Origin of the sequence: Cellulomonas sp. 73-92 (assembly GCF_001898175.1) — a bacterium.
Classification (GTDB): Bacteria; Actinomycetota; Actinomycetes; order Actinomycetales; family Cellulomonadaceae; genus Cellulomonas.
Genome location: NZ_MKTH01000013.1, coordinates 55411 through 112339, shown reverse-complemented (window position 1 = coordinate 112339; position 56929 = coordinate 55411). Strand labels below are relative to the sequence as shown.

At 74.7% G+C, this 56929-nt stretch carries 53 protein-coding genes (1 of these 53 cut by a window edge); 37 read left to right on the top strand and 16 right to left on the bottom strand.

Annotation, left to right across the window (positions count from 1 at the left end; genetic code table 11):
• Window positions 1-33 precede the first annotated feature (33 nt).
• Both BGO37_RS07205 and BGO37_RS07200 read left to right on the top strand, forming a co-directional pair.
• Window positions 34-330, top strand: coding sequence for an MTH1187 family thiamine-binding protein (locus BGO37_RS07205; protein ID WP_291753514.1), 297 nt, complete (start codon window positions 34-36; stop codon window positions 328-330).
• 147 nt (window positions 331-477) lie between these two features.
• Window positions 478-1740 carry a hypothetical protein gene (locus tag BGO37_RS07200; RefSeq protein ID WP_291753512.1) on the top strand — a complete coding sequence of 421 codons (1263 nt, stop codon included), beginning with the start codon at window positions 478-480 and terminating at the stop codon, window positions 1738-1740.
• Between the two features lie 106 nt (window positions 1741-1846).
• Here the strand turns inward: BGO37_RS07200 and BGO37_RS07195 are convergent, their stop codons facing one another.
• From BGO37_RS07195 to BGO37_RS07165, 7 genes are all read right to left on the bottom strand, one after another.
• Window positions 1847-2812 carry an alpha/beta hydrolase gene (locus tag BGO37_RS07195; protein WP_291753510.1) on the bottom strand — a complete coding sequence of 322 codons (966 nt, stop codon included), beginning with the start codon at window positions 2810-2812 and terminating at the stop codon, window positions 1847-1849.
• Entirely contained in the window at window positions 2809-3777 is a 969-nt protein-coding gene (locus tag BGO37_RS07190; RefSeq protein WP_291753508.1) for a zinc-binding dehydrogenase, read from the bottom strand. Before BGO37_RS07190 ends, BGO37_RS07195 begins: the two co-directional genes overlap by 4 nt.
• A gap of 184 nt (window positions 3778-3961) precedes the next feature.
• Window positions 3962-4276 carry a helix-turn-helix transcriptional regulator gene (locus BGO37_RS07185; RefSeq protein WP_291753506.1) on the bottom strand — a complete coding sequence of 105 codons (315 nt, stop codon included), beginning with the start codon at window positions 4274-4276 and terminating at the stop codon, window positions 3962-3964.
• A gap of 156 nt (window positions 4277-4432) precedes the next feature.
• Window positions 4433-5098 (bottom strand): hypothetical protein, encoded by a 666-nt coding sequence (locus BGO37_RS07180; protein ID WP_291753505.1) that lies wholly within the window; start codon window positions 5096-5098, stop codon window positions 4433-4435.
• 194 nt (window positions 5099-5292) lie between these two features.
• Window positions 5293-5895: a DUF6318 family protein gene (locus BGO37_RS07175; protein WP_291753503.1), complete on the bottom strand. Its 603-nt coding sequence runs from the start codon at window positions 5893-5895 to the stop codon at window positions 5293-5295.
• Window positions 5896-6544: 649 nt separating this feature from the next.
• Window positions 6545-7789 carry a homoserine O-acetyltransferase gene (locus tag BGO37_RS07170; RefSeq protein WP_291753501.1) on the bottom strand — a complete coding sequence of 415 codons (1245 nt, stop codon included), beginning with the start codon at window positions 7787-7789 and terminating at the stop codon, window positions 6545-6547.
• 8 nt (window positions 7790-7797) lie between these two features.
• The gene (locus BGO37_RS07165) at window positions 7798-9117 is read right to left on the bottom strand and encodes a bifunctional o-acetylhomoserine/o-acetylserine sulfhydrylase (protein WP_291753499.1); all 1320 of its coding nucleotides are present in this window, start codon (window positions 9115-9117) and stop codon (window positions 7798-7800) included.
• 436 nt (window positions 9118-9553) lie between these two features.
• On the opposite strand from BGO37_RS07165, the gene BGO37_RS07160 reads away from it, so the two are divergent.
• Window positions 9554-10027: a hypothetical protein gene (locus tag BGO37_RS07160; protein ID WP_291753498.1), complete on the top strand. Its 474-nt coding sequence runs from the start codon at window positions 9554-9556 to the stop codon at window positions 10025-10027.
• Window positions 10028-10265: 238 nt separating this feature from the next.
• Complete coding sequence (locus BGO37_RS07155; protein WP_291753496.1) at window positions 10266-11921, top strand: C40 family peptidase; 1656 nt, start codon at window positions 10266-10268, stop codon at window positions 11919-11921.
• A 211-nt stretch (window positions 11922-12132) separates the two neighbouring features.
• On the opposite strand, the gene BGO37_RS07150 is transcribed toward BGO37_RS07155, so the two are convergent.
• Entirely contained in the window at window positions 12133-12630 is a 498-nt protein-coding gene (locus BGO37_RS07150; RefSeq protein ID WP_291753494.1) for an inorganic diphosphatase, read from the bottom strand.
• Between the two features lie 154 nt (window positions 12631-12784).
• On the opposite strand from BGO37_RS07150, the gene dacB reads away from it, so the two are divergent.
• The 13 genes from dacB (at window position 12785) to panC (ending at window position 28260) form a co-directional block, all read left to right on the top strand.
• Entirely contained in the window at window positions 12785-14203 is a 1419-nt protein-coding gene (dacB, locus tag BGO37_RS07145) for a D-alanyl-D-alanine carboxypeptidase/D-alanyl-D-alanine-endopeptidase (protein WP_291753493.1), read from the top strand.
• Between the two features lie 32 nt (window positions 14204-14235).
• A complete protein-coding gene (locus BGO37_RS07140) occupies window positions 14236-15285 on the top strand; it encodes a zinc-dependent metalloprotease (RefSeq protein WP_291753492.1) in 1050 nt (349 codons plus the stop codon).
• Window positions 15286-15632: 347 nt separating this feature from the next.
• A complete protein-coding gene (gene tilS / locus BGO37_RS07135) occupies window positions 15633-16682 on the top strand; it encodes a tRNA lysidine(34) synthetase TilS (RefSeq protein ID WP_291753490.1) in 1050 nt (349 codons plus the stop codon).
• Window positions 16683-16694: 12 nt separating this feature from the next.
• Window positions 16695-17249 carry a hypoxanthine phosphoribosyltransferase gene (hpt, locus tag BGO37_RS07130; RefSeq protein WP_291753489.1) on the top strand — a complete coding sequence of 185 codons (555 nt, stop codon included), beginning with the start codon at window positions 16695-16697 and terminating at the stop codon, window positions 17247-17249.
• Between the two features lie 147 nt (window positions 17250-17396).
• Window positions 17397-19415 carry an ATP-dependent zinc metalloprotease FtsH gene (gene ftsH / locus BGO37_RS07125; protein ID WP_291753488.1) on the top strand — a complete coding sequence of 673 codons (2019 nt, stop codon included), beginning with the start codon at window positions 17397-17399 and terminating at the stop codon, window positions 19413-19415.
• A gap of 1 nt (window position 19416) precedes the next feature.
• The gene (folE, locus tag BGO37_RS07120) at window positions 19417-20046 is read left to right on the top strand and encodes a GTP cyclohydrolase I FolE (RefSeq protein WP_291753487.1); all 630 of its coding nucleotides are present in this window, start codon (window positions 19417-19419) and stop codon (window positions 20044-20046) included.
• Window positions 20047-20147: 101 nt separating this feature from the next.
• Complete coding sequence (gene folP, locus BGO37_RS07115) at window positions 20148-21014, top strand: dihydropteroate synthase (RefSeq protein ID WP_291754550.1); 867 nt, start codon at window positions 20148-20150, stop codon at window positions 21012-21014.
• Window positions 21007-23151, top strand: coding sequence for a 2-amino-4-hydroxy-6-hydroxymethyldihydropteridine diphosphokinase (folK, locus tag BGO37_RS07110; RefSeq protein ID WP_291753486.1), 2145 nt, complete (start codon window positions 21007-21009; stop codon window positions 23149-23151). The genes folP and folK overlap by 8 nt, the downstream gene beginning before the upstream one ends.
• Complete coding sequence (locus tag BGO37_RS07105) at window positions 23151-23639, top strand: DUF3180 domain-containing protein (RefSeq protein ID WP_291753484.1); 489 nt, start codon at window positions 23151-23153, stop codon at window positions 23637-23639. Before folK ends, BGO37_RS07105 begins: the two co-directional genes overlap by 1 nt.
• A 216-nt stretch (window positions 23640-23855) precedes the next feature.
• Window positions 23856-24344 (top strand): PH domain-containing protein, encoded by a 489-nt coding sequence (locus BGO37_RS07100; RefSeq protein WP_291753482.1) that lies wholly within the window; start codon window positions 23856-23858, stop codon window positions 24342-24344.
• A 37-nt stretch (window positions 24345-24381) separates the two neighbouring features.
• A complete protein-coding gene (locus BGO37_RS07095) occupies window positions 24382-26193 on the top strand; it encodes a PH domain-containing protein (RefSeq protein WP_291753481.1) in 1812 nt (603 codons plus the stop codon).
• 247 nt (window positions 26194-26440) lie between these two features.
• Window positions 26441-27379, top strand: coding sequence for a DUF2520 domain-containing protein (locus tag BGO37_RS07090; protein ID WP_291753479.1), 939 nt, complete (start codon window positions 26441-26443; stop codon window positions 27377-27379).
• On the top strand, window positions 27376-28260 hold the full coding sequence (panC, locus tag BGO37_RS07085; RefSeq protein WP_291753477.1) for a pantoate--beta-alanine ligase: 885 nt from the start codon (window positions 27376-27378) through the stop codon (window positions 28258-28260). Before BGO37_RS07090 ends, panC begins: the two co-directional genes overlap by 4 nt.
• 69 nt (window positions 28261-28329) lie before the next feature.
• Here panC and BGO37_RS07080 read toward each other — a convergent pair whose 3' ends face one another.
• A complete protein-coding gene (locus tag BGO37_RS07080; RefSeq protein WP_291753475.1) occupies window positions 28330-28884 on the bottom strand; it encodes an AAA family ATPase in 555 nt (184 codons plus the stop codon).
• 28 nt (window positions 28885-28912) lie between these two features.
• A complete protein-coding gene (locus tag BGO37_RS07075) occupies window positions 28913-30559 on the bottom strand; it encodes a DUF222 domain-containing protein (protein WP_291753474.1) in 1647 nt (548 codons plus the stop codon).
• A 521-nt stretch (window positions 30560-31080) separates the two neighbouring features.
• On the opposite strand from BGO37_RS07075, the gene BGO37_RS07070 reads away from it, so the two are divergent.
• From BGO37_RS07070 to BGO37_RS07050, 5 genes are all read left to right on the top strand, one after another.
• A complete protein-coding gene (locus BGO37_RS07070) occupies window positions 31081-32799 on the top strand; it encodes an L-aspartate oxidase (RefSeq protein ID WP_291753473.1) in 1719 nt (572 codons plus the stop codon).
• A 176-nt stretch (window positions 32800-32975) separates the two neighbouring features.
• Window positions 32976-33872 (top strand): carboxylating nicotinate-nucleotide diphosphorylase, encoded by an 897-nt coding sequence (nadC, locus tag BGO37_RS07065; protein WP_291753472.1) that lies wholly within the window; start codon window positions 32976-32978, stop codon window positions 33870-33872.
• Window positions 33873-33881: 9 nt separating this feature from the next.
• Window positions 33882-35390, top strand: coding sequence for a lysine--tRNA ligase (gene lysS / locus BGO37_RS07060; protein ID WP_291753470.1), 1509 nt, complete (start codon window positions 33882-33884; stop codon window positions 35388-35390).
• A gap of 16 nt (window positions 35391-35406) precedes the next feature.
• Window positions 35407-35586 (top strand): hypothetical protein, encoded by a 180-nt coding sequence (locus tag BGO37_RS07055; protein WP_291753468.1) that lies wholly within the window; start codon window positions 35407-35409, stop codon window positions 35584-35586.
• Window positions 35587-35662: 76 nt separating this feature from the next.
• Window positions 35663-35995, top strand: a complete 333-nt coding sequence (locus tag BGO37_RS07050) for an Lsr2 family protein (protein ID WP_291754549.1) — start codon at window positions 35663-35665, stop codon at window positions 35993-35995.
• A 78-nt stretch (window positions 35996-36073) separates the two neighbouring features.
• Here BGO37_RS07050 and xylB read toward each other — a convergent pair whose 3' ends face one another.
• A complete protein-coding gene (gene xylB / locus BGO37_RS07045; protein ID WP_291753466.1) occupies window positions 36074-37480 on the bottom strand; it encodes a xylulokinase in 1407 nt (468 codons plus the stop codon).
• A gap of 98 nt (window positions 37481-37578) precedes the next feature.
• On the bottom strand, window positions 37579-38754 hold the full coding sequence (gene xylA, locus BGO37_RS07040) for a xylose isomerase (RefSeq protein WP_291753463.1): 1176 nt from the start codon (window positions 38752-38754) through the stop codon (window positions 37579-37581).
• An 83-nt stretch (window positions 38755-38837) separates the two neighbouring features.
• Between xylA and BGO37_RS07035 the strand changes: the two genes are divergently transcribed.
• Window positions 38838-40154 (top strand): ROK family protein, encoded by a 1317-nt coding sequence (locus tag BGO37_RS07035; RefSeq protein WP_291753460.1) that lies wholly within the window; start codon window positions 38838-38840, stop codon window positions 40152-40154.
• Window positions 40155-40200: 46 nt separating this feature from the next.
• Here the strand turns inward: BGO37_RS07035 and BGO37_RS07030 are convergent, their stop codons facing one another.
• Window positions 40201-41325: an aminotransferase class V-fold PLP-dependent enzyme gene (locus tag BGO37_RS07030; RefSeq protein WP_291753458.1), complete on the bottom strand. Its 1125-nt coding sequence runs from the start codon at window positions 41323-41325 to the stop codon at window positions 40201-40203.
• Window positions 41326-41415: 90 nt separating this feature from the next.
• Here BGO37_RS07030 and BGO37_RS07025 point away from each other — a divergent pair, with 90 nt between their 5' ends.
• The 3 genes from BGO37_RS07025 to BGO37_RS07015 all read left to right on the top strand — a co-directional run bounded on the left by BGO37_RS07025 (window position 41416) and on the right by BGO37_RS07015 (window position 44727).
• Complete coding sequence (locus BGO37_RS07025) at window positions 41416-42477, top strand: beta-propeller fold lactonase family protein (RefSeq protein ID WP_291753457.1); 1062 nt, start codon at window positions 41416-41418, stop codon at window positions 42475-42477.
• 108 nt (window positions 42478-42585) lie between these two features.
• Complete coding sequence (locus BGO37_RS07020) at window positions 42586-43926, top strand: glycosyltransferase (protein WP_291753454.1); 1341 nt, start codon at window positions 42586-42588, stop codon at window positions 43924-43926.
• Between the two features lie 60 nt (window positions 43927-43986).
• Window positions 43987-44727, top strand: coding sequence for a phosphoglyceromutase (locus BGO37_RS07015; RefSeq protein ID WP_291753451.1), 741 nt, complete (start codon window positions 43987-43989; stop codon window positions 44725-44727).
• Window positions 44728-44871: 144 nt separating this feature from the next.
• Here the strand turns inward: BGO37_RS07015 and phoU are convergent, their stop codons facing one another.
• On the bottom strand, window positions 44872-45540 hold the full coding sequence (gene phoU / locus BGO37_RS07010) for a phosphate signaling complex protein PhoU (protein ID WP_291753448.1): 669 nt from the start codon (window positions 45538-45540) through the stop codon (window positions 44872-44874).
• A gap of 148 nt (window positions 45541-45688) precedes the next feature.
• On the opposite strand from phoU, the gene BGO37_RS07005 reads away from it, so the two are divergent.
• The 6 genes from BGO37_RS07005 (at window position 45689) to pstB (ending at window position 51890) form a co-directional block, all read left to right on the top strand.
• A complete protein-coding gene (locus BGO37_RS07005) occupies window positions 45689-46930 on the top strand; it encodes an ATP-binding protein (RefSeq protein ID WP_291753447.1) in 1242 nt (413 codons plus the stop codon).
• Entirely contained in the window at window positions 46927-47622 is a 696-nt protein-coding gene (locus tag BGO37_RS07000) for a response regulator transcription factor (protein WP_291753446.1), read from the top strand. The genes BGO37_RS07005 and BGO37_RS07000 overlap by 4 nt, the downstream gene beginning before the upstream one ends.
• A 188-nt stretch (window positions 47623-47810) precedes the next feature.
• Window positions 47811-48953: a phosphate ABC transporter substrate-binding protein PstS gene (gene pstS, locus BGO37_RS06995; RefSeq protein WP_291753444.1), complete on the top strand. Its 1143-nt coding sequence runs from the start codon at window positions 47811-47813 to the stop codon at window positions 48951-48953.
• 225 nt (window positions 48954-49178) lie between these two features.
• Window positions 49179-50090 carry a phosphate ABC transporter permease subunit PstC gene (pstC, locus tag BGO37_RS06990; RefSeq protein WP_291754547.1) on the top strand — a complete coding sequence of 304 codons (912 nt, stop codon included), beginning with the start codon at window positions 49179-49181 and terminating at the stop codon, window positions 50088-50090.
• Window positions 50090-51067 carry a phosphate ABC transporter permease PstA gene (gene pstA / locus BGO37_RS06985; RefSeq protein ID WP_291753442.1) on the top strand — a complete coding sequence of 326 codons (978 nt, stop codon included), beginning with the start codon at window positions 50090-50092 and terminating at the stop codon, window positions 51065-51067. The genes pstC and pstA overlap by 1 nt, the downstream gene beginning before the upstream one ends.
• 43 nt (window positions 51068-51110) lie before the next feature.
• A complete protein-coding gene (gene pstB, locus BGO37_RS06980) occupies window positions 51111-51890 on the top strand; it encodes a phosphate ABC transporter ATP-binding protein PstB (protein ID WP_291753440.1) in 780 nt (259 codons plus the stop codon).
• A 48-nt stretch (window positions 51891-51938) separates the two neighbouring features.
• Here the strand turns inward: pstB and BGO37_RS06975 are convergent, their stop codons facing one another.
• The gene (locus BGO37_RS06975; RefSeq protein WP_291753439.1) at window positions 51939-52406 is read right to left on the bottom strand and encodes a hypothetical protein; all 468 of its coding nucleotides are present in this window, start codon (window positions 52404-52406) and stop codon (window positions 51939-51941) included.
• A 191-nt stretch (window positions 52407-52597) separates the two neighbouring features.
• On the opposite strand from BGO37_RS06975, the gene BGO37_RS06970 reads away from it, so the two are divergent.
• The 5 genes from BGO37_RS06970 to BGO37_RS06950 all read left to right on the top strand — a co-directional run bounded on the left by BGO37_RS06970 (window position 52598) and on the right by BGO37_RS06950 (window position 55059).
• The gene (locus BGO37_RS06970; RefSeq protein WP_291753437.1) at window positions 52598-53080 is read left to right on the top strand and encodes a CarD family transcriptional regulator; all 483 of its coding nucleotides are present in this window, start codon (window positions 52598-52600) and stop codon (window positions 53078-53080) included.
• A 24-nt stretch (window positions 53081-53104) separates the two neighbouring features.
• A complete protein-coding gene (gene ispD, locus BGO37_RS06965) occupies window positions 53105-53812 on the top strand; it encodes a 2-C-methyl-D-erythritol 4-phosphate cytidylyltransferase (protein ID WP_291753435.1) in 708 nt (235 codons plus the stop codon).
• Window positions 53813-53825: 13 nt separating this feature from the next.
• A complete protein-coding gene (gene ispF, locus BGO37_RS06960; protein ID WP_291753411.1) occupies window positions 53826-54311 on the top strand; it encodes a 2-C-methyl-D-erythritol 2,4-cyclodiphosphate synthase in 486 nt (161 codons plus the stop codon).
• A gap of 140 nt (window positions 54312-54451) precedes the next feature.
• Window positions 54452-54784, top strand: coding sequence for a hypothetical protein (locus BGO37_RS06955; protein ID WP_291753409.1), 333 nt, complete (start codon window positions 54452-54454; stop codon window positions 54782-54784).
• On the top strand, window positions 54781-55059 hold the full coding sequence (locus BGO37_RS06950; RefSeq protein WP_291753408.1) for a metal-sensitive transcriptional regulator: 279 nt from the start codon (window positions 54781-54783) through the stop codon (window positions 55057-55059). The genes BGO37_RS06955 and BGO37_RS06950 overlap by 4 nt, the downstream gene beginning before the upstream one ends.
• Before the next feature lie 46 nt (window positions 55060-55105).
• On the opposite strand, the gene BGO37_RS06945 is transcribed toward BGO37_RS06950, so the two are convergent.
• Window positions 55106-56929, bottom strand: the 3' portion of a protein-coding gene (locus BGO37_RS06945) for an FAD-dependent oxidoreductase (protein WP_291753406.1). It continues 678 nt past the right edge of the window; only the last 1824 of its 2502 coding nucleotides appear in the window; its start codon lies off the right edge, out of view — the gene reads right to left on this strand; the stop codon is at window positions 55106-55108.

The following is a 56929-nucleotide window of genomic DNA, read 5'->3' as shown; positions in this document are numbered from 1 at the left end:
CGCTCGGGGCCCTCGGTGCGGCAGGGTGGGCGCATGCTCGTCGCCTTCTCCGTGTCCCCGATGGGGGTCGGTGAGTCCGTGTCCCAGGCCGTCGCCGACGCCGTGCGCGTCGTCCGCGAGTCGGGGCTGCCGAATCGCACCGACTCGATGTTCACGACGATCGAAGGGGAGTGGGACGAGGTGATGGACGTGGTCCGGCGCGCCACCGAGGCGGCCGGCCGCGGCGCCGCCCGCGTCTCGCTCGTCCTCAAGGCCGACATCCGGCCCGGCCATGTCGGCGAGATGGCGGCGAAGGTCGAGCGCGTGGAGCGGCTCCTCTCGGAGCACTGACGCCGCCGGCAGCCACGCGCGGCCCGCGGGTCATCCCGGAGGGTGGACACGCCCGGTCCGAAGTTCGAGGTTCCCCGGGACGACTCGTCCCTTATGGGAAGGTATGGGCGGCGCGCAGCCCACGCGCGCCGCGGGAGGACTACGGGGATGCCGATCTTCGAGCCCGACAGCGGTCGGCCGCGCCTCGTGCAGCCGATGCAGCCGCTGGCCGGGACGTTCCTCGGCGAGGTCCGCAGCCTGCTGAGCGAGCACCTGCCGGCCGTCGTCGGCGAGCCGCTGTTCGCCGTCCGCGCCCGTTCCGCGATGCCCGAGCACGCCGACGTCCCCGAGATGCTCGCCCTCGACGTCACCGGCCGGCCCGTCATCCTCGAGGTCGCGCAGGTGGTCGACGACGGCGCGATCGTCGACGCGTTGCGCCACGCCGGTGCCGCCGCGCGCCTGACGACCGCCGACCTCGCCCGTGCCTACCACCCGGACCCGGACCGGTTCGCCGCCGATTACGCGGCGTTCCGCGACCAGGTCCCCTTCGCCCGGCCCGCCGACCTGCGGCACGGCACACGGCTCGTCCTGGTGTGCTCCGAGGTGGCGGCCGAGTCGGTCGACACGCTGGCCGCGGTGCGCGGCCCGGGCTGGCCGGTCAAGGTGCTGCAGGTCGGCGTCATGCGCGGCCCCGACGGCCGGCGGCTGCTCGACGTCTCGCCGCTGGCGGAGTACGAGGCCGCGCGGCGCCCCGCCGAACCGACGTCGCTGCGGTTGGTCCAGGGCGCGCACTCGGGCGGCAGCCAGGTCCCCGTTCCGCTGGACGACGAGCGACCCGAGCCCCCGTTCATCCCGACCCAGCCGCCGACGATCCCGGGCCGCTCGCCGCTGGGAAGGCCGGGCACGCCCGCGGCCCGGCCCGCCGCGACGCTCGACCGGCCCACCGCCCCGGCGGCCCGGCCGGCGTCGACGCTCGCCGCCCTCATGACGGCGTCGGCACGCCCGGAGCGGGCACCGGCACCGATGCCGGCGAGGTCCCCGGCGTCGCCCCTCGTCGCGCGCGCGGATACCGGTCACGCGGCCTCAGAGGGCGGGTCGCCGTTCCTCGGCGCCGCCCCGGCGGTGTCCCCCGTGGCGCTGCCCGGCACGTTCGGCTACCTCACCACGAGCGCCGCCCTGCCCGAGCTGGTGCAGCTGGCCGCGGCGGTGCGGGCGCCCGCGGCGCTCGTCTGGCTGCGTGTGCGCCGCGGTCAGCGTCTCGAGGCGACCCTGCGGCCCGACGGTCTCATCCAGCTCGCCGACGGCGCGCTGTTCGCCGACCCCGACCTCGCCGCGGCGCGCGCCGCGCACAGCGAGGGCGCCGTCGACGGCTGGCGCACATGGCGGCTCGGCGACGGCGGCCTGACGCTGGCCGAGGTCACCGGCCGCTGACCGGCCGGCCCTCGCGGCCGCCCTCAAGCCCGCCCGCCGGCGACTCCGGTGCGCCTGGGGTCGTCGATCACGGTCCAGGGCTCACCGGAGTCGCGTTCGGGGCGTGTCAGCCCCAGCCGTAGCCGGCGAGCCAGCGGTCGATCTCGGCGTAGAACCGTGCCCGCACGGGCGGCGCCGACAGGGCGAGGTCGTGCAGCCCGCCCGCGATCCGCACCACCGTCACCACCGGCCCGAGCTGCACGGCCCGTCGGGCGATGAGCTCGACGTCGAGCACGATGTCCGCCGAGCGCATCTCCTCCGACCAGCGCGGCGAGATCAGGCTGCGCGCCGACACGAGGGTGAGGATCGGCGCCTCGACGTCGAGCCCCCTGGCGACCGCGGCGTGGCCGGCCATGATGGCGTGCAGCCACCCGGCGCGCACGGGGAACGACGGGACGGGCCGCCAGGCCTCGTCGTACGTCCACTCGCCGCCCTCGTCGGCGCGGTTGCTGCGCGCGTAGAACCCGGGGTCGATGTTCGGCAGGGCCGCCTTCGGCTGGAACGACGCCAGCTGCCGGATCGCGGGCCCGGAGACGTGGCGCAGGATCGACGAGCCCTGCAGCTCCAGCCACGGGCTGTTGAGCACCATGGCGGCGACGTCGCCCGGGCGCCGGGAGGCCCAGAGCACGCTCACCAACCCGCCGGTGGAGTGGCCCATGACGAGCAGCCGAGCGGCGGCGCCGTGCGCGGAGCGGATCACCGCGAGGGCGGCGTCGAGGTCTTCGTCGTACGTCCGCAGGTCCTGGACGTAGCCGGGGGTCTGGCCGTCGCGCAGGCTGCGGCCGTACTTGCGCAGGTCGAGGGCGTAGAAGGCGGCACCCCGGGCGTGCCAGTACTCCGCCAGTCCGCGCTGGAAGAAGTAGTCCGACCAGCCGTGGACGTAGAGCACCACGCGAGCCGCGCGCAGCGGCTCCTCGGTGGGCGGGGCGTAGCGGACGAGCGTCGCGACGACCGGGCCCTCGTCGTCGTCGGCCAGGTGCAGGGTGCGGGCCTCGAACGGCTCGCCCAGGACGTCCGGCCGCCAGGCGCTCACGGCCGGACGACGACCTTGCCGAAGTGGTGCCCGCTCGCGAGCCGCACGAACGCGTCGTGCGCGTCCTTCAGCGCGTACGACGAGTCCACCGGCGGCTCGATGCCGGTGCGCGCGACGAAGGCGACGAGCTGCGCCAGCTCGTCGCGCGACCCCATGGTGGCGCCGGTGACGGTGATCTCCTGGAAGAAGAGGCGGCTGACCTCCATGGGCGAGGGATCGCCCGAAGTGGCGCCGACGACCACGACCGTGCCACCCGGCCGCACCGACCGCATGGTGTGGCCCCACGTCGCGGCCCCGACCGACTCGAGCACCAGGTCGACGCGGGGGATCCGCGCGCCGGACTCGACCGCCGCCGCCGCGCCCAGGGCCAGCGCCCGCTCCCGCTTCGTCGCATCACGGCTGGTCACCGTGACGTCCAGACCGGCGGCCGCGCCGAGGATCGTCGCTGCGGTGGCGAACCCGCCACCGGCCCCCTGCACCAGCACGCGCTGGCCGGGCTGTGCCCGGCCCGACCGGAAGAGGGCGCGGTACGCGGTGAGGTAGGCCGTGGGGAGGCAGGCGGCGTGCTCCCAGCTGAGGGCCGACGGCTTGTCGACGAGGTTGGTGGTGGGCACGCTCACGCGCTCGGCGAGCGTGCCGGGGTAGCGCTCGGTGAGGAGGCTGCGGGGCTCGTCGTTCGCGACGGCCTGGCCGGTCGGCGCGCCCGGGCCCCCGATCACCGCGTGCACGACGACCTCGCGGCCGCCCTCGGTGACGCCCGCCCCGTCGCAGCCGAGGACCATGGGGAGCCGGTCGCCGCTCAGCCCGACGCCGCGGAGCGACCAGAGGTCGTGGTGGTTGAGGGCGGCGGCCCTGACCTCGACCGTGGTCCAGCCGTCGCGGGCCACCGGCTCGGGGACGTCGCCGACCTCGAGCGCGGAGAGCGGGTCGTCGGGGTCGGTCCGGGCGGCAACGGCGGCGAGCACGAGGTCAACCTAGCGGGGTGCCCCGGCCGGCGTGCCTCCGGAGCGGAGCCTCTCCGCCAGGGCCGGCGCGCCTCGGTGCAGCGTCGCCTTCCGCTCGGGGCGATGCGTCGCGGCTGAGGCGGTCCGTCCCCCGGGTGTGCGCCCTTCAGCTCGGCGCTGGTCGTGCCCGTGCGCCGTCGTCGGGTCAGTGGCCGGTCTCGTCGTACTCGACGCCGGGCGCGTCGGGCGTCGGTCGGAAGATGTCGACGACCAGGTCGGGCACGGTCGTCCGGTACACGCGGCAGAGCGCGACGAGCGTCGAGAGGCGCGGGTTCGCCGGGGTCCGTTTCCTGCGGTCGGAGAGCGCCGACTCCAGCAGCTGGTAGTGGTTGCGGTGGATGCCGGCAGCCTGGGCGACCTGCTCCTGCGACATGCCCGTGGGTGCGCGCAACGCCCGCAGCCGCTCCGCGAGGGCCTCGGCGAGCTTTCGCTCGAGCTCGGGCTCGCTGGGGCGGGGCACGGCGCAACTGTCGCCGTGCATGCACGGCGCGTCAGCCTTGTATGCACGGTAAGGCGTTCGGATGGCCGGATGAGGGCTCGCCCCCGGTGGGCGGACGGGCGGAGCGCCCGGGTGGGCCGACGGGCGGGTCAACGCCCAGGTGGGCCGACGGGCGAATCAGCAGCCGGCAGCGGCCGGGTCCTCGGCGCAGCTCGTCCCGACGAGGTAGGCGCGGCGCTCCCGGACCTCGAGCCGGGAGCTCGACACCGTCGTCGCAGTCCCCGGCACGTCGTGCACCGCCGGGTCGCCGGCCACCGTGTAGGTCGCCGACCACGTGGTGGTGAGAACGACGTCGAGCCGGCCGATGCGGGTGTACGTGTGCGTCAGGGTCCCCACCGGCCACGGGGCGCCCGGGTCTGTCGTGGTCAGGGTCGCGCCGTCGCCGAAGTCCCAGGCGAAGCTCGTCGGCATGGCGGTGATGGTGACGGCGGTGCCGAGGATGGTCGTCGTGAGCGTCTGCAGGCCACCGACGGCATAGACCACGGTCGGCTTGTTCACCAGCACCCAGCCGCGGTCGGGCTGCACGACGAGCGGGCTCGGCGCCAGCGGCAGCCTCCGGAAGGCGGACAGGACCATGCCGGGCGTGATGTCGGCGGCCGACGCGCACACCGGCGGCCCGATGTGGCGCCACGCCCCGACGACCGCCTCGGGGGCCGTCTGCTCCCAGAGGTCCGGGAGGGTGGCGCGGTCACCGCACTCGGGCAGCGGCACCACGGGGTCGCCGATGCACGGGGTGAGCGCCCCGAGCGAGGTGCCGCCCCGCGGGCAGACGGGCGCCCGCATCCACCGCAGGTGCGCCGCGGGCGTCGCGACAGAGGCCTCTTCCTCGGTGCCGAATGCTCCCGGTGCCGACGACGCGCCAACCTGTACAGCGTCATCGAACGCGTCTGCCCAGAGGTGGGAATGACGCGAGCCGTCATCCGGCGGACCCGCCATAAGCGCAACCATGACACCTAATGTGACCTTCACTACCCCAATCAACGGCGCCTCGTTAGGTCGACGCCACGGGTAATCCACTCAGTTCCTTGCCGAATCACGATCACCGTCGCCGTGCCAGAGTCTTCCGTTGTCCGGCCGAGGGACCCGCCACCCTTCGTGAAGTCCTCGTCCGGACCGGTGGTCATGTCGATGGTGACGCTGAACACCGCCGGGCTCAGCGCCTGGGCCGAGATCCGGCTTACTCTGATCGGAGCGACAATGGTGAATTGGCCCTCCGACTGCAGCGCGGCTATGTCCTTCAGGATGCTCGCGCAGAAGACGCAATCCCGATGGCTCATCGCCCGCCACCGAGTGGTGTCTTGACTCATCTCCGTATAGACGTACAGGTCGGTCATGTAGTAACTGGCCGCGGCGATGGCGCCGGCCTCGTCCGCTCGGGACATTTCCGGGGGCGGCGTCGGCAGTGCCACCTGGGGCGGCCAGGTGGGCGTGGGCGTCGGCACGTCCGAGGGGCTCGGCGACACCGATCCCGACGGAGTCGTCGGGATCGGTGCCGGCTCCGATGCACGCACGGCCGAGGTGGGTGGCGCCGCGCACGCGACGAGGGGCGCGACCGCCACCATCAGGACGCTCGCTGCCACGAGGGTGACCCTCGTCGTCGTACGCCGGGACACCGGCGCACCATGGCACAGCGGCACGGGCGCCGGGCGGGTTATCAACAGGAGGGCTCGCCCGTCACCCGGATGGGCGAGTCAAAGCGGACATCTCGCCCGTGCCGCCGCGTGACCACCGCTCGTCGCGACCTTCCAGCCCGAGCTTCAGCGCATCGCGCGGAGCGGCCGGCATCACCCGGTGTGGTCCATCTCGTCGAGTGCCGCAGTCGTTCGCCCACTGCGGGGGGAGTTACGGCGGCGCTCGGCGCACAACCGTGGCGCTCGACGACGAGCGGACGCGAGGCCGGGCCGGCGCGTCGCTGGCGTCCAGCTGAAGCTTCAGCGCATCGCGCGGAGCGGCCGGCATCACCCGGTGTGGTCCATCTCGTCGAGTGCCGCAGTCGTTCGCCCAGTGCGGGGGGAGTTTCGGTGGCGCTCGGCGAACAACAGTGGCGCTCGGCGAACAGCGGTGGCGCTCGGCGGTGAGGAGAGGAGAGGGGCGGGCGGCGGGACCTGTCGGCTCGCGCCGGCTGGCAGGACTGGGTGCGGTCGACGTGGCGATTCGCGCCGCTGTGCAGCCCTGCGGCTGCGACGGGTCAGGTCGCGGGACCTCGTAGGCCAGGAGGGCCGCGACGGGTCAGGTCGCGGGGACCTCGTCGGCGAGGAACGTCGCCACCAGGGCGCCCACCTGGGCCTCCTCGATGAGGAAGCCGTCATGCCCGTACGGGGAGTGGACGTACCGCACGTGCCCCGCAGACGGGATGCCGCGGGCGATCCGCTCGGACTGCTCCGGCAGGAAGAGCCGGTCGGAGTCGACCGCCACCACGAGCGCCCGCGCGGTGATGGACGCCAGGGCCGCCTCGACCCCGCCGCGGTCGCGGCCGAGGTCGTGCGTGATCATGGCCCGGTTCAGCACCACGTAGGTGTTGGCGTCGAAGCGCCGCGTCAGCTTGTCCCCGTGGTGGTCGAGGTAGGACTGCACCGCGAAGCGGCCACCGGCCAGCGGCTCCTCCTCGCCCTGCGGAATGCGGCCGAAGCGCTCGTCGAGCTCCAGGGCGGACCGATAGGTCTGGTGCGCGATCTGCCGCGCGATGCCGAGCCCCACGTGCGGGCCGAAGCCGTCGGGCTCGTCGTAGTAGTCCCCGCCGTGGAAGCAGGAGTCGGCCTGGATCGCGCCGATCTGGGTGTGGAACGAGGCGATCTGGTCGCCGGAGGTCTGCGCGGTCGACGCGATGACGGCGATCGCCGCGACGCGCGAGGGCGCCGACACGGCCCACTCCAGCACCCGGTGCCCACCCATCGACCCGCCGACGACGAGTGCCCACCGCTCGATCCCGAGGTGGTCGGCCAGCGCCACCTCGGCCGCGACCTGGTCGCGGACGGTGAGGATCGGGAACCGGGAGCCCCACGGCCGGCCGTCGGGCGCGGTCGACGAGGGGCCGGTGGAGCCCTGGCAGCCGCCGAGGACGTTGGGCGCCACGACGAACCAGCGGTCGGTGTCGATGGGCGCGCCGGGGCCGACGAGCGACGACCACCACCCCGCGGTGGGGTGGCCTTCGCCGGCGTGGCCGGTGACGTGCGAGTCGCCGGTGAGGGCGTGCAAGACGAGCACGGCGTTGGAGCCGTCGGCGGCCAGCGTGCCCCAGGTCTCATAGGCGATGGTGACCGCCGGCAGGCGGCCGCCGCCCTCGAGCTCGAGGGGGCCGAGCGCGGCGAACCGGCGACACCCGACCGGGTCGCCCTCCCGCCACGCGGCGGACGCCGGCACCGGGGGGCGCCGCGACAGCGGGAGGCGCGAGAGGGGTGCGCCACGGCGCGCCTCCCCCGCCCCGGACCGTGAGGAGGAGCGGTCCGGGAGCGGGGTCGGCGTGCCGTCGGTCATGGTGTGGCTCACGCTCCCTTGGCGGCGCGGAAGCCCGCCTCGAGGTCGGCCAGGATGTCGTCGATGTGCTCGATGCCGACCGCGAGGCGGACGAGCCCGGGCGTCACGCCGGACAGCGCCTGCTCCTCGGGGGTCAGCTGCGAGTGCGTCGTCGACGCCGGGTGGATGACGAGCGAGCGGACGTCGCCGATGTTCGCGACGTTCGAGTGCAGCTCCAGCGCGGAGGCGAACGCCTGGCCGGCCTCGCTGCCGCCGGGCAGCTCGAACGCCAGCACGGCGCCCGCGCCGCGCGGCGCGTACTTCAGCTGGTTGGCGTGCCACGGGCTGGTCTCGAGGCCGGCGTAGTGCACGGTCGTCACGTCGTCGCGCGCGGCGAGCCACTCGGCGACCTTCTGCGCGTTGGCGACGTGCCGCTCCACCCGCAGCGACAGCGTCTCGATGCCCTGCGCGATGAGGAACGCGTTGAAGGGTGAGATCGCGGCGCCCAGGTCGCGCAGCAGCTGGATGCGCGCCTTGAGGATGTAGGAGAGGTTCGCGCCGAAGGCCGAGCCGACCCCGAGCGCCTCGGCGATGACCAGGCCGTGGTACGAGGGGTCGGGCTGGTTGAAGCCGGGGAACCGGTCCTTGTACTGGGCGTAGTCGAACGTGCCGGCGTCGACGATCACGCCGCCGATGGCCGAGCCGTGCCCGCCGAGGTACTTCGTCGCGGAGTGCACGACGACGTCCGCGCCCCACTGGATGGGGTTGATCAGGTAAGGCGTGGCCACGGTGTTGTCGACGATGAGCGGGACGCCGTACTCGTGCGCGACGCCGGCGACGGTCTCGATGTCCAGGACGTCGGACTTCGGGTTGGGGATCGTCTCGCCGTAGAACGCCTTGGTGTTGGGACGGATCGCAGCACGCCACTCGTCGGGGTCGTGCGGGTTGTTGACGAAGGTGGTCTCGATGCCGAGCTTGGGGAGCGTGTAGTGCAGCAGGTTGTAGGTGCCGCCGTAGAGCGAGGCGCTGGAGACGATGTGGTCGCCGGCCTCCGCGACGTTGAGGATCGCGAACGTCGACGCCGACTGGCCGGAGGAGACGAGGAGCGCGCCGACGCCGCCCTCGAGGGAGGCGATCCGGCTCTCGACGACCTCCTGCGTGGGGTTGCCGATGCGCGTGTAGATGGGGCCGAGGTCCTTGAGGGCGAACCGGTCGGCCGCCTGCTGCGCGGAGTCGAAGACGTAGGACGTCGTCTGGTAGATCGGCAGCGCCCGGGCCCCGGTGGCGGGGTCCGGCACCTGGCCGGCGTGGATCTGGCGGGTCTCGAAGTTCCAGTTCTCGTTGCTCATCGGTCTGCTCGCTTCGGGTCGTTCGGGCGGGGGCGGATCCCGCGAGGACGAGGAAGGCGTGCAGCCGACGACCGACCCGCGGGGGTGGGGGGTGTGGCACACGTCGAGCCCTGGCTCGGTGCAGGCGGAGCGCCTCAGCGGGCGCGACCGGCCCGCGGGCACAGCCGAACGTGTGCGGTCAGCGACACATTCGGCAGGTGAACATGGCCCGAGACTAAACGGCACGGTCCGGTGGGCGACATGGGTGTCTCACCATTCGGGAACGTGCTGCGAGGAACATGGACGCCCCGGAGTCGTGGCCTGGCACCTGGTGCCGGCGGCCGACGCGTCGTCGGGTATTCGCCCCTTCGTCACTTCCAGGTCGTTCACGGCGGCGGCGGGGTCCGGTTGCATCGTCGCGACGCAACCCACCGGGGTGCAGGGAGGTGGCAGCCTCGTGGCGCCCGTGTTCCAGCTCTATCGCTTCGACGGCGAGGACGGCGTGTGGTGGCGACTCGTCAGCCCCAACGGACGCGGGCTCGCTCGCTCTGCCGTCGCCTACCCGACGGTGGCCTCCGCACGGTCCGGCCTTGAGGAGGTGCTCACCCGCGCCGCGGGCCTCGAGCTCGGCGTTCGGCTGACCGTCGACTACCGGTGGCACTGGTCGCTGCGCGGCGGTGGTACCCCGCTCGTCGAGGGGCTGGGCGATCAGGACCGGCGGGTGCGATGCCTCCACGCCGGCCGCACGTTCCAGGCGCTCGCGCCGGTCGCGCCTGTCGAGCCCGAGGTGGCGGTGTACCGGCGGGCCGGGCGCAGCCCGGGGGGTCGCGCCGGGAGGAGCGAGGAGAGCGGTGCCGTGTCAGCGGGCGCAGCCGGGCTGCCGCACCCGAGGCGCGCGCACGTCGACGACGAGGGCACGCTCGAACGGTGAGGGTGCGCTCCGCGCGCTCGTCGGACTCGTGGTGCGACGCGGTCCACGGCGGCGGGCGCGCACGGATTCCGTCGGCCTCCGCGCCCAGCCGGCCGGGTCCTGTGCGCCGCGGCCAGCGCGGCCCCGGGCCGCCGCGGCGACAGGCTGTCCGTTCCGTCCTGAATGACATGCGTGTGACTCATGTTGTTCGTGTTGCTGGAGTTCACTTCTGGGATTTGCGCAGGTAGCGTGCCGTGTCGTGACGACGCACGACGAGCGAGCGGCCCGCGGCCTCGGCCGTCCCGGCGCCGCGGCACGGGCGCTCGTCACCTCGTCGGGCTCGGCTCGAACCCACGCCGGCGGTTCCCCCAAGGGCCGCCCGCGACGCGCACTCGCGGCTGCTGGACTGTGCGGCGCCCTGCTCGTCGGCTCGCCGCTCTCGGCCACCGCCGCACCGGCGCCCACGCCGACTCCGCCGAGCGCGCAGGGCGTCCAGCGGGCGCAGGCGGCCGTGCAGTCCGCCGGCGCCGACGTCGCCGCGATGGAGGTCCGCCTCGCGCAGCTCGCGGCGGTCGCCGACGACGCCCAGGTCGCCGTCGGCAAGGCCGGTGAGGTGTACGCGGGGGCGCTCTCGGCCGCCCAGGCGGCCCAGCAGACCGCCGACGACGCCGCGACGCGCGCGCACCAGGCCGACGCGGACGCCGAGCAGGCCCGCCAGAACCTCATGGCCTACGCGCGCGAGATGGCCCGCTCCGGCGGCTCGATCGACGCCATCGAGGCCCTGCTCTCGGCCAACGGGTTCCAGGACGTCGCCCAGCGCACGGCCGACCTGTCGCGGCTGACCGGCAAGGCCGACGAGACGGTCCAGCAGTACCGGGCGGCGCAGCTCGTCGCGCAGACGCTGCGCCAGCGGGCCGACGACGCCGCGAAGGTCGCCTCGGCCAAGCAGTCCGACGCGCAGGCCGCCCTCCAGGCGGCGCAGAAGACGCAGACCGACGCCGACGCCCAGGTCGCGGCTGCCGCCGCCGAGCGCACCAGCCTCATCGCGAAGCTCGCCGCGGCGCAGCAGACGAGCGTGGCCGTGGAGCAGGCACGGCAGGACTCCATCGACGCCCAGAACCGGCAGCGGCAGGAGGACGCCGCGAAGGCCGCCCGGCTCGCGCAGCAGCCGGCCGGGGGGACGACCGGCGCCACGACCTCGGGCGGCGCGGGTTCGTCGGGCACGACGACCGGCGGCGGGACGACCGGCGGCGGGACGACAGGCGGCACCGGGACGACCGGCGGCACGACGACCGGCGGGACCGGGACCACGGGCGGCGGCACCACCGACGGCACCGGGACCACGGGCGGCGGCACCACGGGCGGCGGCACCACCGACGGCACCGGGACCACCGGCGGCGGCACGACGGGCGGCACCGGGTCGACAGGTGGCACGGGCACGGACACCGGCTCGGGAACCGGTACGAGCGGCTCGTCGGGCACCGGATCGGGCACCGGTTCGTCGGGCGGCGCCTACGGCCTGGGCACCGGCCGCTCGCTGGGCACCGCCGCTCAGGGCCAGGCGGCGGTCGGTTTCGCGGAGACGCAGCTGGGCAAGCCGTACATCTGGGGCGGCGTCGGTCCCACCGGCTACGACTGCTCCGGCCTCACCCAGTGGGCGTGGCGGCAGGCCGGCGTTGTCATCAACCGCGTCGCGGCCGACCAGTACAAGCAGGTGCTGAAGATCGCCTACGCCGACTTGCGCCCCGGTGACCTGGTGTTCTGGTCCGACGACCCCTCCGACCCGAACGCCGTGTACCACGTGGCGATGTGGGCCGGCAACGGCCAGATCGTGGAGGCGTCGCGGCCCGGCGTCCCCCTGCGCGTCACGTCGATGCGCTGGTCCGGCACCATGCCGTACGCCGGGCGTCCGTAGCCCGCGCCACCCGCGCAGGGGCGGGTCGACCGCGCACCGAGGCGGTCGTCCCGTGGGCGTCCGCCTGACGGGCGTACACCGGGCGGACATGCGCGAGACGTCCTCGTCGCCGATGCCGGTGGGCCGGGCGCGAGGCTCGCTCTGACGGCGCGCCCATCCCGCTGGAATGCGCCGGTTGGGTCCAGCCGCGCTCGTCGGCGGCCGGCTCGGGTCAGTGCGTGACGTAGCCCGCGTCGATGGCGCGCTGACGGGAGCGCTCGATCTCGGCCTCCGCCTCGGCGCGGCCCACCCAGTGGGCGCCCTCGACCGACTTGCCGGGCTCGAGGTCCTTGTAGACCTCGAAGAAGTGCTGGATCTCCAGGCGGTGGAAGTCCGAGACGTCGTCGATGTCCTGGCGCCAGGCGGCGCGCTGGTCACCGGTCGGCACGCACAGCACCTTGTCGTCGCCGCCGTTCTCGTCGCGCATGCGGAACATGCCGAGCGCGCGGCAGCGGATGAGGCAGCCGGGGAAGGTCGGCTCCTCCAGCAGCACCAGGGCGTCCAGCGGGTCGCCGTCCTCGCCGAGAGTCCCCTCGATGAAGCCGTAGTCGTCGGGGTAGCGCGTCGAGGTGAAGAGCATCCGGTCCAGCCGGATCCGCCCGGTGGCGTGGTCGACCTCGTACTTGTTGCGCTGCCCCTTGGGGATCTCGATCGTGACGTCGAACTCCACGGTTCTCCCTCTCCGTCACCGGGCCGGGCGTCAGCCGGCGGCGGGCGGCACGCCGTGACGGCCCGGTGCGTGCCGATGGTCTGACAGTAGTGTGACGCACGGCGGCGCCTCCACCGCCGCCGGCCGCTGCCGGTCGACGAGCGGTGAGGGTGTGATGGGCAGAGCGGGCAAGGTCGTGGGCACCGGGCTGCTCGTCGTCGTGCTCGCCGCCGGCGCCTACGTCGTCGCCGACGCGTACGACCTGGTCCCCGGCGGGCTGACGCTGGCCGCCCCGCCGCCACCGGCCCTGCCGTTCCCCGCGGCACCCGGTGTGGCGGCCGCGCGTGCGGCCGCGGCGCCCGTCCTCACGGAGCCCGACCCGAACGCGCCGATGCCGGCGGCGGGGGTCCTCCAGGCTCGCGTGGACGCACTCGTGGCGAACGCCGCCCTCGGCCCGACGACGGGCGTCGTCGTCGCCGACCGCCTCAGCGGCGAGGTGCTGGCCACGCACCTGCCGGACGAGGCCCGCGTCCCCGCGTCCACCGCCAAGCTGCTCACGGCCACGGCGGCGCTGGGCACCCTGGACCCGCGGGGCACCTTGCCGACGACGGTGCTCGCGGGCGGCAGCGCCGACGAGCTCGTGCTGCGGGGCGGCGGCGACATGATGCTGGCGGCCGGCGCTGGCGACCCCGCCGCCGTCGTCGGGCACGCCGGGATGGCGGACCTCGCCGACCAGGTCGCCAAGGACCTCAAGCTCCGGGGCACGACGACCGTGCGGCTGCGCGTCGACGACACCTTGTTCTCCGGCCCGGGGCTGGCGCCGGGCTGGACCGCGTCGGAGGTCAACCTCGGCTACGTCGCCCCGATCGCGTCGATCGCCGTCAACATCGCCAAGACGAAGGACGGCGAGTACGTGCCGCGCTTCACCGACCCCGCGATGAACGCGGGGAAGGTGTTCGCCCAACGGCTCGCGGAGGCCGGCATCACGGTGAGCGGGTCGCCGACGCGCGGCACGGCGCCGTCGGGCGCGCGCGTCCTCGGGCAGGTGGACTCGGCGCCGCTCGGCGACGTCGTCCGGTACGCGCTGACCACCTCGGACAACACGATCGCCGAGGTGCTCGGCCGGCTGGTCGCGGTGGGCCAGGGCCTGCCCGCGAGCTTCGGCGGCGCGACGCAGGGCGTGCTCCACGCGCTCGGCACGCTCGGCATCGAGACCGCCGGCGACCACCTGTCCGACTGCTCGGGCCTGGACGCCGGTTCGGGGATCACGCCGCGCACGCTGGTCGGCGTCGTGCTCGCGTCGCAGGACCCGAAGCGCCCGGCCCTGCGCGACATCGCCGCGGGCGTCCCCATCGCCGGGCTGACGGGGACCCTGTCCGACCGGTTCATCGGCACCCCCGCCAGCGGCGAGGTGCGTGCCAAGACCGGCAGCCTGCCGAGCGTGACGAGCCTGGCGGGGACGCTGACCACCGCCGACGGCCGGCAGCTGGCCTTCGCCGTGATGGCGGACGCGACCGGCGCCATCGGCCAGGAGCCGCCACGCCGGGTCATCGACCCGTTCATCGAGGGCCTCGTCGGCTGCGGCTGCCGGTAGCCCGTTCGGCCGGGTCGGTTACGGTGGCGGGCATGGCTGCTTCCGCCGACGCCACGGCACCCGTCGACTGGGACCTCGCCGCGTCGGTCGCCGCCCGGCTGGCCCCGCCCGGTCCCACCGGGACGCACGACGAGCTCGCCACGCTGGTCGTCGAGCTGCGTGCGGTGGCGGCACGGGCCGCCGACGAGGTCGTCGCCGTGACCGGCCTGCAGCCCGCGGACGGCGCGCGCTGGCCCGCGCCCGTGCTCGTCGTCGACCGTGCGGGCTGGGCCAAGGGGAACACGCAGTCGCTGGCGGCGCTGACGGCGCCGCTGACCGCGCTGGCCGGTCGCACGTCGCCCGCGACGCGGGCGACCGCGGGGCTGCAGGTCGGCGGCGTGCTGGCCCTGCTGGCCGGGCGCGTGCTCGGCCAGTTCGACCCCTTCGGGTCGGCCGAGGGCCGGCTGCTGCTCGTCGCGCCCAACGTGCTCGAGGTCGCCCGTCGCCTGGAGGTGGACGCCTCCGACTTCCGCCTCTGGGTGGCGCTGCACGAGCAGACGCACGCGCTCCAGTTCGCGGTCGCGCCCTGGCTGGCCACCCACCTGCGGGGGCGGATGGAGTCGCTGCTCGAGGACCTCGGTCCGGACAAGGTGTTCGGCACGGGCGACCTCGGGACGGTCGTCGGCGCCGTCGCGAAGGCGCTCACGGGGCAGGAGGGCGGCGGGCTGCTCGGCCTGCTGTCGCCGCCGCAGCGCGCGGCGTTCGACGAGGTCGGCGCGGTGATGGCCCTCATGGAGGGGCATGCCGACGTGACGATGGACCAGGTGGGGCCCGCGGTGGTGCCGTCGGTGGCGACCATCCGGCGCCGGTTCGAGGCCCGCCGGCAGTCCGCCGCGACCTCGGTCGGTCCCGCGGGGCTGGCGCGCCGGCTGCTGGGGATGGACCTCAAGCTGGCGCAGTACCGCGACGGCGCCGCGTTCGTGCGCGGCGTGCGCGACCGCGTCGGGGCGGGGTTCGACGCGGTGTGGGAGTCGTCCGAGACGTTGCCAACCGCGGCCGAGATCGCCGACCCGTCGCTCTGGGTGGCCCGCGTCCACCCCTGACACCGCGCGCACCGCGCGCACCACGCCTGGTGGTCACCCCGGTGGCCTCGGCGCCGCACGTCGATCTCGGCGCCCGCGCCACGTCGGTGGTTTCGCGCCGCGCGGTGGTCTCAGCTCGCGCCACGTCGGTGGTTTCGCGCCGGATCGGTGCATCTATCTACCGAACCGGCGCCGAAGCACCGAGTCGGCGGACCCCGCCGGGCGCACCCGCCCCGAGTCGGTGGACCCGCCGGGCACGCCCGAACCGAGTCGACACACCCGACCGCGCGCGCCGGCTCCCAGCCGGCGGGCTCGCGGGACGGGCGGGCTGTGCCGCGCGCGGCGCGGTCATCCGGGAGCATGGGCACGTGACCGGTCCCGCACCCGCCGTCGCCGCCGTGCGCGTGGCGGTGCGGCGCGCGCTGGCCGGCCTGCCGGCCGGCTCGCTCGTCCTCGTCGCCTGCTCCGGCGGCCCGGACTCCCTCGCGCTGGCGGCCGGCCTCGCCTTCGTCGGTCCGCGCGCCGGCCTGCGGGCCGGCGCGGTCGTCGTGGACCATGCGCTGCAGGCGGCGTCCGACGAGGTCGCGGCCCGCGCCGCCACGGCCTGCCGGGCGCTGGGCCTGGCCCCGGTCGTCGTGCGGCGTGTGGCCGTGGCCGGGCCGGGCGGCCCGGAGGCGGCGGCGCGCGAGGCCCGGTACGCGGCGCTGTCCGCCGTGGCCGACGAGACCGGCGCGGCCGCGGTCCTCCTGGGCCACACGCGCGACGACCAGGCGGAGACGGTGCTGCTGGGGCTGGCCCGCGGCTCGGGGCCGCGCTCGCTCGCGGGCATGGCGCCGGTGGCGGGCCCCTACCGGCGGCCCCTGCTCGGGATCACCCGGGCGCAGACACTCGAGGCATGCGTGGCCCAGGGTCTCGAGCCGTGGCACGACCCGACCAACACGGCCGGACGCAACCTCCGGTCACGGGTGCGCGGCGAGGCCATGCCCGCGCTCGAGGAGGTGCTCGGCCCCGGCGTCACGGCGGCGCTGGCGCGCACGGCCGATCTCACCCGCGAGCAGGCGGACGCGCTCGACGAGCTCGCCGCCGACCTCCTCGCCCGCGCCGCCACCTCCCCCGCTGCGGGAACCGCACCTGTGGCTGCCATGGCGACCGAACGTGGGGACGCCGGGGGAGCCGGCGTGGGGTGGGACGTCGGCGTGCTGGCCGGTGCGCCCGACGGGCTGCGGCGGGCGGCGCTGCACGCGGCCGCGCTCGCGGCCGGCGCCACGCCTGGTGCCCTCGGCCGCGCGCACGTGCTCGCGCTCGACGCGCTCGTCGTCGGCTGGCACGGGCAGGGCCCGGTGGCGCTTCCCGGCGGGCTGGAGGCGGCCCGGCGGTGTGGCAGGCTCTTCCTGCAGCGAGGGACGACACGGGAGTAGGCAGGTAACAGGGTGGACGCCGCAGACATGGGCTCGGACCTGGAGCGCGTGCTCCTCACGCAGGAGCAGCTGCATGCCCGGCTCGACGAGATGGCGGCGCAGATCGACGCCGACCACGTGGGCACCGAGCTGCTGCTCGTCGGCGTGCTCAAGGGCGCCGTCATGGTGATGGCCGACCTGGCGCGCCGCGTGCACACGCCGATCCAGATGGACTGGATGGCCGTCTCGTCGTACGGCTCGGGCACCAAGTCGAGCGGCGTGGTCCGCATCCTCAAGGACCTCGACACCGACCTCATCGGCCGGCACGTGCTCATCGTCGAGGACATCGTCGACTCGGGACTCACCCTGTCGTGGCTGCTGTCCAACCTGCGCTCGCGCGGCCCGGCGAGCGTCGAGGTCGCCGCCCTGCTGCGCAAGCCGGACGCCGCGAAGGTCGACGTCGAGGTCAAGTACGTCGGTTTCGACATCCCCTCGGAGTTCGTCGTCGGCTACGGCCTGGACTACGCCGAGAAGTACCGGAACCTGCCGTTCGTCGGGACCCTCGCGCCGCACGTCTACGCGGGCTGACGCCACCGACGGCCCCGGCCGCCGTACGCGCGGCGTGGGGAGCTCGTGAGCCCTTGGCGAACACCAAGGGAACCCTTGAAAAGTCCGTGTACCGTCGAGGCCAGCGTCCCTGACACAGGAGGATGAGGGGCCCCGCCCCGATCGCCCATGAACTTCAAGCGCCTCGCCCGCGGACCGATCCTCTGGGTGGTCCTCGCCATCGTGCTGATCCTGCTCGCGTTCAGCACCCTGAACGCGCCCTCGTCCCAGAAGATCGACGCGTCGGACGGGCTCGCGCTGCTCGCGGCAAAGCCGACCACGGTCGAGCAGGCGAGGATCACCGACGGCGTCCAGCGCGTCGACCTGACTCTCACCTCGGACTTCACCAAGAACGGCCACGACTACGGCAAGCAGGTCCAGTTCTTCTACGTCGCCCCGATGGGTCCGCAGGTGGTCCAGGCGGTGACGTCGGCGGACCTCGCCAAGGGCTTTGACGCGGTCAACCCGCAGACGTCGTGGTGGTCCAGCCTGCTCGGGCTGCTGCTGCCGTTCGTCATCATCCTGGGGCTGTTCTGGTTCCTCATGTCGAACATGCAGGGTGGCGGCAACCGCGTGATGAGCTTCGGCAAGTCCCGCGCGAAGCTCGTCAGCAAGGAGTCGCCGCAGGTGACGTTCGCCGACGTCGCCGGGGTCGACGAGGCCGTCGAGGAGCTCCAGGAGATCAAGGAGTTCCTCTCCGAACCCGCCAAGTTCCAGGCGGTCGGCGCCAAGATCCCCAAGGGCGTGCTGCTCTACGGCCCGCCCGGCACCGGGAAGACGCTGCTGGCCCGGGCCGTCGCCGGCGAGGCGGGCGTCCCGTTCTACTCGATCTCCGGCTCGGACTTCGTCGAGATGTTCGTCGGCGTCGGTGCCAGCCGCGTCCGTGACCTGTTCGACCAGGCGAAGCAGAACGCGCCGGCGATCATCTTCGTCGACGAGATCGACGCCGTCGGCCGCCACCGCGGCGCGGGCCTGGGCGGCGGGCACGACGAGCGGGAGCAGACGCTCAACCAGATGCTCGTCGAGATGGACGGGTTCGACGTCAAGACGAACGTCATCATGATCGCCGCCACCAACCGGCCGGACATCCTCGACCCCGCCCTGCTGCGTCCCGGGCGCTTCGACCGGCAGGTCGCGGTCGACCCGCCGGACCTCAAGGGCCGCGAGCACATCCTCAACGTCCACGCCAAGGGCAAGCCGATGGCCCCGGCCGTCGACCTCACCGCCGTCGCTCGTCGCACGCCCGGCTTCACCGGCGCGGACCTGGCCAACGTGCTCAACGAGGCCGCGCTGCTCACCGCGCGCCAGAGCGCCCGCGTCATCGACGACCACGCGCTCGACGAGGCCATCGACCGCGTCGTCGCCGGGCCGCAGAAGCGCACGCGCGTCATGAGCGACAAGGACAAGAAGATCACCGCGTACCACGAGGGCGGGCACGCCCTGGTCGCGTCGGCGCTGCGCTACACCGACCCGGTGACGAAGGTGACGATCCTGCCGCGCGGCCGGGCCCTCGGCTACACGATGGTCATGCCGCTCGAGGACAAGTACTCCGTGACGCGCAACGAGCTGCTCGACCAGCTGGCCTACGCGATGGGCGGCCGCGTCGCCGAGGAGCTCGTGTTCCACGACCCGACGAGCGGGGCGAGCAACGACATCGAGAAGGCGACCGACACCGCCCGCAAGATGGTCACGCAGTTCGGCATGAGCGCGACGCTGGGCGCCGTCAAGCTGGGCCAGGAGTCGTCCGAGGTGTTCCTCGGCCGCGACGTCGGCCACCAGCGCGACTACTCCGAGGACGTCGCCTCCGTCATCGACGTCGAGGTCCGCCAGCTCGTCGAGCGGGCGCACGACGAGGCGTGGGCGGTGCTGACGGAGAACCGCGACCTCCTCGACCGGCTGGTGCTCGCCCTCCTGGAGAAGGAGACGCTCAACGCCGAGGAGCTCGCGGTGATCTTCGCGGACGTCCGCAAGCGGCCGGAGCGCGAGGTGTGGCTGTCGAGCGAGGAGCGGTCGGTGGGCGCCGGCCCGGTGCTGACGGCCGCCGAGCAGGCCGCGGCGCTCAACGGCCACGGCTCCGTCGACGGGCAGAACGGCGAGCGGCGCCAGAAGGTCGACGAGACCATCGACGCGGGCGCCGAGCAGGTGTGACATGGCGGCCGCCGACGAGCCCGTCTCGGTGATCGGGCCGGTGTCCAGCGACGGACGCGCCGTGCGCCCGTACGACGCCGCGCGCGTGGAGGCGGCGATCAGCGAGCTGCTGCTCGCGATCGGGGAGGACCCGACGCGCGAGGGGCTGCGCGACACGCCCGCCCGCGTCGCCCGCGCCTACCGCGAGATGTTCGCCGGCCTGTTCATGGACCCGAAGGACGCCCTGACGACGACGTTCGACCTCGGGCACCAGGAGATGGTGCTGGTGCGGGACATCGAGGTGTACTCGACGTGCGAGCACCACCTGGTGCCGTTCCACGGCGTGGCGCACGTCGGCTACATCCCCGGCCCGGACGGTCGCATCACCGGGTTGTCGAAGCTCGCGCGGCTGGTCGACGTGTACGCGCGGCGGCCGCAGGTGCAGGAGCGGCTGACGACCCAGATCGCCGACGCGCTCGTGGAGGTGCTGCGCCCGAGCGGCGTCATCGTCGTCGTGGACTGCGAGCACCTCTGCATGTCGATGCGCGGGGTGCGCAAGCCGGGGTCGCGCACCACGACGAGCGCCGTCCGGGGACAGATGCGCGACGCCGCCACCCGCGCCGAGGCCATGAGCCTCGTGCTCGGTCGCTGACAGGTCGCGCCGTGCCGAGCGGTCTGCGCCCCGTCGCGCCGGGCGGACCCCTCGGGCCCGTCGGGCTGCGGCACCTCGGCGACGGCCGGCGGGCGCTCGTCATGGGCGTCGTCAACGTCACCCCGGACTCGTTCTCCGACGGCGGCCGCTGGTTCGAGCCGAGCGCGGCCGTGGCCCACGGTCGTTCGCTGCTGGACGAGGGCGCGGACATCCTCGACGTCGGTGGCGAGTCGACGCGCCCCGGGGCGGCACGCGTGCCGGTCGACGAGGAGCTGCGGCGCGTCGTGCCCGTGATCGAGGCGCTCGCGCGGGCCGGTGCCGCCGTGTCGGTGGACACCACGCGGGCGCTCGTCGCTCGTCGGGCGCTGGACGCGGGCGCGGTCCTGGTCAACGACGTCTCCGGCGGCCTGGCCGACGAGGAGATGTACGCCGTGGTGGCCGAGGCCGGCGTCGCCTACGTCACCATGCACTGGCGCGGGCACGCCGACGTGATGGACGCCAACGACGTCTACGGCGACGTGGTCGCCGACGTGCGGCGCGAGCTCGCCGCCCGGGTCGAGGCCATGCGGGCGGCCGGGGTCCGCGACGAGCAGGTGGTGCTGGACCCGGGGCTCGGCTTCGCCAAGGCGGGTGCGAGCAACTGGCCCCTGCTGGCCCGCATCGGTGAGCTCGTCGGCGACGGGTTCCCGGTGCTCGTCGGCGCCAGCCGCAAGCGGTTCCTGGGGCACCTGCTCGCCGCGCCGGACGGCGCGCTCGCGCCGCCGCTGGACCGCGACGAGGCCACGCACGCGATCAGCGCGCTCGTCGCCGCGGCGGGCGCCTGGGCGGTCCGCGTCCACGACGTTCGGGGTACCGTCCACGCCGTACGGGTGGCTACCGCGTGGCACGGCGCAGGCGGCAGGATCTGCACGGACAGGACGGCGGGGCGCGACGAGGCGCCGGTGGCGGGAGGAACGGCCAGTGAGTGACGAGCCGGTGGTCGACGAGCAGGGCAGGCGGCTGGACCGGGTCGCCCTGACGGGCATCGGTGCGACCGGCCACCACGGCGTGCACCAGTTCGAGCGGGACGAGGGCCAGCCGTTCCTCGCCGACGTCGTGCTGCACCTCGACACCCGGCGCGCCGCGGCGGGCGACGACCTCGCCCGGACCGTCGACTACGGCGTCGTGGCGCGGCGCGTGCACGCCGTCCTCGCGGGCGAGCCGGTCGCGCTCATCGAGACCGTCGCCGAGCGGATCGCCGCCACGGTGCTCGCGGACCCCGGCGTGCACACGGTCGACGTCACGGTGCACAAGCCGCAGGCGCCCGTCGAAGTCCCGTTCGAGGACGTCTCCGTCTCGATCCGCCGCGACCGCGCCAAGCTGCCGGCCGCGGAGCCGTACCGGGAGGCGGATGCCACCATCGGCCTGGCGCCCGACGAGCCCGGCGTCGCGGCGCCGGACGACGAGGACGCCGTGGACGGCGAGATCGTCCTCGACCAGCTCGACGAGCGGCCGGGCGCCCCCGTCGACGTGGTGCTGGCGATGGGCGGCAACCTCGGCCCGGTGGCCGAGACGCTGCGGACCGCCGTGCACGAGCTCACGCAGGTCTCCGGCCTCGAGGTGACAGCGGTGTCGCCCCTGGCGCGCACGGCCGCGGTCGGCGGCCCCGACCAGCCGGACTTCCTCAACGCCGTCGTGCTGGCGCGCACCACGCTCGCGCCGCGGGAGGTGCTGCGCGCGTGCCAGGGGATCGAGAACGCGCACGGCCGCCAGCGCTCGGTGCACTGGGGTCCGCGCACGCTCGACATCGACGTGATCGTCTACGGCTCCGTGCTCGCGGTGACCGACGACCTCGAGCTGCCGCATCCCCGGGCGCACCAGCGCGCCTTCGTCCTGCAGCCGTGGGCGCAGGCCGACCCCGAGGCCGTGCTGCCGGGCCTCGGCGGCGGGCCGGTCGCCGCGCTCGCCGAGACCGCGCCGGACCGTGACGGCGTGCGCTGGCTCGCCCTCGACTGGCTCACCGACCCGATCCCGACGACCGGCGCCACACCCGCCGGCGGCCGCGGCGGCGGTCACGTGGCCGGTCATACGGTCCGCCTCACCCCGGCCGTGCCTGTCCGCTCGGCGACGTCGGTGCGCACGGCGAGCGCGTCGGCGTCCGCCGCCCCGGGGATGCCCGTTGTCCCGGGGATGTCGGCCATGCCGCCTGCCCCCGGGATGCCGGTCGTGCCGCCTGCCCCGGGGATGTCTGTCATGCCGCCAGCCCCGGGGATGTCGGTCGTGCCGCCTGCCCCGGGGATGTCGGTCGTGCCGCCCGCTCCCGGGATGCCGGTCGTGCCGCCCGCTCCCGGGATGCCGGTCGTGCCGCCCGCTCCCGGGATGCCGGGCCTGTCGCCCGCTCCGGGGATGTCGGTCCTGCCTCCCGCCCCCGCGGCGCCGGTCGTGCCGCCTGCTCTCGGGACGTCGGCGCCGCCGCCCGCCCCGGGGATGTCGGTCCTGCCGCCCCTCCCGGCGATGCCCGAGGTCCCACCGAGCTCGGTGACGTCGGTCCCTCCGGCGACCCCGGCGTCCTCGGCGGTCCCGACGCCCTCGGCGTCGGCCATCCCGACGAGCCCGGCGATGCCGGCGTCACCGGGAGGTCAGGTCCCGCTGTGGAGCCCGGTGATCCCGGCGGTGCCGGCCACACCGGTGGCGCCCGCGACCGGTGCACCGGCGAGCCTCGGCGCACAGCCGGAGCCGTGGCTCCCGGCGGTGCCGACAGCTCCCCAGACGACCGCGACCACAGGGGGCTGGACGGAGCCCTGGAGCCCGACGGACCCGGCGGGCACCGCGGGTCGGGTCGAGCCGTGGACCCCGGCGGACGTCGCGCCGGCGGGCCCGACGGGAGAGCTTGCCCCCTGGCCACCGGTGGACACGCCAGCGCCGTTGAGGCCTGCGAGCCCGTTGGAGCCGTGGAGTCCCCCGGACGCCCAGGCACCGGCGGACTCCGAGGCCCCTGCCGACCCGGCGGCGCCCGCGAGCCCTGAGGGGTCCACCGGCCCGGCGGCGCCGCCGAGCAGCCCGGCACGTCCCGTGGGTCCGACGGGAACGGCTGCGACGCCGGTCGTCGCGCCCTGGGAGCCGTGATGCGGCGGACCCGCTGGGAGACGCTCGTCGGCGTCGCCCTCGTCGTCGGCGTGCTGGCCGCCCTGCTCACCATGCGGCTCGACCGCTCGGGACCGGGCATGCCACGCGTCGCGTGGCCGGTCGCGGTCGTCGAGCTCCTCATCGCGGCGGTGGTGTTCGCGATGGGGTGGGCGGTGCGGCAGTTCCTGCGTGGCAAGCGGCCCGGGCTCGACCCGATCCGTGCCGCCCGGACGGCGGTGCTCGCCAAGGCTGCGTGCTACACGGGTGCTCTGCTCACCGGCTGGTACGGCGGGCAGGTCGTCGCGTACCTGGGGGACAGCGCGATGCCGGCCAACGGCGGCCGGGCGGTCTCCGCAGCGGTGGCGGCCGGCGGTGCCGTGGTGCTCGCCGTCGTCGGGCTCGTCGTCGAGTGGTTCTGCCGTGTGCCGCCTCAGGACGACGAGAAGCAGCGCGAGCCCGGCGTGACCCCGGACCCCGCAGCGTCCTGAGAGGCGTCACCGCGGTCCCCGCCGCGTCCTGACGGCATCGCCGGACCCACCGCTCTGTCACGGCGCTGCGGGCCGCGGACCGGCGGCGGCGCGGCCGGTCCGCGGGTCCCGGCGACGCGCCGGACGTGGCGCGGTGCGCCCGATCGGATGCTGCGGCGACGACCACGCTCCCCGGGTCCCGTCCGCCCTGACGCCCCCGGGTGCCAGGATGGCCGTATGGCCCCTGCGGACCCGTTCTCCCTCGACCTGACCTGGACACAGGTCTCACCGCGACTCGCCGCCGCGCGGCTGACGGTCGCCGCCGCCTGGCTCGTCCCGCTGCTCGTCGTCGCCGTGCTGCCACCAGTGCTGAGCGGCATCGCGTGGCTGTGGGTGCTGCCGGCGGTCGTCGTGCTGCTCGCGCTGTGGCTGCTGTGGCTCGTGCCGCGGCAGGTCGGTGCGCTGCGCTACGCCGAGCGGGACGACGACCTGCTGATCCGCCGCGGCATCATGTTCCGCTCGCTCGTCGTCGTGCCGTACGGGCGGATGCAGTTCGTCGACGTCAAGGCCGGGCCGATCGACCGTGCCATGGGCATCGCGCGGGTCCAGCTGCACACGGCGTCGCCGTCGTCGGACGCGTGGATCGCGGGCCTGCCGCCGGCCGAGGCTGCGCGGCTGCGCGAGCGGCTGGCGTCGCGCGGCGAGGCGCGGCTGGCGGGCCTGTGAGCACGCCTGTCGAGCTCGCCGGGGCGGGGGTCCGGCGATGAGCGTCCCGGCACCGGTCCGGCCGGAGGGCGTCGGCGAGGACGGCTACGTCTGGCGGCGGATGCACCCGGTGACGCCCCTGCTGCGGGGCTGGAAGATCATCGCCGCGGTCCTCATCATCGCGTCGACCCAGTTCACCGGGGACATCCGCGGCGCGGCGCGCCTGCTCGGCGGCGACGGCTGGGTCGCGGTGCTCGGCGGGTTCGTCCTCGTCGCCCTGGTCGCGGTCGCCTGGTCGTTCGTCTCGTGGCGCGTCACCCGGTACGCCGTGACCGACGAGGCCGTCCACCTGCGGCAGGGCATCGTCTTCCGGCAGCAGCGGCAGGCACGCCTCGACCGGCTCCAGGCGATCGACGTCGTGCAGCCGCTGCTCGCGCGGCTCGTCGGGCTCTCGGAGCTGCGCCTCGAGGTGGCCGGTGGGGCGGGCTCGCGGGTGTCGCTGGCCTTCCTCCGCGAGACGGAGGCGGACGCGCTGCGTGCCGAGCTGCTGGCCCTGGCGGCCGGGCTCCGTCGGCCGGGCACCCCGGGCGAGCGCACGACGAGCGCGGCCGCGCCGGGCGCCGCCCGACCCCTCGACCAGGCACCGTCCTGGTTCCCGGGAGCCGCTGCGGAGCCTGCGGCGGGCATGGCCGGCTCGTCGGGCGAACGGCTCGAGGGGGCGGCTCAGGACGGTTCGGAGCCGTCGTCGTCCGGTGTCACCTCGTGGGCGCCGTACGGCTCGCAGCCGGCCTCGTCGTCCGGGACGCCGGCCGCCTACGGCGCGCAGCCGGCTTCGTCGGCCGACGCGTCCGGGATCCCGGCCGCGGACGGTTCGCTCGCCGGGCCGCCCGCGGGGGCCGTCCCGAGCTACGCGGACGCGCGCTACGCCCGCCCGTACCCGGCGGCCACGACCCGGCCCGGTGCGGTCACCGAGCCCACGTTCGCGACGGCGCCGGAGCACCTCGTCTACGAGCTGCCGATGCCTCGGCTGCTCGGGTCGATCATCCTGTCCGGCGGCACGGTGTGGTTCGCCCTCTTCATCGTCGCGATCGTCGTGATGATTTCGGTGAGCGCGCCGTTCGAGGCCATCTACTCCCTGGTCCCGATGGCGTTCGCCCTGTTCAGCTTCTTCTGGCAGCGGATCAACGGGAGCGCCACGTTCCGGGCCGCGACCTCGCCGGACGGCATCCGGCTGCGCCACGGGCTCACCGAGACCCGGTTGCAGACCCTGCCACCGGGGCGTGTCCAGGCCGTGCGGCTGCACCAGCCGCTGCTGTGGCGCGGCAAGGACTGGTGGCGGGTCGTCGTCAACGTGGCCGGCTACGCCGGCGACCGCGAGAAGCAGGGCACCGAGACGGTGCTCCATCCGGTCGCCACGCGCGACGAGGCGCTGCTCGCCCTCTGGCTCGTCCTGCCCGACCTCGGCGTGGACGACCCGCGCGCGGCGGTCCAGGCGGGGCTCGTCGGCCTGGGCGAGGACGGCGGGTACACGGCCGCACCGCGGCGCTCGCGGTGGGTCGACCCGATCGGCTGGCGTCGGCACGGCGTGCTGGTGACGCGGCGGGCGCTGCTGCTGCGGTCCGGCCGCTTCTGGCGGCGGCTCGACGTGGTGCCGCACGAGCGGACCCAGTCCCTGGCCCTCGAGCAGGGGCCGCTGCAGCGCCAGCTGGACGTCGCGTCGGTCGCCGCGCACTCGGTGCACGGCCCGGTGGTGCCGCGGATCGAGCACCTGGACACCGCGGTGGCGGTCGCGCTGCTGGAGGAGCAGGCGGAGCGGGCCCGGCACGCCCGGCGGACGGCCGCACCCGAGCAGTGGATGCGGAGCCGGTGATGCCCGCGCCGCTCGGCCGGCCCGGCCCTGAGCCGGGCCGCGGCGGTGGGTCGCGGTGGGTCGGCGACCCGGCCCGTCATGCCTGCGGGGCTCGGTCGCGGTGGGTCGACGACCGGGTCCGCCACGCCTGCGGCGTTTCGTCGAGGTGGGTCGGCGACCGGGTCCGTCCTGCCTGCGGCGCCGCGTTGCGACGGACCGACGACCGGGTCCGCCACACCGGTCGCCTGAGCCACGCGGCCGCACGGCGGTGAGCGCGCCCTCCGAGCGACCCGGGCGGCTCGGCGTCGGCATCGTCGGCGCGGGCCGCGTCGGGGCGGTGCTCGGCAACGCGCTGCGGGCCGCCGGCCACCCGGTCGTCGCGGTGAGTGCGGTGTCCCAGGAGTCGCTGGAGCGTGCCGAGATGCTCCTGCCCGGCGTACCGGTCGTCGAGATCCCGGAGGTGGTGCGCCGCGCGGAGCTCGTCCTGCTCGCAGTGCCCGACGACGCCCTCGCGCCCCTCGTCACCGGCCTGGCGGCCACGGGCGCGTGGCAGGTCGGCCAGCTCGTCGTGCACACCGCCGGTCGGTACGGGACCGCGGTCCTCGATCCCGCCCGGTCCGCGGGCGCGATCCCGCTCGCGATCCATCCGGCGATGACCTTCACGGGCACGTCGCTCGACCTGCACCGCCTCGAGGGCTGCCCGTTCGCCGTCACCGCCCCCGCCGCCGTCCTGCCCATCGCGCAGGCGCTCGTCGTCGAGATCGGAGGTGAGCCGGTCGTCGTCGCCGAGGCCGCCCGCGGGCTCTACCACGCGGGGCTCGCCCACGGGGCGAACCACCTCACCGTGCTCGTCGCGCAGGCGGCGGCGGCCCTCGCGGCGGCGGGCGTCGACGACCCGGGCCGGATGCTGCGCCCGCTCCTGGAGGCGGCGCTCGACGGCGCCCTCCGCGCCGAGTCGCGGGGGGGCGGGCCAGGTGCCATCGCCGCGCTGACGGGCCCGGTGCGCCGCGGCGACGCCGGCACGGTGGCAGAGCACCTCGACGTGCTCACGGGGCTGGCCGCCGCGACGGGGAGCGTCGACGTCGTCGAGGGGTACCGTGCTCTGGCGCGGGCGGCGACCGTCCGCGCCGTCGCCGCGGGTCTGCTCGACGAGGCCGCGGCGCAGCGCCTGTTGGACGCGCTGGCAGGCTCGAAGGAGGACCGATGACCCGCCTCGTGGCGGACACGGCCGCGCTCGCCGCGGCGCTCGGCGCGCAGGACGAGGAGCCCGTCGGCGGTCACCAGCACCGCCGCGCGGTCGTCATGACCATGGGCGCCCTGCACGCCGGGCACCTCGCCCTGGTGCGCCGCGCTCGCGAGCTCGCCGACCACGTGGTGGTGACGATCTTCGTCAACCCGCTGCAGTTCGGGCCGGCTGAGGACCTCGACCGCTACCCCCGCGACCTCGAGGGTGACCTCGCCCTGCTCAGCGGCGACGGCCTGCTCGGCGACGGCGACGTGGTCTTCGCCCCGACCCCTGCGGTCATGTACCCGGAGGGCGATCCCGTGGTCAGGGTGACCGCCGGTCGCATCGGGGAGGTGCTCGAGGGCGGCTTCCGCCCCGGCCACCTGGACGGGGTGCTCACCGTGGTGCTCAAGCTCATGCACCTCACCCGTCCGGGCGTCGCGCTCTTCGGCCAGAAGGACGCCCAGCAGCTCGCCGCCGTCCGGCGCATGGTGCGCGACCTCGACGTGCCACTCACGGTGGTGGGCGTGCCGATCGTCCGCGACTCCGACGGCCTCGCGCTGTCGTCGCGCAACGCCTACCTCACCGCCGACGAACGCCGACGCGCCCTCTGCCTCTCGCGATCGCTCGCCGCGGCGCGGTCGGCGGCCGACGAAGGCGGCGCGTCGGACCAGATCCTCGCGGCGGCCGTCGCCGTGCTCACCGGTGCCGAGGGCGTCGACTCCCTCGACTACGCCGCGCTCGTCGACCCGTCCTCCTTCGAGGAGGTCGCCCCGGGCGCGACCGGCCCGGCGCTCCTCGTGCTGGCCGCGCGCGTCGGCGCGACCCGCCTGATCGACAACGGGGAGCTCACCCTCCGCTGAGGGTGCCCGTCAGTTCGTCGTTCCGCGAGGGCGTGCCCGGCTGGTCGTCGGATCGGCGCACGGCGGTGGTCACGAATCCGCGGTGAGGTGGCCGACGATGGCGCGCACGCCGTCCGCCACGCCGTCCCTCGTGTCGACGCGGAGCACGTTCGCGTCCCAGGGCTCGTATCGGCGCGCCTCGACCTGCTCCCACGTCGGGACCGTCATCCCGTCGAGGTCAGACGTCCGCCCCTCGACGCGCCGCCGGTGGATATCCCGGTCGGAGCAGACGACCTCGACATCGAGGTGCCGCGACCCCGCGCTGTCGGCTACGTCGGCCCACGCGCGTCGCGTGACCACGAGCGGGTTGACGCTGTCGGCGACGACGTCGTGCCCGGCAGCCAGCAGGTCGCGCGTCACGGCGTAGGCCACCCGGTAACCGGCATCGGGGGCCGCGCCCCACCCGCCCGCGGCCGCGACGATGCCCGACGAGGCGAGCGCCGCCTCGATCGTGTCGATCCGCACGTGCACCGCGCCCATCCGGTTTGCCAGATCGCGCGCCAGCGTCGTCTTGCCCGACCCGGGCAGCCCCGAGAGGACGACGAGCGTCTGCGCGCCCCGGCGACCCTTCGGTCCCTCGGTCACGTGGCCACGGTACGGGACGGGCAGCGACTCAATCGGTCAAGAGGTCGAGCAGATCCCGCGGCGGATCGCTCCCTGTCGACGCGGCCGGGGCCCGGTCTACCGGCGCCTTCACGCCAGCAGCAAAGGGTGGATCACCCGCTCCCGCAAGGGAACGGTCGTCAAGAGCCGCGAAGGGCGGGCGATCCGCGGCCACGAGGGGAGGGTGGTCCGCGGCCGCAGGGCGAGGGTCACCCTCGGCCGCGCACGGAGGGCCGTCCGCGGCCGCACGGCGAGGGTGATCCAGAGCGGCAACGGCACGGTCGCCCACGCGGCCGCTTGCGGGCGCGACTCCGCGCCGGCACGTGCTCGTCGGCGAGCCGTGGCCGCCCGCACCGTAGGGCCGCCCATCGGGATAGCGATGCTCCACGGTCCCGTCTGCCCGGCGGATGACCTCGATGCCGAGGCGGTGGATCTCGTGGTGGTGGAACGAGCAGTACGGGAGGCAGTTGGCGATGTCGGTCGCCCCGCCGTGCTCCTGCCACCAACGCAGGTGGTGCAGCTCCGTGTGAGCGAGCGGCATGCTGCAGGCGCCGATGCTGCACGTGGTGATCCCCGCGGCGTACAGCGCCATCCAGTGCTGGCGGCGGAAGCACCGCGATTCGCGTCCCAGGTCGAGATCCGCACCCGGCGTGCCGACCATCGCCCACGTCAACGCGCAGTCGCACAGCGCCCGGGCGATCTCGCTGGCAGGCCAGGCCTGACCGGTCTCGTCCGTCGCCGCGGCCTCGCCCTGCAGCCGAGCGGCCACATCCAGTGCCGAACCCGGAACGCGCGCCGGCTCGGCGGCCGCCTCCCGCATCGCGCGCAGCGCCGCCCACGTCTCCTGCGTGAAGGTGATGACGGCCTGGACCGGGGCGACGGCCCCGGGCGTGGTGGCCTTGTCGCCGGCGACCTTCTCGACCATGGCCAAGAGCGCGTCGGCCTGCCGCTGCTCCCGGGTGCGCTCGTCGTCGAGCGCCGGGCGAGGACACAGAGCATCGATCACCTTCGCGAGCTTGTGCCCAGCCACTGAGTCGAGACGGCCCTTGACCAGGGTCCCGCCAGGGGTGTGTGTCCAGGCGAACGATCGGGCCTCACGCTGCTCGTCGTGCGTGCGCTGCCGCGTGGCGGGGTCCAGGGCCGCGCTCATCTGCTGCAGCGCCTTGCCGAACTCGGTCCCGTCTAGCTGGCTCGCCAGCTCGACCACCTGTGCCTGGCCCGCGCCCGTGGCGAGCTCGGTGGCCAGCGCGGCGCTGGCGGCGGTGGCGCGCGTGATCTCCGCGACGTGCCTGGTGGTCACGGGGCCGTCGACGAGGGCTTCCGCGACGGTCGGCATCGCCGCCAACGTCCCGGCCTGCCCCACGGCCGCCAGCCCCGCGCTGCGGCCCTGCCGCAGCTCCCGGCCGACGAACCCGGCGAGGTCCCGGTCGCCGCGCAGGCTCCAGGTCCCAGCGTCGCTCTCGGCGGTCAGCACCTTGCCTCGAACCACCGCCGCCAGCCGGTCGACGCGGTCGAGCTCGCCGAGGACGAGGCGGCGCACCGCCCCGTCCCACTCGTCCGCACGGTCCGCGATCGCCAGGACATCGCGTCCGGCCGCGACCCAGGCGGACACCTCCGGCGGCACGGCAGCGCACGGCGAACCCGGCTCCATCGTCATGCACCCCCATCACGCGTCGAACGAACGTTCGAACCCTATCGCCCCGGAACGGTGTCGCGCAACCACGAAATGGCGTTTGATCAGCGGAAACAGCGGTGCGCAGCGCCCCATCGGCCGGGGCTGTGGGCGGCTCGGTCACCCGCCTGTGGATGCCGGCCGAGCACTCGAGCGGCTCGGTCGCCCCCGCCTGTGGATGCCGGCCGAGCAGCCGAGCGGCTCGGTCGCCCCCGCCTGGATGCCTGCCGAGCAGCCGAGCGGCTCGGTCGCCCCCGCCTGTGGATGCCGGCCGAGCAGCCGAGCGGTTCGGTCGCCCCCGCCTGGACGCCTGCCGAGCAGCCGAGCGGCTCGGTTGCCCCCGCCTGTGGATGTCGGGAGCGCAACCGAGCGGCTCGGTCAACCACCTGCGAATGCCACGCGAGCAGCCGCCACCGATCGTCGGGTCCGCGCGGCAGACCTCCGAGGCGTCTCACCCGGCCACCCCGTTTCGCCGCGCCGCGCGCACCAGGAGGATGCTGGCGCCCGTGACCGCCACGCCCACGAACATCCGCCTCGCGACGAAGCTCGCCGGACAGGCGCCGGGCTGGACCGTGGAGGCGGACGCGATCGTCGTCGGCTCCGGGATCGCCGGCCTGACGGCCGCGCTCGAGCTCCGGACGCGGGTGCCCAGGGTCCTCCTCGTCACCAAGGACGTCCTCGCGTCGGGCTCCACCCTCTGGGCGCAGGGCGGCATCGCCGCGGCCCTGGACCCGACGGACTCCCCGGAGGCGCACCTCAAGGACACCCTCGTCGCGGGCGTCGGCCTCTGCGACCCGCGCGCGGTCGAGGTGCTCGTCACCGAGGGACCGGAGCGCGTGCGCGAGCTGGTCGGAAGGGGCGCGATCTTCGACCGCGCCGCGGACGGCTCCCTCTCCCTCACACGGGAGGGCGGCCACCACGCCAACCGCATCATCCACGCCGGCGGCGACGCGACGGGCGCCGAGGTCAGCCGCGCACTGGTCGCCCAGGTGGAGGCGGTGCGCGACGACCCCGGCATCGAGGTCGTCGAGCACGCCCTGGTGCTGGACATCCTGACCGCGGCGCCGGGCGGCGACGGGAGGCCGGGACCGGTCTGCGGCGTGACCCTGCACGTCATCGGCGAGGGCGACCGTGGCGGCGTCGGCGCGGCGTTGGCGCCGGCGGTGCTGCTGGCCACCGGCGGGATCGGGCAGGTGTACCGCGCGTCGACGAACCCGCCGCAGGCCACGGGCGACGGCATCACCGCGGCGCTGCGCGCCGGCGCCCGCGTCGGGGACGTCGAGTTCGTCCAGTTCCACCCCACCGTGCTGTGGCTCGGTTCGGGCGTGAAGGGCCAGCTCGCGCTCATCTCCGAGGCGGTGCGCGGCGAGGGCGCGCTCCTCCTCGACACCGACGGCGTCCGCTTCATGCCCGAGGTCCACCCGCTCGCGGAGCTCGCGCCGCGGGACGTCGTCGCGCACGCGATCGTCCGGCGCATGGCCCTCACCGGGTCCGACCACGTGTGGCTCGACGCCCGGCACCTCGGCGCGGAGTTCCTGGCCAGGCGCTTCCCGACGATCACCGAGGCCCTCGCGGAGCACGGCCTGGACATGGCGGCCGAGCTGATCCCGGTGGCGCCCGCCCAGCACTACTTCTCCGGCGGAGTGGTCACCGACCTGCGGGGACGCGCGTCGCTCCCGGGCCTGTACGCGGCGGGGGAGGCGGCCTGCACCGGCGTGCACGGCGCGAACCGGCTGGCGTCGAACTCCCTGCTGGAGGGCATGGTCTTCGCCCACCGCGCGGCCGACGAGATCGCCCGCGCCTTCGCGGACGGCGACCTCGTGCGCCGCGACCCCGCGGCCCGGCAGGGCGACGGCGCCCTGGTCTCGGCGGCCGCGCGCGCACGCATCCAGCGCGTCGCCACCAACGGCACGGGACCGTTGCGCGACGAGGCGGGCCTGGCCGCCACCCTCACGGCGCTGGCCGAGGTGCCGACCGACGCCGACCGGCGCCAGGCCGACGGCCGCCTCCTCGCGCAGCCGCAGCCGTCGGAGTGGGAGACGACGAACGTCCACCAGATGGCGACGATCATCGCCGCCGCCGCCTACCAGCGGCAGGAGAGCCGCGGCGGGCACTTCCGCACCGACTTCCCCGCGCACGACGAGGCCTGGCGCCTCCGCCAGGAGCTCGCCCTGGACCCCGACGGGGACCTCGCCACGACCCGGGTGACGCTCCCGGAGGCCTGACGCCCCAGACCACCGCCGCCCGAGTCGGCGGTTCGGCGCCGGCTCGACGGTCCGCACCGACGAGTCGGATGCCGACCCGACGACTCGGGCCTCCCCCGCCGGCGCGGGATGGCGGGGACGGCTGTGCTCGTGGCCACGCCACGGCCGGCGCCCGGCGGCGCGCTACCGTGCTCGCCATGCAGCCCCTCGACCCGGACTGGCTCGCGCGCACGGTCGCGATCGCGCTCGACGAGGACCTCGGCCCGGCGCCGGGCCGGGACGTCACCACCCAGGCGACGGTGCCGCCCGACGAGACGGGCACGGCCCACCTCGTGGCGCGCGCCGACGGCGTGCTGGCCGGCCTCGTCGTGGTCCCCGAGGTGCTGCGGCAGACGGCGGGGCGGCTGGGGCTGGCGGAGCCGCACCTCGTCGTGCACAAGGCCGACGGCGAGCGGCTGACCAGGGGCGACGTCGTCGCGGACCTGGAGGGCCCGGTCCAGGTGCTGCTCGTCGCGGAGCGGACGCTGCTCAACCTCGTCTCGCGCGCCTCCGGGGTCGCGACGCACACCCGCCGCTTCGCCGACGCCCTGCTGGGCACGGGCGCCCACGTCCTCGACACCCGCAAGACCACACCCGGCCTGCGCCCGCTCGAGAAGTACGCCGTGCGCTGCGGCGGCGGCACCAACAAGCGGATGGGCCTGTACGACGTCGCGATGGTCAAGGACAACCACGTCGCGGCGGCGGGCGGCTCGGTGACGGCGGCGGTGGCGGCGATCCGCGCACGGTTCCCCGGCGTGGCGATCCAGGTCGAGGCCGACACCCTCGCCCAGGCGATGGAGGCCTTGGACGCCGGTGCGGACTTCCTCCTGCTCGACAACATGCCGGTGCCCCTGCTGCGCGAGGTCGTCGCCGCGGTGCGTGCTCGCGAGCCGCGGACCGGGCCCGTCGAGCTCGAGGCCACCGGCACCATCACGCTCGACCGCGCGGCCGAGATCGCCGCCACCGGGGTGGACTACCTGTCGGTCGGCGCCCTCACGCACTCCAGCCCCATCCTCGACCTGGCCCTCGATCTGGAGCCGATCCGCCGTCCGTAGGATGTCCCGGTGACCGCCCCCACCCCACCCCTCGCCGACGACGTCCCCGAGCAGATCGCGGTCCGTCGGGCGAAGCGGGAGCGGCTGCTGGCCGCGGGCGTGGCGCCGTACCCGGTCGGGGTGCCGCGCACGACGACGATCGCGGCCGTGCGGGCGGCGCACCCGGACCTCGCGCCGGGCGAGGAGACGGACGACGAGGTCGGCCTGGCGGGCCGTGTCGTCTTCCTCCGCAACACCGGCCGGCTGTGCTTCGTCACGCTGCAGGACGGCGCCGGCGTGCGCCTCCAGGCGATGCTCTCCGAGGACCGGGTGGGCGCCGAGGCGCTCGCCGCCTTCAAGAGCGACGTCGACCTCGGCGACCACCTCTTCGTCCACGGGGTCGTCGTGTGCTCCAAGCGCGGCGAGCTGTCCGTGATGGCCGACGAGTGGCGCCTCGCGGCGAAGGCGATCCGGCCGATGCCCAACCTCTACGAGGGCGCCGAGATGTCCGACGAGGCCCGCGTGCGGCAGCGGTACGTCGACCTCATCGTGCGGCAGGGTGCCCGCGACATGGTGCGGCGCCGGGCGGCGGTGGTGCGCTCGCTCCGGGAGAACTTCTGGCGCCGGGACTTCCTCGAGGTCGAGACCCCGATGCTCCAGGTGCGGCCCGAGGGCGCGGCGGCCCGCCAGTTCGAGACGCACATGAATGCGTTCGACATCCCGCTGTTCATGCGGATCGCGCCCGAGCTGTACCTCAAGCGCGCCGCCGTCGGCGGGGTCGAGCGCGTCTTCGAGATCAACCGCAACTTCCGCAACGAGGGCGTCGACTCCACGCACGCGCCGGAGTTCGCGATGCTCGAGGCGTACGAGGCTTATGGCGACTACGACACCATGGCGGCGCTCACCGAAGATCTCGTGCAAACGGCCGCGCTCGACGCCTTCGGCTCGACGGTGGTGACCCTTGCCGACGGTTCTGAATACGACCTGGGTGGCGACTGGACGCGCGTGTCGATGTACGACTCGTTGTCGGAGGCGATCGGCGAGGAGATCACGCACGACACCCCGGACGAGACGTTGTCGAAGCTGCTCGACCGCGCCGGAATCGAGCTGGCGCCCGCGCAGGTCAACCACGGGAAGATGGTCGAGCAGCTATGGGAGCACCATGTCGGCGAGCACCTGTGGGCGCCCACCTTCGTGCGCGATTTCCCGGTCGAGACCTCGCCGCTGACGCGTGACCACCGCAGCAAGCCCGGCCTCGTCGAGAAGTGGGACCTGTACGTGCGCGGCATGGAGCTCGCCACCGCGTACTCCGAGCTCGTCGACCCGGTGATCCAACGGCAGCGGTTCGAGGCGCAGGCCCTGCTGGCGGCCCGCGGGGACGACGAGGCCATGCGCATCGACGAGGACTTCCTCGCTGCGATGGAGCACGCGATGCCCCCCAGCGGCGGGATGGGCCTGGGCATCGACCGGCTCCTCATCGCGATGACGGGCCAGGGGATCCGTGAGACGATCCTTTTCCCGCTGACGAAGCCGTTGTGAACCGATTGGGGCGACGATGAGCGGCTGGCAGACGGCGCTCGTGGCGCTCGTGCCCTCGATCGGCGTGGGCCTGATCTTCTGGCTCGCGATCCGCACGATGCTGAATGCGGACGCGAAGGAGCGGCGCGTGGAGGCCGAATTGCAGGCCGCGGAACGTGCCGCACGTGGGGAAAAGGATGACGCGCCCGACGCGTAGCGTTTGACGGCGGATATCCGCCGGTGCCATGCTGACCGCCTACAGCGTTTCCCGCATTGGCTCCCGGGAGAATGAAATGGCTCAGAAGGTGCAAGTGCTGCTGGTGGACGACCTCGACGGCGGCACTGCCGACGAGACCGTCACCTTTGCCCTCGACGGCATCAGCTATGAGATCGACCTGACCACCGAGAATGCCGCGAAGCTGCGCGACGCCTTCGGCCCGTGGGTCGGCCACGCGCGCAAGGTCGGCGGCCGGTCGTCGTCGCGCACCGCGGCGGCGCCGCGCTCGCGCTCGTCCCGCGGCGACGCCCAGGCGATCCGCGACTGGGCCAAGGCCCACGGTCACCACGTCTCCGAGCGCGGCCGCATCTCGGCCGAGGTCAAGGCCGCCTACGAGGCCGCCCACTGACGTCGCGCCCGACTGACGAACGACGAGGCCCGGCCGCCCGCGAAGGGTGACCGGGCCTCGTCGTGCCCGAGCGGTTCCTCAGGCGCGTCGCTCCACCACGAGGTCGCGCGCCGCCGCGTACTGCTCGCGCACGAACGGCGTCGGCTCGCCGGCCAGCTCCTCGGGCTCCTGCTCGAACGCCCACGCCGGGGGAGTCGCGCCCCCGGCGAGGACCCATGCCGCCTGCCGGGCGGCGCCGTCGGCGACGTACTCCCCGGCGGGTGGCACGACGACCGGCAGGCCGAGCACCGACGGCGCGAGGGCCCGCACGGCCGGGGACTTCGCGCCGCCGCCGACGAGGAACGCGCGGTTGACCGGCACGCCGAGGGCGCGCTGGGCGTCGATGCCGTCGGCGAGCGAGCACAGCAGGCCCTCGATCGCGGCCCGGGCGACGTGCGCCGGGGTGCTGTTGTCGAGGCGCATGCCGTGCAGCGCCGCGGTGGCCCGCGGCTTGTTCGGCGTGCGCTCGCCCTCGAAGTACGGCACGAGGACGAGCCCGTCGGCACCGGCGGGAGCCTGCAGGGCGAGGGTGGCCAGCTCGTCGTACCCGACCCCGAGCAGGCGGCACGCCCAGTCGAGGATGCGCGACGCGTTGAGCGTCACCGACAGCGGCAGGTAGTTGCCCGTCGCGTCGGCGAACCCGGCGACGAGCCCGGACGCGTCGGCGACCGGCGCCGCGGAGACCGCGCCGACGACGCCCGACGTGCCGATCGACACCGACACGTCGCCCGGGGTCAGGCCCAGGGCGAGCGCGGCGCCCGCGTTGTCGCCCGCGCCCGGCGCGAGGACGGCGCCGCCGCCCGCGAGGCGGTACCCCGCCTCGGACGGGCCGAGCACGCGCGGCAGGGCGGGCGTCGAGCCGAGGGCCAGCGCGAGCAGGTCCGGGCGGTAGGCCTCGTCGAACGGCGACCAGTAGCCGGTGCCGGAGGCGTCGGAGCGGTCCGTGACGAGGGTGTCGAACCCGGTCGCGCCCGAGAGCTGCCACGTCAGCCAGTCGTGCGGCAGGCACACGGCCGCGACCTTGGCGGCGTTCTCCGGCTCGTGGTCGCGCAGCCAGCGGAGCTTGGTGATGGTCAGCGAGGCGACGAGCACCGAGCCGCACGCCTGCGCGGACGCAGCCGGGCCGCCCAGCTCGTCGATCAGGGCCAGCGCGGCGTCGGCCGAGCGGGTGTCGTTCCACAGCAGGGCGTCGCGGACCACCTGGCCGGAGGTGTCCAGGGTGACCATGCCGTGCTGCTGGCCGCCGACCGCCACCGCCTCGACGTCGTCGAGGCCGCCGGCCTCGGCGATCGCGGTCTGGAGCGCGTCCCACCAGTGGTGGGGCGCGACCTCGGTGCCGTCGGGGTGGCTCGCGCGGCCGGTGCGCACCAGGGCGCCCGTCTCGGCGTCGCGCACGACGACCTTGCAGGACTGCGTGGACGAGTCCACGCCGGCGACGAGCGCCATGTCATTCCTCCACGTCGAAGAAGGGCGATGAACCCGGACGTCCGCACACACGGGGGAGAGAGGGCCCATGTGTGCGGACGTCGGGGTGGTGCGGGAGGTCAGCCGATGAGGTGCGCCAGGGCGAGCTGGTGCAGGCGCACCAGGCCGTACTCGCGCTCCGCGGCCGTGTCGAAGTCGAAGTCCTCACGCGTCGAGCGGTCGGCGAGGAAGTCCTCGAACGTCTCGCCCTCGGCCATCGTCGTCTCGCCGAGCTCGAAGATGCCCGCGTACTTCTGGGCCTCCTTGACCTCGGGGTCGTTGCGGTACTCGGCCGCCTTGCGGGCGAGGATCGTGTAGGTCTCGATGTTCGCCTTCGCGGAGTCCCACACGCCGTTGGGGCCCTCGGTCCGGCTCGGCTTGTAGTCGAAGTGACGGGCGCCCTCGTAGCGGGGGCCGCCGTTCGGGAAGCCGTTCTCCAGCAGGTCGACGGTGAAGAACGCGCTGAGCAGGTCGCCGTGGCCGAAGACGAGGTCCTGGTCGAACTTCGGGCCGTGCTGGCCGTTGAGGTCGATGTGGAACAGCTTGCCGCGGTAGAGCGCGAGCGCCAGGCCGTGCGTGTAGTTCAGCGTCGCCATCTGCTCGTGGCCGGTCTCGGGGTTGAGGCCGACGATGTCGCCGTTGTCGAGCGAGTCGATGAGGGCCAGCGCGTGGCCGATCGACGGCAGGAAGATGTCGCCGCGGGGCTCGTTCGGCTTGGGCTCGAGGGCGATCTTGATGTCGTAGCCCTGGTGCTTGATGTAGGCGGCGACGGCGTCGATGCCCTCGGCGTACCGGGCGTGGGCGGCGTGCAGGTCCTTGGAGTTGTCGTACTCGACGCCCTCGCGGCCGCCCCACATGACGAAGGTCTTGGCGCCCAGCTCGGCGGTCAGGTCGACGTTGCGCAGGACCTTGCGCAGGCCGAAGCGGCGGATGGCGCGGTCATTCGAGGTGAACGCGCCGTCCTTGAACACGGGGTGGGTGAACGTGTTGGTGGTCACCATCTCGATGACCAGGCCGGTCTCGTCGGCCGCCTTCTTCACGGCGTCGATGCGGGCGCGGCGGTCCGCGTCGTCGGCGTCGAACGGGAAGACGTCGTTGTCGTGGAACGTGAAGCCCCACGCGCCGATCTCGGCCAGCTTGTGGATCGACTCGACCGGGTCGAGGGCCGGACGGGTGGCCAGACCGAACGGGTCCTGCGCCTGCCAGCCGACGGTCCAGAGGCCGAACGAGTACTTGATGTCGGGCGTCTGCGCCACGGGATTCTCCTCATCGAGCGAGTGTGGGTGGGTCTATTAGTTCCCGTCGTGAATTTATGCCGACCGGGAGGTAGGGTCAAGCCGTGCGGACGACGGGCGACGCGTGGAGCCAGGCGCGCGCCGGACGGCGCGCCGCCCCGGCGGGGGTCGCCCGCACGGAGCACCTGCGGGAGCACAACCTCTCCGTGGCGCTCGGCTTCATCCTCGACGCGGCGGTGCCGCCCTCGCGGGCCGAGCTCGCGACCGGCACCGGGCTCGCCCGCCCCTCGGTGACGCCGATCGTCGACCAGCTGGTCCGCGGCGGCATGGTGCGCGAGCTGGTGCCGCGGCCCTCGGTGAGGGCCGGCCGACCGGCGGTGCCGCTCGCCCCCGCGCAGGGCACGTTCGCCGGCCTCGGCATGGAGGTGAACGTCGACTACCTCGGCCTGCGCGCGATCGACCTGTCGGGCCAGGTGCTCGTCGAGCGCGTCGAGGCCGACGACCTGCGCCGGCAGGACCCGGGGCTCGTGCTCGGCCGGCTGGCCGGGATCGCGGCCCAGACGCTGCGGCGGCTGCGGGCGGAGGGCGTGCGCGTCGTCGGCACCTCGCTCGCGCTGCCCGGGCTCGTCGACTCCGACCACGGCCCGCTCCGGCTCGCACCCAACCTCGACTGGCGCGACGTCGACGTCGTCGGCATCCTCCGCGCCCACGGTGGCCTCGACGGGCTGCTCCCGTCGCTGGCCAACGAGGCCAAGCTCGGCGCCCGGGCCGAGGCCCGGGTCCGGCGCTTCGACGGCCCGCCGAGCTTCGTCTACGTCTCGGGGGAGATCGGCGTCGGCGGCGCGCTCGTCCTGGACGGCGAGATCTTCGCCGGCCGGCACGGCTGGAGCGGGGAGATCGGGCACGTCGTCGTCGACCCCTCGGCGGCCGGCGGCCCCGCGCGCGGCACGCTCGAGGCCCGCGCCGGCCAGGAGGCGATGCTGCGCGGCGCCGGCCTGCCCCCGACCGCCACGGTCCACGACCTCGCCGCCGCCGTCGACCGCGGGGACCCGCGGGCACGGTTCGCCGTCGCGTCGGCGGCGCGGGCGCTCGGGGTGGCGCTCGCGGGCGTGCTCAACACCGTCGACGTCGACGAGGTGGTGCTCGGCGGCACGTTCGGCCAGCTGTTCGCGCACGTGCACGACGACGTCGAGCGCGCCCTGGACGAGATGGTCATCACGGCGCCGTGGTCGGCCCCGCGCGTGACGCACGCGCGCGCCGGCCTGTTCCCCGCCATGACCGGCGGCGCGCTGGCGGCCCTGCGACGTCTGGTCGCCGCGCCGTCGGCCTGGTTCCCGACGAACGACGAGCGGCTGGTGCCGGACGCCGCGCAGGACGGCCACCAGGGCGAACGGGCGGCCGCGGTCCCGGCGGCGCGCTAGCGACCGCGGCCGGGCACGCCCGACCGGCGCCCGTGCCGGCGTCGCGCTAGCGGTCCTGGCCGCCGAGCGACCTCGCGAGCGCCGTCACCCGGGCGATGTCGGACTCGTCGGTCCACACGTGCGTGGCCACGCGCGCGAGCGTCCGACCGTCAGGGGCGGCACCCGTCCACAGCCGCAGCCCGGCCGCGTCCGCCGCCGCCCGGAGCCGGGGGAGCGGCGCGGGCACGACGAAGGCGCGCAGCCGCGCCGGCCGCAGCGCGGCCTCGCCGGTCGGCCGCCAGCCGGCCGCCGTCACCGCCTGCGTCACCTCGTCCGCGAGCTCGGCCGCCCGGCGCAGGTCCCCGGCGGCCTCCCAGCCGCGCCACTCGCGCACAGCGTCCGGCAGGCCCAGCGTGGGCGCCGGGTCCCACGTGCCGCGCCAGGCGAACCGCGCGGCGAGGTCCTCGTCGTAGTGGAGCGCCACGGCCGCCGGTCGCACCACGTCCAGCACGGGGCGCGCCACCCACAGGAAGCCCGAGCTGCGCGGTGCGGGCAGCCACTTGTGGAGCGACCCGAACGCCGCGAGCGCCCCGGTGCCGGCCACGTCGACCGGCTCGTGCCCGACGACGTGCGCCGCGTCGAGCAGCACCGAGGCGCCCTGCGCGGCGACCGTGCGCACCACCTCGCGGACCGGCACCCGCAGCGCGGTCGACGACGTCACCGCCGAGACGACGACGTAGCGCGTGCCGGCCGGCAGGCGGTCGAACGCGCCGACGAGGGCGTCGGCGGTGGCCGGCACCGGGGTCCGGAGCACGGCGAGGCGGGCGCCGGAGCGCGCGCAGCGCTCCTGCCAGGCGCGCAGCACGGACTCGTACTCGACGTCGAGCAGCGCGACGTGATCACCGGGCGCGAGCGGCAGCGACGTCGCCAGGGCGCCGGAGGCCTCGGTCGCGTTCGCGACGAGGGCCACCTGGCCGTCGTCGGCCCCCAGCAGGTCCGCGACGAGGCGGCGCACCGGGGCCAGGTCCTGGGCCAGGCCGTCGCCGAGCCGCGTCGCGGTGTCGTGCTCGATGCGGCGGTGCTGGTCGGCGAGGCGCCCCAGCGCCGCGCGCGTCGGGGCGCCGAACGAGGCGTGGTTGAGCTGGACGAGCGCCGGGTCGAAGGCGAACTCGGCGGCGCGCTGCGCGATCATCTGGTGTCTCCGGGACGAGCGGCGCCGTGCGCCGCGGCGCCGCCCAGCATGCCCCGTGGGCCCCGGAGCCCGGCCGTAGGCTCACCGCTCGTGGCCACGCGAACGCTCTGGATCGGCACGTACCCCCCGGCGGGGATCGGCACGCCGCCCGGCCGGGGCGAGGGGATCTACCGGGTCGACCTCGACCCTGTGTCGGGCGTGCTCTCCACGCCGTGGCGGGTCGTCGAGACGCCCGCGCCGTCCTTCGTCGTGCGGCGCCCGGACGGGACGGTGCTGTACGCGGCCGACGAGAGCGAGGCGGGCCTGGTCGCGGCGTTCCGGGTGCACGACGAGAGGCTGGAGCCGCTCGGCACCGCGTCCTCCGGCGGCGCGCACCCCTGCCACCTGCTGCTCGACGGCGACCGCCTCTACGCCGCCAACTACGGCGACGGCGCGCTCGGCGTGCTGTCCCTCGCCGCGGACGGGACGTTCGTGGCCGACGAGCCGCAGGTGCTGCACCACACCGGCTCGGGCCCGGACGCGGACCGGCAGGAGGGGCCGCACGCGCACTTCGTCGCGCTCGCGCCGGGCGGCCACGTGCTGGCCGTCGACCTCGGCACCGACGAGGTCCGCCGGTACCGGCGGACGCCCGCCGGGCTGGCGCCGGCCGGCGTCGCCGCGACGCTGCCGGCCGGCACCGGTCCCCGCCACCTGGTGCTCGGCCGCGGGTTCGCGTACCTCACGGGCGAGCTGGACTCGACCGTCCACGTGCTGCGCTGGGACGCGGCCACCGACACGGGTGTGCTGGTCCAGACGCTGCCGGCGCCGGGGGCGGCCGAGGAGCCCGGCGTGGCGGGCGGGGACGCGCGCGTGGCAGGGTCGCCCGCGCCGTCGCACCTGGCGCTGGACGGGCGGGAGCTCGTCGTCGGCGTGCGCGGCGTCGGCGCGCTGTCCCGCTTCGCGGTGGCCGACGACGGGCTGCTCACGCACGTCGCGGACCAGCCGCTGCCCACCGGCACGCCCCGCCACCACGCCGTCGTCGACGGCTGGACCGTCGTGGCCGAGCAGGTGCCCGGCGCGGTCACGGCGCTGGCGCGCTCGGGCCGGGTGGTCTCGTCGCGCGCCCTGCCCTCCGCCGCCTGCGTGCTCCCGGACGGCGGCGACCCCCGGTGAGCCGCGTCCACCGGCGTCGCCCCGGTGGGCCGGCTACCCGCGGCAGGCACCCGGTCGCGCGCCTGGACGGCGCGCGGGAGCCGTGCCGCGGACGGTGACAATGGAGAGGTGACCATCCAGCAGGCACCCCGCGTCGCCATGCTGTCGGTCCACACCTCGCCGCTCGACCAGCCCGGCACCGGCGACGCCGGTGGGATGAACGTCTACGTCCTCGACCTCGCCCGTGCGCTGGCGGACCGCGGCGCCCGCGTCGAGATCTTCACGCGGGCCACGTCGGCGGACCAGCCGGAGACCGTCGTCCTCGACGGGCGGCGTGCCGACGGCCGCCCCCTGTCACGCGACGAGTCCCGGGCCGTCCTCCTGGCGGACGCCGTGCCGGCCGGCCTCGTCCCCCCGGTCCTCGTGCACCACGTCCCCGCGGGGCCGTTCGAACGCCTCGACAAGTCCGAGCTGCCGGGGCTGCTCTGCGGCATGACCGCGGGCGTGCTGCGCACCGAGGCGGCACGCCAGCCGGGGTGGTACCAGGTGGTCCACTCGCACTACTGGCTGTCGGGCCAGGTCGGCATCGCCGCCGCCCGGCGCTGGGACGTCCCGCTGGTCCACACCGCCCACACGCTCGCCCGCGTGAAGAACCGGTCCCTCGCCCCGGGCGACAGCGCCGAGCCCGTGGTGCGCGAGCAGGGCGAGGAGCAGGTGGTGCAGGCCGCCGACGCCCTGGTCGCCAGCACGGCCGCGGAGGCGCGCGAGCTCGTCGAGCTGTACGGCGCCGACCCGTCCCACGTCCACGTGGTCGAGCCCGGGGTCGACCTGGACCGGTTCCGCCCCGGCGCCCCCGGCGCCCAGCAGGCGGCGCGTGCTGCGCTCGGCCTGCCCCGGCACCGGCACATCGTGCTGTTCGCGGGCCGCGTCCAGCCCCTCAAGGCACCCGACGTCCTCGTCCGCGCGCTGGGGGTGCTGGCCGCCAGCGGGCGGCCGGTGCCGCTCCTCGTCGTGCTCGGCGGCCCCTCGGGGCGGCCGACCGCGGTCCGGGACCTGCGCCGGCTGGCGGACCAGCTCGGCGTCGGCGCCGACCTCGTCGTGCACCCGCCGGCGGCGCGCACGGACCTCGTGCGCTGGTACCACGCGGCGGACCTCGTCGCGATGCCCTCGCGGTCCGAGTCCTTCGGCCTGGTCGCGGCGGAGGCGCAGGCGAGCGGCGTCCCGGTGGTCGCGGCGGCGGTCGGCGGGCTCAAGACGATCGTCGACGACCGGGTGTCCGGCCGGCTGGTCCCGGGCCACGACCCGGCGCTGTGGGCCGACGCCCTCGCGCACGCGCTCGCGGACGACGCGATGCGCGCGGGCTGGGCCGCGGCGGCGCGCCCGGCGGCGGAGCGCTTCGGCTGGGACGCCGCCGCCGACCAGGTGCTCAAGGTCTACGCCGTCGCCGCGGAGTGCCGCCGGGAGCGGTGAGCGCCGCGGGGGACGGTCGTCCCCCGCCCGGGCGGGCGACGTCGGGAGACAATGGCGCCCATGACCTACACCCTCGTGCTGCTCCGCCACGGCGAGAGCGAATGGAACGCGAAGAACCTCTTCACCGGCTGGGTCGACGTGGCCCTCTCCGAGAAGGGTGTCGAGGAGGCCAAGCGGGGCGGCCAGCTCCTCAAGGACGCCGGCATCGCCCCCGACGTCGTCCACACCTCGCTGCTGCGCCGCGCGATCACCACCGCGGACTACGCGCTCGACGTGGCGGACCTGCTGTGGATCCCCGTCAAGCGCAGCTGGCGGCTCAACGAGCGGCACTACGGCGCCCTCCAGGGCAAGGACAAGAAGCAGATCCGCGACGAGTACGGCGAGGAGCAGTTCATGCTCTGGCGCCGCTCGTACGACGTGCCGCCGCCGGACATCGAGCTCGGCTCCGAGTTCAGCCAGGACGGCGACCGGCGCTACGCGGGGGAGCCGATCCCGCGGGCCGAGGCCCTCAAGCAGGTGCTCGAGCGGGCGCTGCCGTACTGGCACTCGGACCTCGTGCCCGACCTGCAGGCCGGCAAGACGGTGCTCGTCGCCGCCCACGGCAACTCGATCCGCGCGATCGTCAAGTACCTGGACGACGTCGACGACGACACGATCGCCGGCATCAACATCCCGACCGGCATCCCGCTCGTCTACACGCTCGACGAGGCCACGATGAAGCCGACCAACCACGGCGGCACGTACCTCGACCCGGAGGCCGCGGCCGCCTCGATCGCCGCGGTGGCCAACCAGGGCAAGTAGCCGCCCGACGAAGGTCGAAGGCGCCGCCCCCCACGCTGGTCCCGGGGGGCGGCGCCTTCGCGCTCCCACCACCCGAACATCACTTTCCTGAAGATCCGGGCGTGAATCGCGGCCGTTTCGTCAGGAAAATGAAGTACCGGGGGGTCAGTTGTGGATCTGCAGCGGCTCGCCGGCGGAGAGGTCGCCGGTGACGAGGTAGACGATGCGGCGGGCGATGGACACGCCGTGGTCCCCGAACCGCTCGTAGAACCGCGCCAGCAGGGTGACGTCGACGGTCTGCTGCGGGCTGGCGCTCCAGCCGCCGCCGAGCATCGCGGTGAACGAGTCGGCGTGCAGGTCGTCGAGCCGGTCGTCGTCGGTCTGGATCTGCTCGGCGAGCGCCAGGTCGCGGCTCTCCAGGAGTGTGACGATGCGCTGCGCGAGCCGCCGGGCGGCGGCGTCCATCTCGGTGAACGTCCCGGTGAGCGACTGGGGCACCGCCTGGCGGGGGTAGCGACCGCGCGCGATCTCGGCGATGTGCCGGGCGAGGTCGCCCATGCGCTCGAGCGTCGCGCTCATGCGCAGGGCGGAGACGATGACGCGCAGGTCGGTCGCGACCGGCTGCTGCTGGGCGAGCATGTGGATGCACTGCTCGTCGAGCTGCCGGTTCAGCTGGTCGATCGCGAGGTCGTCGGCGATCACCCTCTCGGCCAGGGCCAGGTCGGCCGTGGCGAGGGCCTGTCCGGCCGACTCGATCGCGTGCTGCACGCGGTGAGCCATGGCCTGCAGGTCGTCGCCGAGCGCCTTCAGCTCGGCGTCGAAGATCTCGCGCATCGCGTCCTCTTTCGTCTCGGGTGAGCGGCGTCAGGGTCCCACCCCGAGGTAAACGGTAGGACCCTACGAGGTGAACAGTGGGCGGCGCAGCCCCGGAGGGGGCTGTGCCACGCGGGATGGCGCTTCTCCCGAGCCCTACTGTGGTCGCGTGGACGGCATCAGTGGACTCGTCGGCGGCCTGATCGGCCTGCTGGTCGGCGTCGCCGCCACGGCCGCCTTCCGGTTCAGCGAGCGGGTGCAGCGGCGGCTGCCGGAGCAGCCCGAGCGGGAGCTCGACGACGGGTTGGTGCGCGCGCTGGCGGTGCTCCGCTCGGCCGCGGTGGTGCTCGACGACGACGACCGCGTGGTCCGCGCGAGCCCGCCCGCCCTCGCCCTGGGCCTGGTGCGCGACGGACGGCTGGTGCACGCCGCGATCCGGGACATGGTCGCCGCCGTCCGTCGCGACGGGGTGATCGCCGACGCCGAGCTGGACCTGCCCCGCGGCCCGGTGGGCCCGGGCACGATGCTGCTGTCGGTCCGCGCCGCGCAGGCGACCCCGCAGCACCTGCTCGTCCTCGCCGAGGACCTCACCACGGCGCGCAAGGTCGAGACCATGCGGCGGGACTTCGTCGTCAACATCTCGCACGAGCTCAAGACCCCGGTCGGCGCGCTGTCGCTGCTGGCCGAGACGGTCCAGGACGCGGCCGACGACCCCCCGGCGGTGCGCCGGTTCGCGGCCCGCATGCAGGCGGAGGCGGCGCGGCTGTCCCAGCTGGTGCAGGAGATCATCGAGCTCTCGCGGCTGCAGACGGCCGGCGCCATCGAGGGGATGCAGGTGGTCGACCTCGACGCGGTGCTCGCCGAGGCCGCGGACCGCGCGCAGACCACCGCGGCCGCCCGCAAGATCACGATCGACGTCGGCGGCGACACCGGCCGCACCGTGTTCGGCGACCGGAACCTCCTGGTCACGGCGGTGCGCAACCTGCTGGACAACGCCGTCGCGTACTCGCCCGAGGCGACCCGCGTGGGCGTCGGCGTGAAGACCGTCGGCGACATCGTCGAGATCGCCGTCGTCGACTCGGGCATCGGCATCCCGGCGCACGAGCAGGAGCGCATCTTCGAGCGGTTCTACCGTGTGGACCAGGCGCGCTCGCGGGACACCGGCGGCACCGGCCTCGGGCTGTCCATCGTCAAGCACGTCGCCGCCGACCACGGCGGCGAGGTGACGGTCTGGTCCCAGCCCGGCCGCGGCTCGACGTTCACGCTGCGGCTGCCCCGCGCCGAGGAGCCCGCGCCGGCCGCGGCGCCCGCCGAGCCGGCGATCCCGGCCCCCGCCCCGGCCGACGCCCCGCGCAACCGCGCCACCACCGGCCCGAGCACCCGCAAGACCACCGTGGAGAGGACCCCGTGACCCGCATCCTGCTCGTCGAGGACGAGGAGTCGTACCGCGAGCCCCTGGCGTACCTGCTCGGCAAGGAGGGCTACGAGGTCTCGACCGCCGCGACCGGGCCGGACGCGCTGACCCGGTTCGACGAGGACGGCGCCGACCTGGTGCTGCTCGACCTCATGCTCCCGGGCCTGTCCGGCACCGAGGTGTGCCGCCGGCTGCGGGCGATGTCCGACGTGCCGATCATCATGCTGACCGCCAAGGACGGTGAGATCGACAAGGTCGTCGGGCTGGAGCTGGGCGCGGACGACTACGTGACGAAGCCGTACTCGTCGCGCGAGCTGCTCGCCCGGATCCGCGCGGTGCTGCGCCGCGGCGACGCGTCGCGGCAGTCCGACGAGCACGACGACGACGACCTGCTGGCGCTGGGACCGATCGAGATGGACGTCGACCGTCACATCGTGCGCGTGAACGACGAGCAGGTGGGCTTCCCCCTCAAGGAGTTCGAGCTCCTCGAGCTGCTGCTGCGCAACCCCGGCCGGGTGCTGACGCGGGGCCAGCTGATCGACCGCATCTGGGGCTCGGACTACGTGGGCGACACCAAGACGCTCGACGTCCACGTCAAGCGGATCCGGGCGAAGATCGAGGACGACCCGTCGGCGCCGCGGCTGCTGACGACCGTGCGTGGGCTGGGGTACAAGCTGTCCACCGAGTGATCGCGCCGTGGGCCGGCGACCGGTCGTCGACGCCCTGGTCGGCCGAATCGTGACCCAACGGGCCGACTCGTCGCCCACCGTTCACCTGGGGTTCACCCGCAGCGGGCGGGCCGGACACCTCGCTTCCCTAACGTCGGGCCACGACAAGCGCCGCACCGGCGCTACGACGACATGATGGGGAACTCACAGTGAAGCGAACGCACGCAGTGGGCGCCGCCGTGCTGGCTGGGCTGACCGCCCTGGCGCTGGCCGCTTGTGGCTCGGACAACAACACCCCCACGACGGGCGGCGGGGCGGCCACGACCGGGGCCGGCAGCTCGTCCGCCGCGACGACCCCCGCCGGCGCGCCGATCAGCGGCTCGTTCTCGGGCGCGGGCTCCTCGGCGCAGCAGCAGGCGATGCAGGCGTGGATCGCCGCCTTCCAGCAGCAGAACTCCGGCCTGACGATCAACTACGACCCCGCCGGCTCCGGCGCGGGCCGCCAGCAGTTCCTCGCCGGTGGCGTCGTGTGGGCGGGCTCCGACGCCGCCATGAGTGCCGACGAGCTCACGCAGTCGCAGAAGGTGTGCGGCACCAACGGCGGCTGGGACATCCCGGTGTACATCTCGCCGATCGCGGTGGCCTTCAACCTGCCGGGCGTCACGTCCCTCAACCTCGCCCCCGCGACGATCGCCAAGATCTTCACCGGCGCCATCACCACGTGGAACGACCCCGCGATCGCCGCCGACAACGCCGGCGTCACGCTGCCGTCGACCAAGATCGCCACGGTCCACCGCTCGGACAAGTCGGGCACGACGCACAACTTCACCGACTACCTGAACAAGACGGCGCCGGACGTGTGGACGAACGCCGGCAACGACGCGTGGCCGCTCAACGGCGGTGACTCGGCGCAGGGCAACTCGGGCGTCGCGGGCGTCGTGACGAGCACGCAGGGGTCCATCGCCTACCTCGACGACTCGGCCGTGCCGCAGGGTGCCGGCGTCGCCAAGATCAAGGTCGGCTCCGAGTGGAACAAGCCGTCGGCGCAGGGCGCCGCGGCCGTCGTCAGCGCCTCGCCGCTGGCCACGGGCCGCCCGACGAACGACGTCGTGGTGAACATCGACCGCACTGCTTCCACCTCGGGCGACTACCCGCTGCTCATGGTGTCCTACGGCATCGCGTGCTCGACCTACACCGACACGGCGAAGGGCAACTTCGTCAAGTCGTTCCTCGGCTACATCGTCTCCGACGCCGGCCAGCAGGCCGGTGCCCAGGCTGCGGGGTCCGCGCCCATGAGCGGCGCGCTCGCTCAGAAGGCCGCCGCGTCGGTCGCGGCGATCACGGTCGGCTGACACGGCCGCTCCTGACGCCCGCCTGCCGGTGACCGTGTCGCTCCCCACGGGGTGCGACACGGTCACCGGCACGTAGCGTTTCCCCGGGTCTCGATGTCGAACAGTGGTGAGAAGGTCATCGTGGTGAGCAGCTCGACCCTCAGGGCAGCGCCGGGCCCGCGCGGCAGCAGGGACACCGTCCCGCCGCGGCGACGGCGTGCCACCAGCGACGGCGGCTTCTCCCGCGTGTTCCGCTGGGCGGCGACGGGATCGGGTGTCCTCCTGCTCCTGGTCCTGGCGGCCGTCGCGGTGTTCCTCGTGGTGAAGGGCTGGGCAGCGTTCACGGCGTCGGACGCCACGCTGCAGACCGAGGGCAACCTGCCGGCCGGCGTCGGCAACCTCGCGGAGTACATCGGCCCGCTCATCTTCGGCACCCTGGTCGCCGCCGCCCTCGCCCTGGCGATGGCGACGCCGGTGGCGGTGGGGATCGCGCTGTTCGTCTCGCACTACGCGCCGCGGCGGATCGCCGGGGCGGTCGGGTTCGTCATCGACCTGCTCGCCGCGATCCCGTCGGTCGTCTTCGGCCTGTGGGGCGCCCAGCTGCTGGCGCCGCGCATCGCGCCGCTGTGGCAGTGGGTGGCCGACGTCCTCAGCGCCATCCCGGGCGTCACGGTGACCGCCACGGCGACCGGCCGCTCGATGGCGACCACCGCGCTCGTGCTGGCGATCATGATCCTGCCGATCATCACCGCGGTGTCCCGTGAGGTGTTCAAACAGACCCCGCGGCTGCACGAGGAGGCCGCGCTCGCCCTGGGGGCGACGCGGTGGGAGGTGATCCGCACGGCCGTGCTGCCGTTCGGCCGGTCGGGCGTCATCTCGGCCGCCATGCTCGGGCTGGGCCGTGCGCTGGGCGAGACGATGGCGGTCCTCATGGTCCTGTCCACCTCGACCGGCGCGGGGATCTCGTTCCAGATCTTCGACTCCGGCGTGCTGCAGACGATCGCGGCGAACATCGCCGCGAAGTTCCCCGACTCGAGCGGCCTGGCGGTCAACACCCTCATCGCGACCGGCCTGGCGCTCTTCGTCATCACGATGGCGGTCAACATGGTCGCGCGGTGGATCGTGTCGCGTCGCCACGACTTCTCCGGAGCGAACTGATGCGCGCCACCCCCGCGGCCGACGCGGCCGTCCCCGTGCGGAGCCTCGGTGGCCTGGACGCCTCGACGCGCGACCTGCTCTCCACGGTCGACAAGGGCCGGCGGCGCAAGGACCGGGTGATGACCGGTCTGGTGTGGCTCGCCTTCCTGCTGGCCGCCGCGCCGCTGGTGTCCCTGCTGTGGACCGTGCTGCACAACGGCATGACCAAGTTCAACGGGTACTTCCTGCTGCACTCGATGCGCAACGTCTCCGGCGGCATGGACGCGGGCGGCGCCTACCACGCGATCGTCGGCACGCTGCTCATCACGCTGGGCGCGGCCGTGATCTCGGTGCCGATCGGCCTGCTGGCGGCGATCTACCTCGTCGAGTACGGCAAGGGCCACCTGGCGCGCGCGGTGACGTTCTTCGTCGACATCATGACCGGCATCCCGTCGATCGTCGCGGGCCTGTTCGCCTTCGCGGTGTTCGCGATCTTCTTCGGGCCCGGCGTGCGGCTCGGCGTCATGGGGTCCGTGGCCCTGGCGCTGCTCATGACCCCGGTCGTCGTCCGCTCGTGCGAGGAGATGCTGCGGCTGGTGCCGAACGAGCTGCGCGAGGCCGCCTACGCCCTCGGGGTGCCGAAGTGGCTCACCATCGTCAAGGTCGTGCTCCGCACCGCGGTCGCGGGCATCACGACGGGCGTGCTGCTCGCGGTGGCGCGCGTCATCGGCGAGACGGCGCCGCTCCTCATCGCCGTCGGCACGACCGCCTCGATCAACTTCGACCTCTTCAGCGGGCGCATGATGACGCTGCCCGTGTTCATCTACGACCAGTACCACCAGGGACCGGCACGCTGCGCCCCGAACGCCACCAACTGCCTCGTGTCGATCAACCTCGACCGTGCCTGGGCGGCCGCGCTGACCCTGCTCCTCATCGTCGTCATCCTCAACCTGGTGGGTCGCCTCGTGACCCGGCTGTTCGCGCCCAAGCTGCGCTGAGCAGCGTCGAGACCTCCCGAAGAGAGAAGAGAGCGAGACCCCCGTGGCACAGCGCATCGACGCCAAGGACCTCAACATCTACTACGGCGACTTCCTCGCCGTCGCCGGCGTCACCATGTCGATCGAGCCGCGCTCGGTGACGGCGCTCATCGGCCCGTCGGGCTGCGGCAAGTCGACGTTCCTGCGGTCGATCAACCGCATGCACGAGGTGATCCCGGGCGCGCGCGTCGAGGGCACCGTGGCGATGGACGGCGTCGACCTCTACGGCCCGGACGTCGACCCGGTCGCCGTGCGCCGCCAGATCGGCATGGTGTTCCAGCGCCCCAACCCGTTCCCGACGATGTCGATCGCGGAGAACGTCCTGGCGGGCGTGCGGCTCAACAACAAGCGGCTCCCCAAGGCCGACGCCGAGGACCTCGTCGAGCAGGCGCTCACGGCCGCGAACCTCTGGAAAGAGGTCAAGGACCGGCTGCACCGGCCGGGCTCGGGCCTGTCCGGCGGCCAGCAGCAGCGCCTCTGCATCGCACGGGCCATCGCGGTGCGGCCGCAGGTGCTCCTCATGGACGAGCCGTGCTCCGCGCTGGACCCGATCTCGACGCTGGCCATCGAGGACCTCATCTCGGAGCTGAAGGCGAGCTACACGATCGTCATCGTCACGCACAACATGCAGCAGGCCGCGCGCGTCTCCGACCGCACCGGCTTCTTCAACCTCGAGGCGACCGGCAAGCCGGGCCGCCTGATCGAGATCGACGACACGGCGACGATCTTCTCCTCGCCGCACGAGAAGCAGACCGAGGACTACATCTCGGGCCGCTTCGGCTGATCGACCGAGGCCGGCCGCAGGGGGGCCGGCCCGGCGGCGGCCCGGACGTCAGCCGCCGATGACGGCGGTGTACTGCGGGTTCGAGGCGTCGAGCACCGGCACCCGCACGTCCAGGCTCCCCTGCGTGGGCGTGGAGATCTGCACGTCCAGGAGCGCACCGGGCGCCGCGCTGACCGTGGGCAGGGGGATGTTCCGGCCGGTCGAGCTGCCGGTGCCCATGAGCACGGACCCGTGGGCCGGCACGGTGACCCGCTGCGACGAGGAGCCGACCGTGAGCGTCACCGGCACGTCGGCCGCGCCGGAGTTGACCAGCGCCCCGGACAGCGCCCCCGCGGCACCGGCCGCCGAGGTCACCGCCAGCAGGTTCTCGACCCGGATGTCGCCGAACTGGGCCCGCACGCCGTCGGACGGGGCGTACCCCTTGTCCGTCTGGATGGGGTTCGTCGCCGAGCAGCCGGCCAGGGCGAGCGCGATCACCACGGGGGCCAGGAGCCGGCGCAGCGGCGAACCAGTCACGGGATCCTCCTAGGACTTTGGTCTCAGGTGAGACCAGCGTAGCGGCGTCTCGCGTGGTGGGCGTCCAGGATCAAGAACGTGGGCCCGGATGGGCCCCATGGCACCTGACCTGCGGGGACGGTCAACCCCGGCCGAAGGGGCCGTCATGGGCCGTGATACCCTGGACGGGGCCTGGAAGGGGAATCCACCAGATGACATTCACTGTTGGGGAGACTGTCGTCTACCCGCACCACGGTGCAGCACTGATCGAAGAGATCAAGACCCGGACCATTCGCGGTGAGGACAAGCTGTACCTCAAGCTGCGTGTCGCACAGGGCGACCTGACGATCGAGGTCCCGGCGGAGAACGTCGACCTCGTCGGCGTCCGTGACGTCGTGGGCCAGGAGGGCCTGGACCGGGTGTTCGAGGTGCTGCGCGCGCCCTACACCGAGGAGCCGACCAACTGGTCGCGCCGGTTCAAGGCCAACCTCGAGAAGCTGGCGTCGGGCGATGTCATCAAGGTCGCCGAGGTCGTCCGCGACCTGTCCCGCCGGGACGCCGACCGCGGCCTGTCGGCCGGTGAGAAGCGCATGCTCGCGAAGGCGCGGCACATCCTCGTGTCCGAGCTCGCCCTGGCGGAGCACACGGAAGAGGACCAGGCCGAGGCGCTCCTCGACGAGGTCCTCGCCTCCTGACGCACCCCGGAGGATGAGACGACCATGACGGTCGCCGCGGTCCTCGTCGCCGCCGGGAGCGGCTCCCGGCTCGGGCACGAGCTGCCGAAGGCCTTCGTGCCGGTGGGCGGCGAGCCGCTCGTCGTCCACGCCGCGCGCTCGCTGCTCGCGGGCGGTGACGTGGCCGCGCTCGTCGTCGTCGTGCCTGCCGACCGGATCGAGGACGCGCGCGGCCTCCTCGCCGGGCTGCCCTGCCCGGTGGCGGTGGTCGCGGGCGGCACGGCCCGGCAGGCGTCCGTCGCGGCGGGCCTGGCCGCGCTGCCCGACGAGGCCGACGTCGTCCTGGTGCACGACGCGGCCCGCCCGTTCCCGCCCGCCGACCTGGTGGCCCGCGTGGTCGGCGCGGTCCGTGCCGGCCATCCGGCCGTGGTCCCGGCGCTCCCGGTGACCGACACCGTCAAGCGCGTCGGCCCGGGCGACGGCACGGGCGAGCCGGTCGTCGCGACCGTCCCGCGCGGTGCGTTGCGCGCGGTGCAGACGCCGCAGGGGTTCGCCCGGGACGTCCTCGTCGCGGCGCACGCGGCCGCCGCCGCCCGGGCGCACGACGAGGGCACCGCCGCGTCCGACGACGCCGGCCTCCTCGAGGAGCGGGGCGTACCGGTGTGGGTGGTCGCGGGCGACGAGCGCGCGGCCAAGGTCACCACCGCGAGCGACCTGTGGCTGGCCGCTCGCCGCGCCGAGGAGCTCTCGTGACGGGGTGGGGCGCATGACCGGGTGGCGCGTCGGGATCGGCGTGGACGTGCACGGCTACGACCCCTCGCCCGCCCCCGGCGCGGCGCTGCGCCTGGCGGGCCTGGAGTGGCCGGGGGAGGCGCCGCTGGCGGGCCACTCCGACGGCGACGCCGCGGCGCACGCCGCCGCCGACGCGCTCCTGTCCGCGGCAGGGCTCGGCGACCTGGGGTCGCAGATCGGCACGTCGGACCCGCGCTGGGCCGGCGCCGCCGGCACCGTGATCCTCGCCGAGGTGGCGCAACGCGTGCGGGCGGCGGGGTTCGAGGTCGGGAACGTCGCGGTCCAGGTGATCGGCAACCGGCCCAGGATCGGCCCGCGGCGGGTGGAGGCCGAGGCCGCGCTGTCCGCGGCCGTGGGTGCGCCGGTGCAGGTGTCGGCGACGACCAGCGACGGCCTGGGGCTCACCGGCCGCGGCGAGGGCGTCGCGGCGATCGCGACCGCGCTCGTCGAGCGGCGCTGACCGCGCGGCCCGACGACGGTTGCGGCCGAGCGTCGCGGGCAGGCCCGCGAGGTCGGGGACCGCGCCGGCCGTCGTGGACCGACGGGTAGGTCGTCGACCATTGGCGTCGCGATAAACCCCGGGGGGTATAGTCAGGTCGCGTGACGACATCCTCGCTCCCGCAGCCGCCCGCCGCCCCCGGACGTGGCAACGCCTGCGCGGTCACCCCGGGCCAGCGCGCCGCCCGAGGCGTCCTCGCCCTGCTGGTCGGCGCGGTCGGCGTCGCCGCCGCGCACGACGGGCAGCTCTGGCTCGCCGTGCCCGCTTGGGTGTTCGCCACCTTCCTGGTGATCGGCGCGGTGACGGGCTGGTGCCCGACGAACCTGCTGCGCCCCCGCGAGCACGACGCGATCGGCGCCGCCCACGGCTACCCGGACGCGCGCCGGCTGGTGCGGCTCGGCGCGACCGGTGGCGGACCGGGTGGCGACGCATGACCGGGACGGTGCCCGACCAGCAGCGCAGGATCGTCAACCGGCTGCGACGGGCCGGTGGTCAGCTGAACGCCGTCATCGTCGCCCTTGAGGACGGCGGCACGTGCCGCACCGTCGTCCCGCAGCTGGCGGCGGCGACCAGCGCGCTGCACCGGGCCGGGCTGGCCATCGTGTCGAGCGCGATGACGGACTGCCTGGCCGACCCCGAGGCCGCCGGCCGGGGGCCCGACGGGCTGACGACGGACGAGCTGGAGCGGCTCTTCCTCAAGCTCACCTGAGCGGCCGCCGGGCCGGGGCGGACCCGCGACCCGGCGACCGGCCGGCTCAGATGAACAGGGTGGTCCCGGACTGGGCGGCCTCGCCGAGGAACGTGGCGACACCGCCGAGCTCGACGCCGTCGATGAGCTCGGACGCCGTGATGCCGAGCAGGTCCATCGTCATCGTGCACGCGATGAGCCGCGCGCCCGCGCCCTGCGCCGCGGCCACCAGCTCGGGCAGCGTGGCCACCGAGTTGTCCTTCATCGCCTTCTTGATGAGCGCGGTGCCGGCGCCGAACATGTGCATCTGCGAGAGCGTCAGCTGGTCGGCGCCCTGCGGCATCATCCGGCCGAACATCGCGTCCATGAAGGGCTTGTCGCGCTGCGGCGGGTCGCTGCGACGCAGCGCGTTGAGGCCCCAGAAGGTGAAGAACATCGACACCTCCTCGCCCATCGCGAGCGCGCCGTTGGCGATGATGAACGCCGCGAGCACCTTGTCGAGGTCGCCGGAGAACACGACGAACGAGTTCTTCCCCGGACCGACCGGCGCCGCGACCGGTGCCGCGAGGGGCGCCGGGGCGGCCGCGCCGCCCTTGCGGAACCGCGCGACGTAGCCCGGGCCCTCGGGGTCCATGGCCAGCAGCGCGTGGCCGTTGCGCGCCGCCCACGCCGGGCCATCGTTGGCGAACCCGGGGTCGGAGACGCGCACGCGCACCTCGTCGCCGGGCGCCAGGCCCTTGACCGTGGACGCCAGCTTCATCAGCGGCCCGGGGCAGGCCAGCCCGGCGCAGTCGAGCTCGACCGTCACACCGCTGCCGCGCTGGGCGACGACGGCGGCGTGCACCTCGGCCGCCTCGCCGTACGGTGTGGTCGGGACGGTGCTCGGCTCGGCCGGCTCGACGTCGTGCCAGGCGCGGAAGGTCTGCGACCCGCCGGACAGGGTGGCGACGTCGGTGAAGCCCCGCTGCACGAGGGCGCGGTACGCCAGGTAGGAGCGGAACCCGACGGCGCAGTAGAGCCGGACCGGGCGGTCCCGGTCCCACTCGGCGCACGCCGCCCGCAGCTCGCCCAGCGGCACGTTCTGCGCGCCGGGCAGGTGCCACAGGTCGAACTCCTCGGCGGTGCGGACGTCGACCAGGCGCGCGCCGGCCACGGCCTGCGGATAGTCCTGCGCGTACCAGAGGCGCAGGTCGCCGCGGATCGTGTTGGCCGCGACGAAGCCGGCCATGTTGACGGGGTCCTTCGCGGCGCCGAACGGCGGCGCGTAGGCCAGCTCGAGCTCCTCGAGGTCGAACACCGTCGCGCCGAGGCGCAGGGCGGTGGCCAGGACGTCGAGCCGCTTGTCGATGCCGTCGAAGCCGCACGCCTGGGCGCCCAGCAGGCGTCCGGTCTGCGGGTCGAACAGGACCTTGAGGTGCATCGTCGCGGTCCCGGGGTAGTAGCCGGCGTGCCCGGAGGGGTGCACGTGCACGGCTCGGTACGGCACCCCGGCGTCGAGCAGCTGGCGCTCGTTCGCGCCGGTCCCGCCCGCCACCATGTCGAACACCTTGACCACCGACGTGCCCTGCGTGCTGCGGTACTCGCTGTCGCGGCCGCAGATGTTGTCCGCCGCCACGCGGCCCTGCCGGTTCGCCGGGCCGGCGAGGGGGGCCAGCCGCAGCTCGCCCAGGACGGTGTGCGGGGTCTCGACGGCGTCACCGGCGGCCCAGATGTGCGGGTCGGAGGTCCGCATGTGCTCGTCGACGAGCACGCCGCCGTGCGGGCCGAGCTCGAGCCCGGCGGCGCGCGCGAGGCCGACGCTCGGGCGCACCCCGACGGCGAGCACGACGAGGTCGGCGTCGATGACGGTGGAGTCCTGCAGCTCGACCCGCAGCGCCTGCGGGGTCGGCGT

Excerpts from the sequence above, each read along its gene's own strand:
- BGO37_RS07205 (WP_291753514.1), top strand. The coding sequence starts at position 34 with ATGCTCGTCGCCTTCTCCGTGTCCCCGATGGGGGTCGGTGAGTCCGTG.
- BGO37_RS07200 (WP_291753512.1), top strand. The coding sequence starts at position 478 with ATGCCGATCTTCGAGCCCGACAGCGGTCGGCCGCGCCTCGTGCAGCCG.
- BGO37_RS07180 (WP_291753505.1), bottom strand. The coding sequence starts at position 5,098 with ATGCGGGCGCCCGTCTGCCCGCGGGGCGGCACCTCGCTCGGGGCGCTC.
- BGO37_RS07170 (WP_291753501.1), bottom strand. The coding sequence starts at position 7,789 with ATGACCGACGGCACGCCGACCCCGCTCCCGGACCGCTCCTCCTCACGG.
- BGO37_RS07165 (WP_291753499.1), bottom strand. The coding sequence starts at position 9,117 with ATGAGCAACGAGAACTGGAACTTCGAGACCCGCCAGATCCACGCCGGC.
- dacB (WP_291753493.1), top strand. The coding sequence starts at position 12,785 with ATGGGCAGAGCGGGCAAGGTCGTGGGCACCGGGCTGCTCGTCGTCGTG.
- BGO37_RS07140 (WP_291753492.1), top strand. The coding sequence starts at position 14,236 with ATGGCTGCTTCCGCCGACGCCACGGCACCCGTCGACTGGGACCTCGCC.
- ftsH (WP_291753488.1), top strand. The coding sequence starts at position 17,397 with ATGAACTTCAAGCGCCTCGCCCGCGGACCGATCCTCTGGGTGGTCCTC.
- folE (WP_291753487.1), top strand. The coding sequence starts at position 19,417 with ATGGCGGCCGCCGACGAGCCCGTCTCGGTGATCGGGCCGGTGTCCAGC.
- folP (WP_291754550.1), top strand. The coding sequence starts at position 20,148 with ATGGGCGTCGTCAACGTCACCCCGGACTCGTTCTCCGACGGCGGCCGC.
- BGO37_RS07105 (WP_291753484.1), top strand. The coding sequence starts at position 23,151 with ATGCGGCGGACCCGCTGGGAGACGCTCGTCGGCGTCGCCCTCGTCGTC.
- BGO37_RS07100 (WP_291753482.1), top strand. The coding sequence starts at position 23,856 with ATGGCCCCTGCGGACCCGTTCTCCCTCGACCTGACCTGGACACAGGTC.
- BGO37_RS07095 (WP_291753481.1), top strand. The coding sequence starts at position 24,382 with ATGAGCGTCCCGGCACCGGTCCGGCCGGAGGGCGTCGGCGAGGACGGC.
- panC (WP_291753477.1), top strand. The coding sequence starts at position 27,376 with ATGACCCGCCTCGTGGCGGACACGGCCGCGCTCGCCGCGGCGCTCGGC.
- BGO37_RS07075 (WP_291753474.1), bottom strand. The coding sequence starts at position 30,559 with ATGACGATGGAGCCGGGTTCGCCGTGCGCTGCCGTGCCGCCGGAGGTG.
- nadC (WP_291753472.1), top strand. The coding sequence starts at position 32,976 with ATGCAGCCCCTCGACCCGGACTGGCTCGCGCGCACGGTCGCGATCGCG.
- BGO37_RS07055 (WP_291753468.1), top strand. The coding sequence starts at position 35,407 with ATGAGCGGCTGGCAGACGGCGCTCGTGGCGCTCGTGCCCTCGATCGGC.
- BGO37_RS07050 (WP_291754549.1), top strand. The coding sequence starts at position 35,663 with ATGGCTCAGAAGGTGCAAGTGCTGCTGGTGGACGACCTCGACGGCGGC.
- xylB (WP_291753466.1), bottom strand. The coding sequence starts at position 37,480 with ATGGCGCTCGTCGCCGGCGTGGACTCGTCCACGCAGTCCTGCAAGGTC.
- BGO37_RS07030 (WP_291753458.1), bottom strand. The coding sequence starts at position 41,325 with ATGATCGCGCAGCGCGCCGCCGAGTTCGCCTTCGACCCGGCGCTCGTC.
- BGO37_RS07015 (WP_291753451.1), top strand. The coding sequence starts at position 43,987 with ATGACCTACACCCTCGTGCTGCTCCGCCACGGCGAGAGCGAATGGAAC.
- phoU (WP_291753448.1), bottom strand. The coding sequence starts at position 45,540 with ATGCGCGAGATCTTCGACGCCGAGCTGAAGGCGCTCGGCGACGACCTG.
- pstA (WP_291753442.1), top strand. The coding sequence starts at position 50,090 with ATGCGCGCCACCCCCGCGGCCGACGCGGCCGTCCCCGTGCGGAGCCTC.
- BGO37_RS06970 (WP_291753437.1), top strand. The coding sequence starts at position 52,598 with ATGACATTCACTGTTGGGGAGACTGTCGTCTACCCGCACCACGGTGCA.
- ispD (WP_291753435.1), top strand. The coding sequence starts at position 53,105 with ATGACGGTCGCCGCGGTCCTCGTCGCCGCCGGGAGCGGCTCCCGGCTC.
- ispF (WP_291753411.1), top strand. The coding sequence starts at position 53,826 with ATGACCGGGTGGCGCGTCGGGATCGGCGTGGACGTGCACGGCTACGAC.
- BGO37_RS06950 (WP_291753408.1), top strand. The coding sequence starts at position 54,781 with ATGACCGGGACGGTGCCCGACCAGCAGCGCAGGATCGTCAACCGGCTG.